The organism is Amycolatopsis methanolica 239, assembly GCF_000739085.1.
GTDB classification, from domain to species: domain Bacteria; phylum Actinomycetota; class Actinomycetes; order Mycobacteriales; family Pseudonocardiaceae; genus Amycolatopsis_E; species Amycolatopsis_E methanolica.
This window is the reverse complement of record NZ_CP009110.1, coordinates 1,062,692-1,119,963: the sequence shown is the minus strand read 5'-3', so window position 1 is coordinate 1,119,963 and position 57,272 is coordinate 1,062,692. Positions and strand designations below refer to the sequence as shown.

49 protein-coding genes, 3 rRNA genes, 1 other RNA gene and 1 pseudogene (2 of these 54 running past the window's edge) are annotated in these 57,272 nt (G+C 70.2%); 20 read left to right on the top strand and 34 right to left on the bottom strand.

Features of this window, described 5'->3' with window-relative positions; genetic code table 11:
• The 7 genes from AMETH_RS05515 to AMETH_RS05485 form a co-directional block, all read right to left on the bottom strand.
• Positions 1–1,121: the 5' portion of a bifunctional [glutamine synthetase] adenylyltransferase/[glutamine synthetase]-adenylyl-L-tyrosine phosphorylase gene (locus AMETH_RS05515; RefSeq protein ID WP_017987058.1), read on the bottom strand. The gene continues 1,858 nt to the left of window position 1, outside the view; the window shows 1,121 of its 2,979 coding nt (coding positions 1–1,121); it begins with the start codon at positions 1,119–1,121; the stop codon falls past the left edge of the window.
• Between the two features lie 40 nt (positions 1,122–1,161).
• Positions 1,162–1,905, bottom strand: coding sequence for a type 1 glutamine amidotransferase (locus AMETH_RS05510; protein WP_017987057.1), 744 nt, complete (start codon positions 1,903–1,905; stop codon positions 1,162–1,164).
• 88 nt (positions 1,906–1,993) lie between these two features.
• Positions 1,994–2,110: ribosomal RNA gene (gene rrf, locus AMETH_RS05505) — 5S ribosomal RNA — on the bottom strand.
• Between the two features lie 76 nt (positions 2,111–2,186).
• Positions 2,187–5,303 (bottom strand): 23S ribosomal RNA (locus AMETH_RS05500).
• Between the two features lie 277 nt (positions 5,304–5,580).
• Positions 5,581–7,100: ribosomal RNA gene (locus AMETH_RS05495) — 16S ribosomal RNA — on the bottom strand.
• Together the 16S, 23S and 5S rRNA genes form the textbook arrangement of a ribosomal RNA operon.
• 375 nt (positions 7,101–7,475) lie before the next feature.
• Positions 7,476–8,819 carry a type I glutamate--ammonia ligase gene (glnA, locus tag AMETH_RS05490; RefSeq protein ID WP_017987056.1) on the bottom strand — a complete coding sequence of 448 codons (1,344 nt, stop codon included), beginning with the start codon at positions 8,817–8,819 and terminating at the stop codon, positions 7,476–7,478.
• A 9-nt stretch (positions 8,820–8,828) separates the two neighbouring features.
• Complete coding sequence (locus AMETH_RS05485; protein WP_410468228.1) at positions 8,829–10,184, bottom strand: MFS transporter; 1,356 nt, start codon at positions 10,182–10,184, stop codon at positions 8,829–8,831.
• On the opposite strand from AMETH_RS05485, the gene AMETH_RS05480 reads away from it, so the two are divergent.
• Positions 10,183–11,133, top strand: a complete 951-nt coding sequence (locus tag AMETH_RS05480) for a GlxA family transcriptional regulator (RefSeq protein ID WP_081617746.1) — start codon at positions 10,183–10,185, stop codon at positions 11,131–11,133. The two genes, AMETH_RS05485 and AMETH_RS05480, sit on opposite strands and share 2 nt — an antisense overlap.
• A 16-nt stretch (positions 11,134–11,149) precedes the next feature.
• Positions 11,150–11,842 carry an LppX_LprAFG lipoprotein gene (locus AMETH_RS05475; RefSeq protein ID WP_017987053.1) on the top strand — a complete coding sequence of 231 codons (693 nt, stop codon included), beginning with the start codon at positions 11,150–11,152 and terminating at the stop codon, positions 11,840–11,842.
• Here the strand turns inward: AMETH_RS05475 and AMETH_RS05470 are convergent.
• Both AMETH_RS05470 and AMETH_RS05465 read right to left on the bottom strand, forming a co-directional pair.
• On the bottom strand, positions 11,839–13,395 hold the full coding sequence (locus tag AMETH_RS05470) for an alpha/beta hydrolase (protein WP_051079495.1): 1,557 nt from the start codon (positions 13,393–13,395) through the stop codon (positions 11,839–11,841). The genes AMETH_RS05475 and AMETH_RS05470 overlap by 4 nt on opposite strands.
• A gap of 22 nt (positions 13,396–13,417) precedes the next feature.
• The gene (locus AMETH_RS05465) at positions 13,418–14,968 is read right to left on the bottom strand and encodes an alpha/beta hydrolase (RefSeq protein ID WP_026153837.1); all 1,551 of its coding nucleotides are present in this window, start codon (positions 14,966–14,968) and stop codon (positions 13,418–13,420) included.
• 156 nt (positions 14,969–15,124) lie between these two features.
• On the opposite strand from AMETH_RS05465, the gene secA2 reads away from it, so the two are divergent.
• The 3 genes and pseudogenes from secA2 (at position 15,125) to AMETH_RS38565 (ending at position 18,888) form a co-directional block, all read left to right on the top strand.
• Positions 15,125–17,446 carry an accessory Sec system translocase SecA2 gene (secA2, locus tag AMETH_RS05460; protein WP_026153836.1) on the top strand — a complete coding sequence of 774 codons (2,322 nt, stop codon included), beginning with the start codon at positions 15,125–15,127 and terminating at the stop codon, positions 17,444–17,446.
• 15 nt (positions 17,447–17,461) lie between these two features.
• Positions 17,462–18,252, top strand: a pseudogene (locus tag AMETH_RS39005) (nitrilase-related carbon-nitrogen hydrolase); the annotation flags it as partial.
• Between the two features lie 84 nt (positions 18,253–18,336).
• Positions 18,337–18,888 carry a DinB family protein gene (locus AMETH_RS38565; RefSeq protein ID WP_026153835.1) on the top strand — a complete coding sequence of 184 codons (552 nt, stop codon included), beginning with the start codon at positions 18,337–18,339 and terminating at the stop codon, positions 18,886–18,888.
• Positions 18,889–19,178: 290 nt separating this feature from the next.
• On the opposite strand, the gene AMETH_RS05450 is transcribed toward AMETH_RS38565, so the two are convergent.
• Complete coding sequence (locus AMETH_RS05450) at positions 19,179–19,712, bottom strand: methylated-DNA--[protein]-cysteine S-methyltransferase (RefSeq protein WP_017987047.1); 534 nt, start codon at positions 19,710–19,712, stop codon at positions 19,179–19,181.
• A gap of 9 nt (positions 19,713–19,721) precedes the next feature.
• The gene (locus AMETH_RS05445; protein ID WP_017987046.1) at positions 19,722–19,964 is read right to left on the bottom strand and encodes an SRPBCC family protein; all 243 of its coding nucleotides are present in this window, start codon (positions 19,962–19,964) and stop codon (positions 19,722–19,724) included.
• A gap of 237 nt (positions 19,965–20,201) precedes the next feature.
• Here AMETH_RS05445 and AMETH_RS05440 point away from each other — a divergent pair, with 237 nt between their 5' ends.
• The 3 genes from AMETH_RS05440 (at position 20,202) to panB (ending at position 23,011) form a co-directional block, all read left to right on the top strand.
• Complete coding sequence (locus tag AMETH_RS05440) at positions 20,202–20,906, top strand: maleate cis-trans isomerase family protein (protein WP_017987045.1); 705 nt, start codon at positions 20,202–20,204, stop codon at positions 20,904–20,906.
• 312 nt (positions 20,907–21,218) lie between these two features.
• Complete coding sequence (locus tag AMETH_RS05435) at positions 21,219–22,040, top strand: helix-turn-helix domain-containing protein (protein WP_026153834.1); 822 nt, start codon at positions 21,219–21,221, stop codon at positions 22,038–22,040.
• A gap of 110 nt (positions 22,041–22,150) precedes the next feature.
• Complete coding sequence (gene panB, locus AMETH_RS05430) at positions 22,151–23,011, top strand: 3-methyl-2-oxobutanoate hydroxymethyltransferase (RefSeq protein ID WP_017987043.1); 861 nt, start codon at positions 22,151–22,153, stop codon at positions 23,009–23,011.
• A gap of 46 nt (positions 23,012–23,057) precedes the next feature.
• Here the strand turns inward: panB and AMETH_RS05425 are convergent, their stop codons facing one another.
• From AMETH_RS05425 to AMETH_RS05400, 6 genes are all read right to left on the bottom strand, one after another.
• On the bottom strand, positions 23,058–24,011 hold the full coding sequence (locus AMETH_RS05425; protein ID WP_026153833.1) for an undecaprenyl-diphosphate phosphatase: 954 nt from the start codon (positions 24,009–24,011) through the stop codon (positions 23,058–23,060).
• A gap of 53 nt (positions 24,012–24,064) precedes the next feature.
• Entirely contained in the window at positions 24,065–24,871 is an 807-nt protein-coding gene (locus AMETH_RS05420; protein WP_017987041.1) for an ABC transporter permease, read from the bottom strand.
• A gap of 8 nt (positions 24,872–24,879) precedes the next feature.
• Entirely contained in the window at positions 24,880–25,737 is an 858-nt protein-coding gene (locus tag AMETH_RS05415) for an ABC transporter permease (protein WP_017987040.1), read from the bottom strand.
• 1 nt (position 25,738) lies between these two features.
• The gene (locus AMETH_RS05410) at positions 25,739–26,950 is read right to left on the bottom strand and encodes an ABC transporter substrate-binding protein (protein ID WP_017987039.1); all 1,212 of its coding nucleotides are present in this window, start codon (positions 26,948–26,950) and stop codon (positions 25,739–25,741) included.
• A gap of 195 nt (positions 26,951–27,145) precedes the next feature.
• A complete protein-coding gene (locus tag AMETH_RS05405; protein ID WP_017987038.1) occupies positions 27,146–28,216 on the bottom strand; it encodes an ABC transporter ATP-binding protein in 1,071 nt (356 codons plus the stop codon).
• A 5-nt stretch (positions 28,217–28,221) separates the two neighbouring features.
• The gene (locus AMETH_RS05400; protein ID WP_017987037.1) at positions 28,222–29,643 is read right to left on the bottom strand and encodes a gamma-aminobutyraldehyde dehydrogenase; all 1,422 of its coding nucleotides are present in this window, start codon (positions 29,641–29,643) and stop codon (positions 28,222–28,224) included.
• 132 nt (positions 29,644–29,775) lie between these two features.
• Here AMETH_RS05400 and AMETH_RS05395 point away from each other — a divergent pair, with 132 nt between their 5' ends.
• Entirely contained in the window at positions 29,776–30,519 is a 744-nt protein-coding gene (locus AMETH_RS05395) for a FadR/GntR family transcriptional regulator (RefSeq protein WP_026153831.1), read from the top strand.
• A gap of 34 nt (positions 30,520–30,553) precedes the next feature.
• Complete coding sequence (locus AMETH_RS05390) at positions 30,554–31,282, top strand: cache domain-containing protein (protein ID WP_017987035.1); 729 nt, start codon at positions 30,554–30,556, stop codon at positions 31,280–31,282.
• Here the strand turns inward: AMETH_RS05390 and AMETH_RS05385 are convergent.
• Genes AMETH_RS05385 through AMETH_RS05375 form a run of 3 tightly spaced genes read right to left on the bottom strand, consistent with a single transcriptional unit; the run spans position 31,269 to position 33,810 of the window.
• The gene (locus AMETH_RS05385) at positions 31,269–32,039 is read right to left on the bottom strand and encodes a helical backbone metal receptor (protein ID WP_017987034.1); all 771 of its coding nucleotides are present in this window, start codon (positions 32,037–32,039) and stop codon (positions 31,269–31,271) included. The genes AMETH_RS05390 and AMETH_RS05385 overlap by 14 nt on opposite strands.
• Positions 32,036–32,410 (bottom strand): DUF4326 domain-containing protein, encoded by a 375-nt coding sequence (locus AMETH_RS05380; protein ID WP_017987033.1) that lies wholly within the window; start codon positions 32,408–32,410, stop codon positions 32,036–32,038. The genes AMETH_RS05385 and AMETH_RS05380 overlap by 4 nt, the downstream gene beginning before the upstream one ends.
• Positions 32,407–33,810 (bottom strand): RNB domain-containing ribonuclease, encoded by a 1,404-nt coding sequence (locus AMETH_RS05375; protein WP_017987032.1) that lies wholly within the window; start codon positions 33,808–33,810, stop codon positions 32,407–32,409. Before AMETH_RS05375 ends, AMETH_RS05380 begins: the two co-directional genes overlap by 4 nt.
• A gap of 125 nt (positions 33,811–33,935) precedes the next feature.
• On the opposite strand from AMETH_RS05375, the gene AMETH_RS05370 reads away from it, so the two are divergent.
• The gene (locus AMETH_RS05370) at positions 33,936–34,898 is read left to right on the top strand and encodes an ATP-binding protein (RefSeq protein ID WP_026153830.1); all 963 of its coding nucleotides are present in this window, start codon (positions 33,936–33,938) and stop codon (positions 34,896–34,898) included.
• A 21-nt stretch (positions 34,899–34,919) separates the two neighbouring features.
• Positions 34,920–35,312, top strand: a complete 393-nt coding sequence (locus AMETH_RS05365) for an SCO5389 family protein (protein WP_017987030.1) — start codon at positions 34,920–34,922, stop codon at positions 35,310–35,312.
• A gap of 50 nt (positions 35,313–35,362) precedes the next feature.
• On the opposite strand, the gene AMETH_RS05360 is transcribed toward AMETH_RS05365, so the two are convergent.
• The 10 genes from AMETH_RS05360 to rnpB form a co-directional block, all read right to left on the bottom strand.
• Positions 35,363–35,560, bottom strand: a complete 198-nt coding sequence (locus tag AMETH_RS05360; RefSeq protein WP_017987029.1) for a hypothetical protein — start codon at positions 35,558–35,560, stop codon at positions 35,363–35,365.
• Between the two features lie 50 nt (positions 35,561–35,610).
• A complete protein-coding gene (locus AMETH_RS05355; RefSeq protein ID WP_017987028.1) occupies positions 35,611–36,693 on the bottom strand; it encodes a hypothetical protein in 1,083 nt (360 codons plus the stop codon).
• A gap of 13 nt (positions 36,694–36,706) precedes the next feature.
• Positions 36,707–37,705, bottom strand: a complete 999-nt coding sequence (locus AMETH_RS05350) for a C40 family peptidase (RefSeq protein ID WP_017987027.1) — start codon at positions 37,703–37,705, stop codon at positions 36,707–36,709.
• Positions 37,706–37,708: 3 nt separating this feature from the next.
• A complete protein-coding gene (locus AMETH_RS05345; RefSeq protein ID WP_017987026.1) occupies positions 37,709–38,305 on the bottom strand; it encodes a hypothetical protein in 597 nt (198 codons plus the stop codon).
• Positions 38,306–38,310: 5 nt separating this feature from the next.
• Positions 38,311–40,371, bottom strand: coding sequence for a hypothetical protein (locus AMETH_RS05340; RefSeq protein ID WP_017987025.1), 2,061 nt, complete (start codon positions 40,369–40,371; stop codon positions 38,311–38,313).
• A complete protein-coding gene (locus AMETH_RS05335) occupies positions 40,368–43,274 on the bottom strand; it encodes an ATP-binding protein (protein ID WP_017987024.1) in 2,907 nt (968 codons plus the stop codon). The genes AMETH_RS05340 and AMETH_RS05335 overlap by 4 nt, the downstream gene beginning before the upstream one ends.
• 10 nt (positions 43,275–43,284) lie before the next feature.
• On the bottom strand, positions 43,285–43,740 hold the full coding sequence (locus tag AMETH_RS05330) for a hypothetical protein (RefSeq protein WP_017987023.1): 456 nt from the start codon (positions 43,738–43,740) through the stop codon (positions 43,285–43,287).
• Positions 43,741–43,758: 18 nt separating this feature from the next.
• Entirely contained in the window at positions 43,759–44,025 is a 267-nt protein-coding gene (locus AMETH_RS05325; protein WP_017987022.1) for a hypothetical protein, read from the bottom strand.
• A gap of 1,153 nt (positions 44,026–45,178) precedes the next feature.
• Positions 45,179–46,051 carry an SCO6745 family protein gene (locus AMETH_RS05320; protein ID WP_026153829.1) on the bottom strand — a complete coding sequence of 291 codons (873 nt, stop codon included), beginning with the start codon at positions 46,049–46,051 and terminating at the stop codon, positions 45,179–45,181.
• Between the two features lie 40 nt (positions 46,052–46,091).
• Positions 46,092–46,475, bottom strand: an RNA gene (gene rnpB, locus AMETH_RS36245) — RNase P RNA component class A.
• A 131-nt stretch (positions 46,476–46,606) separates the two neighbouring features.
• Here rnpB and sfnG point away from each other — a divergent pair.
• The 4 genes from sfnG to AMETH_RS05300 all read left to right on the top strand — a co-directional run bounded on the left by sfnG (position 46,607) and on the right by AMETH_RS05300 (position 50,640).
• A complete protein-coding gene (sfnG, locus tag AMETH_RS05315; RefSeq protein WP_026153828.1) occupies positions 46,607–47,728 on the top strand; it encodes a dimethylsulfone monooxygenase SfnG in 1,122 nt (373 codons plus the stop codon).
• A complete protein-coding gene (locus tag AMETH_RS05310; protein ID WP_017987019.1) occupies positions 47,725–48,900 on the top strand; it encodes an acyl-CoA dehydrogenase family protein in 1,176 nt (391 codons plus the stop codon). Before sfnG ends, AMETH_RS05310 begins: the two co-directional genes overlap by 4 nt.
• A 138-nt stretch (positions 48,901–49,038) precedes the next feature.
• The gene (locus AMETH_RS05305) at positions 49,039–50,208 is read left to right on the top strand and encodes an SLC13 family permease (protein WP_017987018.1); all 1,170 of its coding nucleotides are present in this window, start codon (positions 49,039–49,041) and stop codon (positions 50,206–50,208) included.
• A gap of 9 nt (positions 50,209–50,217) precedes the next feature.
• Positions 50,218–50,640: a hypothetical protein gene (locus AMETH_RS05300; RefSeq protein ID WP_017987017.1), complete on the top strand. Its 423-nt coding sequence runs from the start codon at positions 50,218–50,220 to the stop codon at positions 50,638–50,640.
• A gap of 8 nt (positions 50,641–50,648) precedes the next feature.
• Here AMETH_RS05300 and AMETH_RS05295 read toward each other — a convergent pair whose 3' ends face one another.
• Positions 50,649–51,719, bottom strand: coding sequence for an aldo/keto reductase (locus tag AMETH_RS05295; RefSeq protein ID WP_017987016.1), 1,071 nt, complete (start codon positions 51,717–51,719; stop codon positions 50,649–50,651).
• 155 nt (positions 51,720–51,874) lie between these two features.
• On the opposite strand from AMETH_RS05295, the gene AMETH_RS05290 reads away from it, so the two are divergent.
• A complete protein-coding gene (locus tag AMETH_RS05290; protein ID WP_017987015.1) occupies positions 51,875–52,735 on the top strand; it encodes an AraC family transcriptional regulator in 861 nt (286 codons plus the stop codon).
• Between the two features lie 3 nt (positions 52,736–52,738).
• Here AMETH_RS05290 and AMETH_RS05285 read toward each other — a convergent pair whose 3' ends face one another.
• The 3 genes from AMETH_RS05285 to AMETH_RS05275 are packed head-to-tail and all read right to left on the bottom strand — an operon-like array spanning position 52,739 to position 55,374.
• A complete protein-coding gene (locus AMETH_RS05285; RefSeq protein ID WP_017987014.1) occupies positions 52,739–53,812 on the bottom strand; it encodes a bifunctional RNase H/acid phosphatase in 1,074 nt (357 codons plus the stop codon).
• A 2-nt stretch (positions 53,813–53,814) separates the two neighbouring features.
• Positions 53,815–54,552: a zinc ribbon domain-containing protein gene (locus AMETH_RS05280; RefSeq protein ID WP_017987013.1), complete on the bottom strand. Its 738-nt coding sequence runs from the start codon at positions 54,550–54,552 to the stop codon at positions 53,815–53,817.
• A 15-nt stretch (positions 54,553–54,567) separates the two neighbouring features.
• Positions 54,568–55,374, bottom strand: coding sequence for a Nif3-like dinuclear metal center hexameric protein (locus AMETH_RS05275; protein ID WP_017987012.1), 807 nt, complete (start codon positions 55,372–55,374; stop codon positions 54,568–54,570).
• Between the two features lie 40 nt (positions 55,375–55,414).
• On the opposite strand from AMETH_RS05275, the gene AMETH_RS05270 reads away from it, so the two are divergent.
• The 3 genes from AMETH_RS05270 to AMETH_RS05260 form a co-directional block, all read left to right on the top strand.
• On the top strand, positions 55,415–55,888 hold the full coding sequence (locus AMETH_RS05270; protein WP_017987011.1) for a low molecular weight protein-tyrosine-phosphatase: 474 nt from the start codon (positions 55,415–55,417) through the stop codon (positions 55,886–55,888).
• Positions 55,889–55,955: 67 nt separating this feature from the next.
• Positions 55,956–56,819 (top strand): fructosamine kinase family protein, encoded by an 864-nt coding sequence (locus AMETH_RS05265; RefSeq protein ID WP_209436850.1) that lies wholly within the window; start codon positions 55,956–55,958, stop codon positions 56,817–56,819.
• A 149-nt stretch (positions 56,820–56,968) separates the two neighbouring features.
• Positions 56,969–57,272: the beginning of an SURF1 family cytochrome oxidase biogenesis protein gene (locus tag AMETH_RS05260; protein WP_017987009.1), read on the top strand. Its footprint extends 560 nt past the window's final position; only the first 304 of its 864 coding nucleotides appear in the window; it begins with the start codon at positions 56,969–56,971; its stop codon lies off the right edge, out of view.

Genomic DNA, 57,272 nt, shown 5'->3' with positions numbered 1-57,272 from the left:
AGCTGGAGCAGCTGGACCGCGAACTCGACGTCCCGCAGACCACCGCGGCCGAGCTTCAGCTCACGCTCGGCGAGCTCGGACGGCACGTGCCCCTCGACCCGCCTGCGCATCTGCTGGACGTCGGCGACGAAGTTCTCCCGCTCGGCGGCCGACCACACCATGGAGGTGACCATCTCGGCGTACTGGTTGCCGAGGTCGGCGTCCCCGGCGACCGGGCGGGCCTTGAGGAGGGCCTGGAACTCCCAGGTGCGCGCCCACTTCGCGTAGTAGGCGGTGTGGCCTTCGAGCGTGCGGACGAGCGCGCCCTGCTTGCCCTCGGGGCGGAGAGCCGCGTCGACCTCGAAGCACGCCTTGCCGACGATGCGCATCATCGTGCTGGCGAGACGGGTGGCGAGCTGCAGGTCGCCCTCGCCGACGAAGATGACGTCGACGTCGCTGACGTAGTTGAGTTCGCGGCCGCCGCACTTGCCCATGGCGATGACCGCCAGGCGGGTGTCGCCGAGTCCCTTGGGCGCCTGCTCGGCCTGCGCGATCTCGAGACCGGTGACGAGCGCCGCTTCGGCGAGGAGCGTGAGCTGCTGGGCGACATCCGCGTAGCGGGGCCGGTCGAGCTTGCCCTCGACGAGGTGTCCTAGGTCGGTGCCGGCGATTTCGAGGAGCAGGCCGCGGTAGGCGGTGCGCAGGGCGTTCTCCGCCGGGGCGCCCGTGCGGATCTCGCCGTCCTCGCGGACGGCGTCGAGCATGGTGTCGGCGTAGCAGTCGGCGTCGGTGCACTTGTCGGCGGCGAGGCGGGTCCATTCGCCGGGGTGGCCGACGAGGAAGTCACCGAGCGCGCTCGACGTGCCGAGGACACCGACCAGCCGGCCGCGCAGCGTCCGGTTGTCGCGCAGGGCGGCGGTCAGCGCGGGCCAGCCCTGCTCGTCGGTCTCCCGGATGCGGTCGAGACTGCGCAAGGCCAGGTCGGGATCGGCGCTGCGGGACAGGGCGACGAGGATGTCCAGCGCTTCCCGGGCGGGCCCGGTGTCGGTCCACCAGCCGGCGGCGCGGAGGTGCTCCTCGGCACGATCGTCGGTGAAGCCGTAGCGCGCAGGGGATCCAGCCCCTCGTGACTGCTCTGCCATCAGGGTCCACCGTAGCCGTGCCGGGCTGGGTCGTCGTCAATCACGTGAGCGGAAGAGACGCCGGTGGGGCGCTCTCGAGGGCACCTTCAGCCAGCCGGACGAACCTGGTGGCAAAGGGCTGCCAGGTCTCGGCGATGTCGGTGTGGTTGCGATCGAGAGTTTCGGTGTCGAACGCGCTCGCCGGGCGGGTCGCCGCCATCTGGGGCGCCTCATCGGCCCAGGCCTGGACGACCTGCGTGGTGGTCTCAATGTGGAACTGGATGCCGTAGGCGCAGCGGTCCAGGCGGAAGGCCTGGTTGGGGTACTTGGGAGCGGATGCGAGCAGGACGGCGCCACGGGGCAGGTGCGTGATGACGTCCTCGTGGAAGTGCATGACGTCCTGCATGAGGGGGAGGTCGGCGAAGAGGGGGTCGGTCCAGGCCGCGTCCTTCTTGGCCACGAGCGCCGCCCCGACCTCGGGACCGGATTCGCCCGGTTCCACGCGCCCGCCGGTGGCGACGGCGAGGAGCTGGGCGCCGAGGCAGATCGCGAGCGTCGGCAGGCGGGTGCGGGCCGCCGTCGCGAGGAGCGCCCGGACGTCGGCGAGCCAGGGGTGTTTGGTGTCGTCTTCGGCGTTCATGCCGCCGCCGAGGCAGATGAGTCCCTGGTACCCGTCGAGGGTGCCGGGGAGCGGGTCCTCGGGCAGGCGCCGGAGGTCGGTTTCCGCGCCGGCCGCGGTGAGCCAGTCGCCGAGGGGTCCGATCGGATCGGACGGGTCGGGTTGCAGGACCAGGAGGCGCGTCATGCGTCCAGGATAAGGGCACAAAAACGCCCAGGGGCTCGGGAGAACGCGATGTTCTCGACCGAGCCCCTGGGCTTATTTGTGAAGTTGTGTTCGGCGGTGTCCTACTCTCCCACACCCGCGGGGGTGCAGTACCATCGGCGCTGGCAGGCTTAGCTTCCGGGTTCGGAATGGGACCGGGCGTTTCCCTACCGCCATAACCACCGAAACTCTCCGAAACAACACCAGAGATGTTCCAACTGGTGTGGTGTTTCAGAGTTGCAGAGCGGATGCGTAGCAGCTTTGTGGGCAAGTCCTCGGCCTATTAGTACCAGTCCACTCAAAAACACATTACTGTGCGTCCATGTCTGGCCTATCAACCCAATCGTCTCTTGGGGGCCTTAACCCACAAAGGGGTGGGAGACCTCATCTAGGAACAGGCTTCCCGCTTAGATGCCTTCAGCGGTTATCCCTTCCGAACGTAGCTAACCAGCCATGCCACTGGCGTGACAACTGGCATACCAGAGGTTCGTCCGTCCCGGTCCTCTCGTACTAGGGACAGCCTTCCTCAAGTCTCCTACGCGCGCGGCGGATAGGGACCGAACTGTCTCACGACGTTCTAAACCCAGCTCGCGTGCCGCTTTAATGGGCGAACAGCCCAACCCTTGGGACCTACTCCGGCCCCAGGATGCGACGAGCCGACATCGAGGTGCCAAACCATGCCGTCGATATGGACTCTTGGGCAAGATCAGCCTGTTATCCCCGGGGTACCTTTTATCCGTTGAGCGACATCCCTTCCACCAGGAGATGCCGGATCACTAGTCCCTGCTTTCGCACCTGCTCGACCCGTCAGTCTCACAGTCAAGCTCCCTTGTGCACTTACACTCAACACCTGATTGCCAACCAGGCTGAGGGAACCTTTGGGCGCCTCCGTTACCTTTTAGGAGGCAACCGCCCCAGTTAAACTACCCACCAGGCACTGTCCCTGAACCCGATCAGGGCCCTAGGTTAGATTCCCAATCCGACCAGAGTGGTATTTCAACAACGACTCCACGAGAACTAGCGTCCCCGCTTCACAGTCTCCCACCTATCCTACACAAGCCGAACCGAAAACCAATACCAAGCTATAGTAAAGGTCCCGGGGTCTTTCCGTCCTGCCGCGCGTAACGAGCATCTTTACTCGTAGTGCAATTTCACCGGGCCTGTGGTTGAGACAGCCGGAAAGTCGTTACGCCATTCGTGCAGGTCGGAACTTACCCGACAAGGAATTTCGCTACCTTAGGATGGTTATAGTTACCACCGCCGTTTACTGGCGCTTAAATTCTCAGCTTCGCCCCCAAAGGGAGCTAACCGGTCCTCTTAACGTTCCAGCACCGGGCAGGCGTCAGTCCATATACCTCGTCTTACGACTTCGCATGGACCTGTGTTTTTAGTAAACAGTCGCTTTCCGCTGGTCTCTGCGGCCAACTCACCCTAGCCCGCAAAGGGCTTCAAGTGCTTTGGCCCCCCTTCTCCCGAAGTTACGGGGGCATTTTGCCGAGTTCCTTAACCACAGTTCACCCGACCGCCTTAGTATTCTCTACCTGACCACCTGTGTCGGTTTGGGGTACGGGCCGCACATGTTCTCGCTAGAGGCTTTTCTCGGCAGCAGAGGATCACCCTACTTCGCCTCAACGGCTACGCATCACGTCTCACCCTCAACGGGACACGGATTTGCCTATGTCCCAGGCTACACGCTTACACCAGTACAACCACTCACTGGCGGAGCTACCTTCCTGCGTCACCCCATCGCTTGACTACTACACACTCAGGTCCCGCGCGTCCCCGATCAACTCCGAAGAGCCTCACAGTTCAGGGCGGTTAGTATCATGCGCCTCATCATGGGCGAACATACGCGGGTACGGGAATATCAACCCGTTGTCCATCGACTACGCCTGTCGGCCTCGCCTTAGGTCCCGACTTACCCTGGGCAGATTAACTTGACCCAGGAACCCTTGGTCATCCGGCGGCAGAGTTTCTCACTCTGCATTCGCTACTCATGCCTGCATTCTCACTCCCACACCCTCCACGACTCGCTTCCACGGCCGCTTCCCTGGATGCAGGACGCTCCCCTACCCAACAACACCACTAGATAATCACCCGAAGATGAAAACCGATGTAATGTGTTATTGACACGGCTTCGGCGGTGTACTTCAGCCCCGCTACATTATCGGCGCAGGACCACTTGACCAGTGAGCTATTACGCACTCTTTCAAGGGTGGCTGCTTCTAAGCCAACCTCCTGGTTGTCTCAGCGACCCCACATCCTTTCCCACTAAGCACACACTTAGGGGCCTTAGCCGGTGTTCTGGGCTGTTTCCCTCTCGACGACGAAGCTTATCCCCCGCCGTCTCACTGCCGCACTCTCACGTGATGGTATTCGGAGTTTGGTTGACTTCGGTAACCCGGTAAGGCCCCTAGGCCATCCAGTAGCTCTACCCCCACCACGAAACATGCGACGCTGCACCTAAATGCATTTCGGGGAGAACCAGCTATCACGGAGTTTGATTGGCCTTTCACCCCTACCCACAACTCATCCCCCAGGTTTTCAACCCTGGTGGGTTCGGCCCTCCACGAGGTCTTACCCTCGCTTCAGCCTGGCCATGGGTAGATCACTCCGCTTCGGGTCTAGACCACGCGACTCACACGCCCTATTCAGACTCGCTTTCGCTACGGCTACCCCACACGGGTTAACCTCGCCACGCAGCACTAACTCGCAGGCTCATTCTTCAAAAGGCACGCCATCACCATCACAAAGATGGCCCTGACGGCTTGTAGGCACACGGTTTCAGGTACTCTTTCACTCCCCTCCCGGGGTACTTTTCATCTTTCCCTCACGGTACTCGTCCGCTATCGGTCACCAGGAAGTATTTAGGCTTACCGAGTGGTCCCGGCAGATTCACAGCAAATTCCACGAGCTCGCTGCTACTCGGGAACACCACCACACCACACCAACACAGCTTTCGCGTACGGGACTCTCACCCACTCCGGTCCACCATCCCAGGCGGTTCCACTAGCCATGCAGCATCGTGCCAGGAGTGTCAGCTCCTGGAAGGCAGGTCCCACAACCCCGCACACACAACCCCTGACAGGTATCACATGCGCACGGTTTAGCCTCCTCCGCTTTCGCTCGCCACTACTCACGGAATCACTAGTGTTTTCTCTTCCTACGGGTACTGAGATGTTTCACTTCCCCGCGTTCCCCCCACGTACCCTATATATTCAGGTACGGGTAACACCTCATAACAGGTGCTGGGTTTCCCCATTCGGACACCCTCGGATCACAGCTCGGTTGACAGCTCCCCGAGGCTTATCGCAGCCTCCCACGTCCTTCATCGGCTCCTGATGCCAAGACATCCACCATGTGCCCTTAACAACTTGACCACAAAGATGCTCGCATCCACTCTGCAATTCTCAAACACCACACCCAGAAACAACACACCGTGTTGCCTCAGGACCCAACAGCGTACCAACAAGCACCCACCAGCGGACTTCGCTCCAGTCGTTCCACGCCGTTACCGACAGTACTAAACCAGAACCTCCATCCCCCGATGAGCATCAGCCAGCCGTCCACAATTCCTTGAGCGTCTGAGCAGCACCACACTCGGGCACTAGACTCAGCCACTCCATCCCCAAGGGATGGAAGTGAATTGCTCCTTAGAAAGGAGGTGATCCAGCCGCACCTTCCGGTACGGCTACCTTGTTACGACTTCGTCCCAATCGCCAGTCCCACCTTCGACCACTCCCTCCCACAAGGGGTTGGGCCATGGGCTTCGGGTGTTACCGACTTTCATGACGTGACGGGCGGTGTGTACAAGGCCCGGGAACGTATTCACCGCAGCGTTGCTGATCTGCGATTACTAGCGACTCCGACTTCACGCAGTCGAGTTGCAGACTGCGATCCGAACTGAGACCGGCTTTAAGGGATTCGCTCCACCTCACGGTATCGCAGCCCTCTGTACCAGCCATTGTAGCATGTGTGAAGCCCTGGACATAAGGGGCATGATGACTTGACGTCATCCCCACCTTCCTCCGAGTTGACCCCGGCAGTCTCCCGCGAGTCCCCGCCATTACGCGCTGGCAACACAGGACAAGGGTTGCGCTCGTTGCGGGACTTAACCCAACATCTCACGACACGAGCTGACGACAGCCATGCACCACCTGCACACCGGCCACAAGGGGGCCGACATCTCTGCCGGTTTCCAGTGCATGTCAAGCCCAGGTAAGGTTCTTCGCGTTGCATCGAATTAATCCACATGCTCCGCCGCTTGTGCGGGCCCCCGTCAATTCCTTTGAGTTTTAGCCTTGCGGCCGTACTCCCCAGGCGGGGCGCTTAATGCGTTAGCTACGGCACGGACAACGTGGAAGTCGCCCACACCTAGCGCCCAACGTTTACAGCGTGGACTACCAGGGTATCTAATCCTGTTCGCTCCCCACGCTTTCGCTCCTCAGCGTCAGTATCGGCCCAGAGACCCGCCTTCGCCACCGGTGTTCCTCCTGATATCTGCGCATTTCACCGCTACACCAGGAATTCCAGTCTCCCCTACCGAACTCAAGCCTGCCCGTATCCACTGCAGGTCCGGAGTTAAGCCCCGGATTTTCACAGCAGACGCGACAAGCCGCCTACGAGCTCTTTACGCCCAATAATTCCGGACAACGCTTGCACCCTACGTATTACCGCGGCTGCTGGCACGTAGTTAGCCGGTGCTTCTTCTCCAGGTACCGTCACTTACGCTTCGTCCCTGGCGAAAGAGGTTTACAACCCGAAGGCCGTCATCCCTCACGCGGCGTCGCTGCATCAGGCTTCCGCCCATTGTGCAATATTCCCCACTGCTGCCTCCCGTAGGAGTCTGGGCCGTGTCTCAGTCCCAGTGTGGCCGGTCACCCTCTCAGGCCGGCTACCCGTCGTCGCCTTGGTAGGCCACTACCCCACCAACAAGCTGATAGGCCGCGGGCCCATCCCGTACCGCCGAAACTTTCCACCCACCGAGATGCCTCGACAGGTCATATTCGGTATTAGACCCCGTTTCCAGGGCTTATCCCAAAGTACAGGGCAGGTTACCCACGTGTTACTCACCCGTTCGCCACTCATCCACACCCGAAGATGCTTCAGCGTTCGACTTGCATGTGTTAAGCACGCCGCCAGCGTTCGTCCTGAGCCAGGATCAAACTCTCCAACAATGTCAGAAAATCAAACCCGGCTATTCTCATAGCCTCAAAGGAACCCACAAAGGGTTCTAGCTAATCAACTGGCTTTAGCTCATCAATACACTGTTGAGTTCTCAAACAACACGAAGCTGCTGCTTCTACAAAGCTTTCTTGTTCTCGCGGAGGGCGTCAGCAACCCTACTGGTTTAGTAGTAGTGGTTGGCGACCCACCCGCGGGCCGACCAAGAACTTTACCCGGTTCGGTTCGCGGTGTCAACACCGCCCGACCCTGGCCCGTCCGCCGGGGCTTTCGGCCCCGTCGTCCCGGTCTCCCTGGCGACGAAGAGAAGATTACATGCCCCGGAACCCCCCTGAAACAGGGGGGTCCCTTAACGGCATTTCCCCTGGTCAGAGCACCGGTAGGAGCGTCTTGAGCTCGTACGGCGTGACCGAGCGCCGGTAGGCGTCCCACTCGGCGCGCTTGTTCCGGAGGAAGAAGTCGTAGACGTGCTCGCCGAGCGCGTCGGGCAGCAGCTCGGACTTCTCCATCTCGGCGAGGGCCTCGCCCAGGTTCTGCGGCAGCTGGTCGTACCCGGCCGCGCGGCGCTCGGCGTCGCTCATCGACCAGATGTTGTCCTCGGCCGCCGGCGGCAGCTCGTAGCCCTTCTCGATCCCCTTCAACCCGGCGGCGATCACGACCGAGTACGCCAGGTAGGGGTTGCAGGCGGAGTCGATCGTGCGGATCTCGACCCGTCGCGACGACGCCTTCCCCGGCGAGTAGTTCGGCACCCGCACCAGCGCGGAGCGGTTCGCGCGGCCCCACGACACCGTGGTCGGCGCCTCTCCCCCGCTGATCAACCGCTTGTACGAGTTCACCCACTGGTTGGTCACCGCGGAGATCTCCCGCGCATGGTGGAGCAGGCCGGCCACGAAGGCCTTGCCAGTCTCGGACAGCTCGTACGGGTCTTCCGGGTTGTGGAACGCGTTGCGGTCGCCCTCGAACAACGACACGTGCGTGTGCATCCCCGAGCCGGGCTGCTCGGTGAACGGTTTCGGCATGAACGTCGCACGAACCCCTTGGGTCAGCGCGACCTCCTTGACCACGTACCGGAACGTCATGACGTTGTCGGCCATGGTCAGCGCGTCGGCGTAGCGCAGGTCGATCTCCTGCTGCCCCGGCGCGCCCTCGTGGTGGCTGAACTCCACCGAAATGCCCATCGCCTCCAGCGCCTCGATGGCGTGGCGGCGGAAGTGCGTCGCGGTCGCGTGGCTGGCCTGGTCGAAGTACCCGCCGTTGTCGGCGGGCTCGGGCTCGCTGCCGTCCGACGGCAACGACGAGAGCAGGAAGAATTCGATCTCCGGGTGCACGTAGCAGGTGAACCCGGCCTCCCCAGCCTTCGACAACTGGCGCCGCAGCACGTGCCGGGGGTCTGCCCAGGACGGCGACCCGTCGGGCATCGCGATGTCGCAGAACATCCGCGCCGAGTAGTGCCCGCCCTCCGGGGTCTCCCAGGGCAGCACCTGGAACGTCGACGGGTCGGGCTTCGCGACCATGTCCGATTCGTAGACGCGCGCGAAGCCTTCGATGGCCGATCCGTCGAACCCGATCCCGTCGCTGAAGGCGCCCTCGAGCTCGGCGGGGGCCACCGCCACCGACTTCAGGAAACCGAGGACGTCGGTGAACCACAGACGGACGAACCGGATGTCACGTTCTTCCAGCGTGCGCAGCACGAACTCCTGCTGGCGATCCATGGCCGCACCCTACGCATGGCGTGTTAACGGCATGTTTCGTGGTTCCGCTGTTGCCCTGACGGAGGGAATGACCAGCGACATCACCGCAGCCAGCGCGCACAGACCGCCCGAGATGTACCACGCGAGGTCGTAACTCCCGGCGTGGTCGTGGATCAGGCCGGCCCCCACCGCGGCGATCGACGCGCCGACCTGGTGGGACGCGAAGACCCAGCCGAACACGATGGGACCGCTCAGGCCGAAGTGCTCACGGGCCAGCGCCACCGTCGGCGGCACCGTGGCGACCCAGTCCAGTCCGTAGAAGATGATGAACGCCCACATCGGCGGCTCGGTGGTGGGCGCGAACAGCTGCGGCAGCAGGATGAGCGACCCACCACGCAGGAAGTAGTACACGCCGAGCAGGATCCGCGGGTTGACGCGGTCGGTGAACCAGCCGGAGGCGATCGTGCCGGCCACGTCGAAGATGCCCACCAGCGCGAGCAGCGAAGCGGCCGTGGTCGCCGGCATCCCGTGCTCGTGTGCGGCCGGCACGAAGTGGGTGCCGACCAGGCCGTTGGTGGACGCACCGCAGATCGCGAACCCGCCTGCGAGCAACCAGAACGTGGGCGTCTTCGCGGCCTGCCCCAGCACCTGCAGCGCACGCCGCGCGGCACCGGAGGAGTGCGGCGGCGCCTCCGCCGGCTCAGTCGCGCCGTACGCGGTCGTCCCGATCTCGCTCGGGTGGTCGCGCAGGAACATCAACGTGATCGGCACGACGGCCAGCGCGGCGAACGCGACCACCAGCGACGCGGTGCGCCAGCCGTCGTTCGTGGCCAGCGCGGCGAGCAGGGGCAGGAACACCAGCTGCCCGGCCGCGCCCGCCGCGGTCAGGATGCCGCTGACCAGGCCGCGGTGGCGGACGAACCAGCGCGCGGTCACGGTCGCGACGAACGCCAGCGCCATCGAGCCGGTCCCCAGCCCGACCAGCACGCCCCAGCACAGCAGCAGCTGCCAGCTCGCGGTCATGAAGACCGTCAGCCCACTGCCGGCCGCGACCAAGACCAGCGCGCCGGTCACGACCTTGCGCATGCCGAGCCGCTCCATCAGTGCCGCGGCGAACGGCGCGGTCAGGCCGTAGAGCAGGAGGTTGATCGACACCGCGGCCGAGATCGTTGCCGTCGACCAGCCGAACTCCTCGTGCAGCGGCTCGATCAGCACGCTCGGGGTGGCGCGGAAACCGGCGGCGCCCACCAGCGCGACGAACGCCGCGAAGGCGACGAACCAGGCCGGGTGGATGCGCGACTTCGTTCTTGTCACCGGTACATGCTCCCCGATCGCGATCACCCGGACGAGTGGCCGGAGCGCCAATATGTGCAAGAATCCGGCCATGCACCGGGTTGTGGTCCTCGCGGTCTCCGAAGTGGTCGGGTACGACCTGAACATCGCGCCGCTCGTGTTCGGCACCGCCACACAGGACGGCGAACGGCTCTACGACGTGCGGGTCTGCGGGGTCGACGACCGGCCGGTGCGGGTCAGCCACGGGTACGAGGCGCACCTTGACCACGGCCCGGAAGCACTGGAGGACGCCGACACCGTCGTCATCCCCGGCACCCGTGCGCACGGGCCGCGGCAGGAGGGCGTGCTGCCGCCCGATCTGGCCGCGGCGCTGGCCCGGATCCCGTCGTCGGCGCGGCTCGTGTCGATCTGCACCGGCGCGTTCGTGCTGGCCGCAGCCGGTGTGCTCGACGGGCGCCGCGCGACCACCCACTGGGCGCACGCGCCCGCCTTCCGGCGCCTCTACCCGCGGGTCGACCTGGACGAGAACGTGTTGTTCGTGGACGACGGCGACGTCCTGACCTCGGCCGGGCTGGCCGCCGGCGTGGACCTGTGCCTGCACCTCGTGCGGTCCGACCACGGCAGCGCGGTCGCCAACCACGTCGCCCGCTACTGCGTCGTGCCGCCGTGGCGCGACGGCGGGCAGTCGCAGTTCATCGAGCAGCCGCTGCCCGAGGCCGACGGCAGCACCGCCGCGACGCGCGCGTGGGTGCTGGAACGGCTCGGCGAACCCCTCGACCTGGCCGCGCTCGCGAAGCACGCGGGCATGAGCGTGCGCACCTTCAGCCGCCGCTTCCGCGCGGAGACCGGGCAGTCGCCCCGCGCCTGGCTGAACCAGCAGCGGGTGCTGCACGCCCGCCACCTGCTGGAGACGACTGATCTGCCCGTCGACCGGGTCGCGGCCGAGTCGGGACTGGGCACCGCGGCGTCGCTGCGGCAGCACCTCAACGCCGCGATCGGCGTCGCACCACTGGCATACCGCCGGACCTTCGCCCGCCGCTGATCGCTACCTTGGACCCATGCCCCGCCGACGCACCGCCGGTGTCCTCGCCCTGGTCGTGGCGCTGTCCAGCGCCTGTTCGGCCGCGCCAGAGGAACCGCTCCCCGACGGGCGTGCGCTCGTGGACGCCGCCGAGACGAGCCTGAACGGGATCCGCAGCGTGCGGTTCGACTTCAGTGTCAGCTCGACCATCCCCGGCCTGGACATCCGCGAGGTCAAGGGGCAGGCCAGCAAGGACGGCGGGCCCCACGGCACCGCGATCGGGCAGGCGGACGTGCAGGCCTCGGCCGACCGGTTCGAGCTGGACTACGTGCTCGTCGGCGAGACGCTGTTCCTCACCGACACCAAGGGCCAGCAGCGGCAGGCCACGGTGCCCGCCGACTACAACCCGATGACGCTGCTCGACTCCGAGCGCGGCCTGCCCAAGCTGATGTCGGAGGCGACCGCGCTGAAGACGGAGACGAAGGAGGACGTCCTCGGCGTCGAGGCCTACCGGGTCACCGGTGAGCTGGCGAAGGACGTCATCTCCAGCGTCATCCCCGGCATCCAGGCCGACGTGGACATCAAGTTCTGGGTCACCAAGGCCGAGCCGCGCAACCTGGTGCGCGTGTGGATCCAGGTGCCGCCGCGGCAGCCGAACGAAGGCGCCATCCAGCTGGAGCTCGCGCTGTCCGACCAGAACGTGCCGGTCGGGACCACGACCGGCGGTTAGGCCTGGCAGCGGGTGCCCGGGGGCGGCTGGGAGCCGTCCACCAGGTAGTCCAGGCCGGCGACGTCCACGCACATGTTGCCGTGCAGGAACGCGGTGTGCTGGGTGCCGTCGACGGTGAGCAGCCCGCCGCGGAAGAGGTTCGCGAGGTTGACGCCCGCCTGGTACGGGGTCACCGGATCGCCGGTCGTCGAGATGACCAGCGGTGGCGCGGCGGAGGTGACCGTCGGCCGGTGCGGCTGCGACGTGCTGGGCACCGGCCAGGACGCGCACACGTCTAGTTCGCCCTGGTCGGGGCGGCCCAAGCCGAGGAACGGCGCGGCGTCGGCCATCCGCTGCCGGGACACCGCCGGATCGACCGCACGCGGGTTGTCCACGCAGCGCACCGCGTAGTAGGCGTCCTGCAACGACGAGTACCGGCCGTCGGCGTCGCGCTCGTAGTAGCCGTCGGCGAGCCGGAGCAGGACCGAGCCGTCACCGCCGCGCAGCAAGCCGAGCCCGGTGTTGAGGAACGGCCAGGACTGGCTCGAGTACATCGCCTCGACCACGCCCGTGATGGCGTCCCGGTAGGACAGGTGCCTGCCGTCGCCGGTCTTCGCCGGGGCGCCGACCAGCGGCTGGACCAGGTTCTGGAACTCGGCCGCCGCCTTCGCCGGGTCGCGGCCCAGCGCGCAGCCGTCGTGCCGCGCGCACTCGGCGGCGAACTCACCGAACGCACGCGAGAACCCGGCGCCCTGCGCGACCAGCGAGTCCGGGTCGTTCGCCGCGGGGTCGATCGCGCCGTCCAGCAGCAACGCGCGGACCCGCTGCGGGAAGGCCTCGGCGTAGCTGTAGCCGATCTGGGTGCCGTAGGAGTAGCCGAGGTAGCTCAGCTTCTCCTCGCCCAGCGCGGATCGCAGGACGTCGAGGTCCTTGACCACGTCCCGCGTGCCCACGTTCGCCAGCATCGCCTCGCCGTGCTCGGTGCGCTGGGCGCACTTCGCCGCGAAGTCCGTCGCCTGCCCGGTCCACGCGGCGTCCGAGGCGCCGGGGTTGCTCGCCCGCTCGGCGTCGCGTTCGGCGTCGGTCAGGCACCGCACGCGCGGCATGCTCGCGCCGACCCCGCGCGGGTCGAAGCCGACGAAGTCGAACCGCAGGCCGATCGCGTTGTTCGACACCGTCGGCACCAGCCGGGCGGCCGCCTCCATGCCGGAACCGCCAGGGCCGCCCGGGTTCATGACCAGCGAGCCGATGCGGTGCGCCGGGTCGAGCGCCCTGTGCCGCAGAACGCCGACGGTGATCGTCTCGCCACGCGGGTTCGCGTAGTCCAGCGGAACGGTCAGCCGGGCGCACTCCACCCCGGGCGTGCGGAACGCGTCCGCGCTCTGCTGCCCCGTCGCGTACGCCGCGCAGTCACCCCACGCGAGCTGCTGGTCGTAGAAGCGGTCGAGCGCGTGTACGTCCGCCGCCACCGGCGAGGGTGACGACGGCGGTGCGGGGGTCTGCGTGGTGCACGCGGTGAGCGCTGCGGCCAGCAGGCCCGCGGCGAACAGCCTCCGTCGGCGAGGAAGACGCATCGTTCACATCGTGCCAGTCCGGTCACCGAGAGGTACAGCGCGCGCCTTCCGCGGGCAGGGTCCCGTCGATCAGGTACGCGCTGCCGATGTCGTCCACGCAGTCGACTCCCTGCAGGAAGACGGTGTGCTGGGTGCCCTCGAACGTCAGCAGCGCGCCCTTCATCGCCTTCGCGAGGTTCACCCCCGCCTGGTACGGGGTGGCCGGATCGTTCGTGGTGGAGATCACCAGGACCGGCGGCACGCCCGCGACGTTCGGCTCGTGCGGCTCCGAGGTGTTGGGCACCGGCCAGTACGCGCACGGGTCCAGCGCGGCGCCGTTGGGCCTGCCGTCGTCGAGGAAGGGCGCCACCTGGTCATAGCGGTTCTCCGCCCCGAGGATCTCGGCGCGGTCGGTCACTGGCGGGTCGTCGACGCAGCGGATCGCGGTGAAGGCGTCCTGCGTGTTGGCGTAGTTGCCGCTGGAGTCGCGCTCGTTGTACTGGTCGGCCAGGGCCATCAACGTGGCGCCCTGGCCGCTCTTCAACTCGTTGAGCCCGGAGTTCAGGGGCGCCCACAACTGCTGCGAGTACAGCGCCTGGATCGCGCCGAGCGTCGCGTCGTCGTAGCTGAGGACCCGGCCGTCGCGGAGGCGGAGCGGGTTGTCGATCAGCGGCCGCACCAGGTTCTGGAAGGCCTGGGTCGCGCGCGCCGGGTCGGTGCCGAGCGCGCAGTCGCGGCGGGCGGCGCACCACTTGGCGAAGTCGTTGAACGCGACACCGAAGCCCTGGCCCTGCGCGACCAGCGACTCGACCTCGTCCTGGCCCGGGTCCAGCGCGCCGTCGAGCACCATGGCGCGCACGTTCTGTGGGAACGTCTCGGCGTAGGTGTAGCCGATCCGCGTGCCGTAGGAGTAGCCGAGGTAGGTCAGCTTCTCCTCGCCCAGCGCGGACCGCAGGACGTCCATGTCCTTGACGACGTCGCGGGTGCCCAGGTTCGCCAGCATCGCGGTGCCGAACTTGGTCCGCTCCGCGCACTTGTCGGCGAACTCCTTGGACTCGGCGTCCTGCTTGGCGACGCCTGCCGGGCTGCCGTCGGCCTCCAGGTCCTCGGCGCGCTGCTCGTCCCGCTCGGCGTCGGTCAGGCAGGTCACGTCGGGTTCGCTGGCACCGATCCCGCGCGGGTCGAAGCCGACGATGTCGAAGCGCTTGCCGATGTCGGTGCTCGCGACCTGCGGCGCCAGGCCGGCGGCGGCATACATGCCGGACGCGCCGGGGCCGCCCGGGTTGAGCACGAGCGCCCCGAGCCGGTCGCCCGTCGCCTTGTGCCGGAGCACGCCGATCGTGATCGTGTCGCCCTGCGGCTTCGTGTAGTCCAGCGGCACGGTCAGCCGGGCGCACTGGAGATCTTTACCTCTGAAGGCGGACCTGACATCGTCCGAAGTCGCGTAAGGTGCACAGTCGCCCCAGGTCAACGGCTGGGCGTAGAACCGCTCCAGCCCGGCTGGCACCACCCCGGCCGGCCCGGCCGACTCGGTAGTCGCCGTCGGCGCCGGAGCCGGCGTGGGCTCCGGCGAGGTGCAGGCCGCGACCGGCACCAGCAGGCAGGCGCCGAGGACGGCGGCTCGTATGGACCGGGACCTGGCTCGCGGAAGGAAGTGCACGTCGTGATCGTGCCATCCTGAGTGGGAACACAGGTGCACCGCCACCTCGTTGGCTGGTGGGTTGCGCGCGAGAAGGACAGGAGACCACGGGTGCCAGCACTGATCAGCCGGATGGGCAAGCGGTTGCGCAAGCTCATCGAGCGGCCGGGCAGCGTCGAGCTGACCAAGTACGAGGCGCTGCTGCCGGACATCGAGGCGCTCGAACCCGAGCTGGAGGCCCTGAGCGACGCGGAGCTGACCGAGCGCGCGGGCAAGCTCCGCCTGGAGGCCGAGCTCGGCGACCCGCAGCTGGTGGAGCTGTGCGCGCTCGGCCGCGAAGCCGCGCGGCGGGCGCTGGACGAGCGCGCGTTCGACGTGCAGCTGCTCGGCACGATGGGCCTGCTGTCCGGGCACGTCGTGCAGATGCAGACCGGTGAGGGCAAGACACTGGCGGGCGCGCTGGCCGCCGCGGGGTACGCGCTGCAGGGCAAGCGCGTGCACGTCATCTCCGTCAACGACTACCTGGCCCGCCGCGACGGCGAGTGGATGAAGCCGGTGTACGACCTGCTCGGCGTCACGGTCGGCTGGGTCGACGGCAGCCTCACCCGCGAGGAGCGGCGCGTGGCCTATGACGCCGAGGTCACCTACGGCGCGGTCAGCGAGATCGGGTTCGACATGCTGCGCGACCGGCTCGTCACCCGGGCCGAGGACGTCGTCCAGCCCGCCCCCGAGGTCGCGATCATCGACGAGGCCGACTCGGTGCTGGTCGACGAGGCGCGGGTCCCGCTGGTCATGGCCGGTTCGGTGGACCAGGCGATCGCCGACACCGAGGTCGCCAACGTGGTCCGGCGGCTGCGGCTCGGCCTGCACTACGAGACCGACACCGACGGCCGCAACGCGTGGCTGACCACGGCAGGCGCGTCCGTCGTGGAGAAGGCCCTCGGCGGCGTCGACCTGTACAGCGAGTCCGGCTCCGAGCGGCTGGCGGCGGTCAACGTCGCGCTGCACGCGCACGCGCTGCTCACCCGCGACGTCGACTACCTGGTGCGCGACGGCAAGGTCGAGCTGATCAACGCCTCCCGCGGCCGGGTCGCCGAGCTGCAGCGCTGGCCGGACGGGCTGCAGGCCGCGGTCGAGGCGAAGGAGCAGGTCGCGCCCACCGACCGCGGCGAGATCCTCGACTCGATCACCGTGCAGGCGCTGATCGCCCGGTACCCGCAGGTCGCCGGCATGACCGGCACCGCGGTCGCGGTCGCCGAGCAGCTGCGCGAGTTCTATCAGCTCGAGGTGGCGGTCATCCCGCCGAACAAGCCGAATGTCCGCGAGGACCTCGACGACCGGATCTTCGCCTCGCCGTCGCACAAGCTGCGCGCGATCGTCAAGGAGATCCGCGAGGTGCACGAGACCGGGCGGCCGATCCTCGTCGGGACGCAGGACGTCGCCGAGTCCGAGGAGCTCGCGGAGAAGCTGGCGAAGGCCGACCTGCCGTGCGTCGTCCTCAACGCGCGTAACGACGCCGAGGAAGCCGCGATCATCGCCGAGGCGGGCAAGTACGGCGCGATCACCGTGTCCACCCAGATGGCAGGCCGCGGCACCGACATCCGGCTGGGCGGCGCGGACGGCAAGGACCGCGAACGCGTCGCCGAGCTGGGCGGTCTGCACGTCATCGGCACCGCGCGGTACCCGTCGAGCCGCCTGGACGGTCAGCTGCGCGGCCGGTCCGGCCGCCAGGGCGACCCGGGCAGCGCGGTGTTCTTCGCGAGCCTGAACGACGAGCTGGTCACGTCGAACGCGCCGGACGTGCCGGACGGCATCAGCGCCGACGAGGAGACGGGCGAGATCACCGACCCGGCGGCGAAGCGGCACATCGACCACGCGCAGCGCGTCGCCGAGGGTGTGGACCTGGAGATCCACCGCAACACCTGGCGCTACACGCGGCTGATCGAGCACCAGCGGCGCGAGCTGCTGGAGTACCGCGACGAACTGCTCCGGACCGACGCGGCCGCGGAGACGCTGGCCGGCGAGAAGCGCTACGACGAGCTGACCGAGAAGGTCGGCGAGGAGAAGGCGAAGCAGGTCTGCCGCGAGATCATGCTGTACCACCTGGACCAGATGTGGTCGGACCACCTCGCGTTCCTCACCGACGTGCGGGAGAGCATCCACCTGCGCGCGCTGGCGCGGGAAACGCCGCTGGACGAGTTCCACCGCATCGCGATCCCGGAGTTCCGCAAGATCGTGCCCGCGATCAAGGAGCGGTCCGCCGAGACGCTCGCCGACGCGGAGATCGGCGACGACGGCATCGACCTCGCGGCCTCCGGCGTGCGGCGGGCCAGCTCGACCTGGACGTACCTGGTGCACGATGCGCCGTTCGACGCGGGCTTCGAGGAGACGCTGCGACAGGTGCGCAGCCTCTTGCGGCGCAAGAAGAACTGAGCGGGCATCCGGGGCGTGGCCAACAATGAGGCCACGCTCCGGATCGCGCTGGCCCAGGTGAACCCCACCGTCGGCGACCTCACGGCCAACGCGGGGCACACCGTGACGTGGGCCCGCAAGGCCGCCGAGGCCGGGGGCGCACGTCGTCGTGTTCCCCGAGATGTCGCTGACCGGGTACCCGGTCGGGGACCTCGCGTTGCGCGGGAACTCCGCGGAGGCGTCGCGCCCGGCGTTGCGGGCGTTGGCTGTTTCGCTGGCGGACGCGGGTTGCGGCCAGCTGCTCGTGTGCGTGGGCTATCTCGACGTGGACGACGCCGGCCCCCGCGACGCGGCGGCGGCGTGGTGGTGTCGCCGAACGCCTCGCCGTACGAACGGTCCAAGGACGACATCCGGCTGCCGCTGGTCGCGCGGCGCCGGCGCTCCCCTGGTCTACGCGAACCAGGTCGGCGGGCAGGACGACCTGGTTTTCGACGGCGACTCGTTCGTGGTCGGCGCGGACGGGTCGTTGCTCGCGCGGGCGCCGCAGTTCGTGGAGCACCTGGTGGCTGATGTTTCCGTGGACGCCGCTGGTCGTCGGGTTGCGCGACTACGTGCACAAGAACGGGTTCCGCTCGGTGATCTTCGGGTTCTCCGGCGGGATCGACTCCGCCGTGACGACGGCGCCGGCGGTGGACGCGCTGGGACCGGATTCGGTGCACGGCATGTCGGTGCCGTCGCGGTACTCGTCGGCGCGGCATGGTCCTGATGTCACTGTCCAACCTGGAGGGACTCTGGTGCTGGCGACCGGGAACAAGACCGAGCTGGCGGCCCAAAGGGGAGTTCTGAGCCGGAAACTGTCGGACCCGGGTGCCATCATTCCCTCCATGCCCCTCCTGGAAGGAACTGTTGTCATGGCTGGGAATGTCCGTCCGGTGGCCGACGAGCGCGACGGCCTGCTCACTTTTCTCGCGCAGCAGCGGTACGTCCTGCGCCTGGCGGCTCGTGGTCTGAACGATGCGCAGGCGCGGCTGACGCCCACGCGGAGCGCGTTGAGCATCGTCGGCTTGGTGAAACACGTGACGAGCGCCGAGCGACGGTGGATGGCCGCGGTGCGGGGTTCCCCGGCGGCCGGCGAGGACGTGACGGATTTCGTTGTGGGTCAAGGGGAAACGCTGGCCGATGTGCTGACCGCCTACGACTCGGCGGCCAGGGAGACCGAGGAGATCGTCGCCGGGATACCGGATCTGGGGCAGCCCGTGCGGGTGCCGTGGCTCCCGGACGAGGTGGACGCGTGGTCCGTGCGGTGGGTGCTGCTGCACCTGATCCAGGAAACCGCCCGGCACGCCGGACACGCGGACATCCTGCGGGAACACATCGACGGTGCGACCGCGGTGCCGCTGATGGCCGCGGCGGAGGGGTGGCCGGTCAGACCGTGGCTGAAGCCGCGCTCCCCCAGCGGCTGACGACGCTGCTTCGGTTGCGCTCGCTGCTGACGCGCTCGCTACCGAGCAGTTGATGGCGCCTGCTTCAGTCGCACGCCACCCGCCGGGCGCAATGTGCACCCCTCCCGACACGATGCCCGGTGCCCTCCCCCGCGAAAGGGCCGCGCAAGAACTCACCTTCCCACCGCCACGCCCAGTCCCGCGCTTCGCAAGCCGGTTCCGAACCAACGTCAAAGGAGATCCCTTGAAACACCACTCGCACGCCGGCCACCCCAACGGCCGCGCTCCCCCGGGCGCCGGACGCGCCCGCGTCAGAACAGGGTCGGCTGGACGTCCGCGCCTTCGATGATGAGCATCTGCCGCTTGGTCTCCACGCCACCACGCGCGGAGAACCCGCCCATGCGGCGTCCGGCGGCCAGCACCCGGTGGCACGGCACGACGATCGGGAAGGGGTTGTGCCCCAGCGCCTGACCGACGGCCTGCGCCGACCCCGGCATGCCGAGCCGGTGGGCGATGTCGCCGTAAGTGAGGGTCCGCCCGGGCGGGATGTTCCGCGCGATCTCGTACACCCGGCGGTTGAACTCCGGCACGCCCTGGTAGTCGAGAACGATCCCGAGGAGGTCGCGGCGCTCACCGCGCAGGAGGGCGGTGATCTCGTCGATCGCGGCCTGGATCTCGTCCGGCGGCGCCGACTCGACGGCCCCGGGGAAGTCGGCCCGAAGGTGGGCCCGTGTCGTGGCGGGCGCGCCGTCGGGCAGGCGGACGCCAGTCACGCCGTGCTCACCCCAGGCGATGCCGCAGTGACCGATCGCGGTGTCGAAGAGCGCGTAACCCAGTGCTGTCATGGTGTCCCCTCAGGCCGGGAGGGCATGTGCCTCCAGCGTCTCCTTGATGACCGCGGTGCCTTGCTCCATCAAAGCACCGGTTCGTGCCGCGAGGTCTCCGGGTAGGAGGTCGGCGACCCAGACGAACCGGGTCCGGCCCGGCCCGTCGGCGAACACCTGCGCGACGTCGTTGTGGTGGGTGTAGGGCCCGCCGACGACGGACCAGACGAGCCGGTGCGCGTCGTCGTCGAGGTCGACCAGCACCTCGCGCACGACGGTGCCGTCGAAGAAGGTGACGACCCGGTCGGTGCCGTCGAGGCGCGTGTCGGTGACGAAACCCAGGGGCGAGGCGTTCGTGCAGCGCGCCCCAGTCCCGAAGTGCCGCCCAGACCATGTCGAGAGGAGTGTCGATCAGGGTTTCCGTACGTATTGAAGCCATGCCGTCAGCGTGCCGCGCCGCGGGCCCGGGGTCTTGAAGATTCTTGCGCTGCTCGGCGGGTATCCGGCGTCATGGGCACACCGCGGGTCGGCGTCGTCGCGTCGTTCGACTTCACCCGGGACGACGAGATCCGCCGCTGGCTGCCGGACGGGGGCGAGTTGGAGGTGCGCCGGACGGCCGAGGCTCCGGCCGACAACCTGACTATGGTGTCCGCGCTGTCCGATCCCGCGTACCTGGCGGCCCCGGTCCGCGCGCTGTGCGACACGGGCGCGGCGGCGATCGCCTACGCCTGCACGGCGTGCAGTTTTGTCGGCGGTGAGGCGGGCGAACGCGCCCTGCGGGAAGCCATGGAGTCGTGTGGCGCGCCCCGAGCGCTGACCACGTCCGGCGCGGCCGTCGAGGCACTGCGGAGCGTGGGCGCGCAGCGGGTGGCCGTGGTGCACCCGTACGCGCCCGCGGTGGGCCGGCGCCTCCACACGTACCTCACGGCGCACGGCTGCGAGATCACCAGGATCACCGGTTTCGCCCTGGCGGTCGACGAGGTCCCCGACGTCCAGCCTGAGGAGGTGACGGACCTGATCCGCGAGGGCGACAGCCCCACGGCCGAGGCGGTGTTCGTGAGCTGCACCGGCCTGCCCACCTACGACGTGATCGCGCCGCTGGAGCGGGAGCTGGGCAAGCCCGTGGTCACCGCGAACCAGGCCACGATGTGGGCACTGCTCCGCGCGGTGGGCGAGAAGGCACTCGGGCACGGACAACAGCTACTGGCGAGCTGACCCGAGCAGAGGGGCTGGGGGCGAGGCGGGCGGCAGCGCCAGCGACGGTGCGATGCAACAGCAGGGGAAGCGGCAACCGCGCCAGCGCCGTGCGGTGCAACAGCACGAGCAGCAGGGCGCCAGGCCAGCTGCCCCTGCAGGGCAACCCTCGTGCGCGGCGCCAGGGCCCCGGGGCGGCAACGCTTCGGCACGGCAGAGCGCCGGAGCGGCCGGGACGATCGAGCGGGCGGCGTCGGGCTCAGGGGGCGGGGCGCCAAGGGCCCCGGTGCAAGAACCCCGGAAACGTCGGACCTGCGGGGTACCGTCGCGCGCATGGTGGCGGTTCTCTCGATTGCCTCGCGGGCAGGCGTCGTGGTGCGGCTTGTGCGTTGTGGGGGTGGGCATCGCGGGTGGTCGGCGCCTGAGGGGCGTTCCTCGCCGGAACTGGTGCTCGTTCGGCGGGGCTGGTTCCGGCGCCGGACGCGCGCCGGGGTCTTCGACGCCGATCCGGCCGTTGGCTACCTCTCGCTGCCAGATCAAGAAGAGACCTTCGCGCATCCCGGGGGCGGTGACGTGTGCACCGCAATACAGTTCACTCCCTCGCTGTGGGCCTCGCTCTTCGGGCAACACCGGCCGGCCACCTCGGCCGTCTACGTCGACGCCGCGCTCGAGCTCGCCCACCGGCAGTTCATCGCGTCGACCCGGCAGGCCGACTCCGACTACGCGCTGCCGGAAAGCCTGCTCGCCCTCACCCGGGCCGCCATCGGGCCGGCTCCGCACCTCGCCACCCGGGCCGCGCCCCACCTCGCCGCCCGGGCCACCGACCGGGACATCGTCGCCAGAGCGCGCGTCGCCATCGTCGAAGGGCACCCGGCCGCCGGCACCCTCCTCTCGCTCGCCGAACTGCTCCACGTCTCACCGTTCCGGCTCAGCCGCGCCTTCACCCGCGAAATGGGCGTGCCCCTCACCCGCTACCGCAACCGGGTCCGCGTCGGGATGGTGCTGGAACGCCTCGAATGCGGCGACACGGACCTGGCGGGACTCGCGGCCGACCTCGGCTTCGCCGACCAGGCCCACCTCACCCGGACCGTCAAGCAACACGTCGGCCACCCGCCGACAGCCCTCCGGCGCCTGCTCGGAACCACCGTCGTGTGAAGCTCATCGCAGCTCCTTGGGATGCCTCACGTCCTGGTGTCACGCTTGGTGTCCCAGATCCACGACCCGGGGACCCGACGAGGGCCTCGAGGGAAGGACGGTCGACGAAGATGTCCACCACCAGCGGCGAGACCGCGGCCCCGTACGGCTCCGGCCCGGCTTCCGGCGCCCCGGCCAAGAAGGTCCGCATCCCCCACCTGCAGGAACTCAAGCGCCGCGGCGAGCCGTGGCCCATGCTCACCACCTACGACATGTACACGGCCGAACTGTTCGACGAGGCCGGCATCCCGGTGCTCCTCGTCGGCGACTCGGCCGCCAACAACGTCTTCGGCTACGAGACCTCGCTCCCGGTGACCGTCGACGAACTCCTCCCCCTCGTGCGCGCCGTCACCCGCGCCGCGAAACGCGCGCTCGTCGTGGCGGACCTGCCGTTCGGTTCCTACCAGCTCTCCCCCGAACAGGCCCTCGCCACCGCCGTCCGCTTCATGAAGGAAGGCCGCGCGCACGCGGTCAAACTCGAAGGCGGCCGCCGGTTCGCGCCGCACGTCGAGGCCCTCACCGGCGCCGGCGTGCCCGTCATGGGCCACATCGGCTTCACCCCGCAGAGCGAGCACAACCTCGGCGGCTACCGGGTCCAGGGCCGCGGCGAGGCGGGCGCCGACCTGATCGCCGACGCGCTCGCGCTCCAGGAAGCCGGCGCGTTCGCCGTGGTCATGGAGATGGTGCCGGCCGAAGTCGCGAAGCAGGTCACGCACGAGCTGAAGATCCCGACGGTCGGCATCGGGGCAGGCCCGGACTGCGACGCCCAGGTGCTGGTGTGGCAGGACATGGCCGGCCTGCGCCGCGGCAAGGCGCCCCGCTTCGTCAAGCGGTACGCCGACCTCGCCGGCGCCCTGTCCGGCGCCGCGGCCGCGTTCGCCGACGAAGTGCGCCGCGGCGAGTTCCCCGCGCCCGAGCACGCCTTCCACTGACGGCCCCGGGTCTGCCGTCCCCGCCGGGCGGCAGACCCGGCCAAGGTCACGCCAGGAAATACGCGAGACTCCCCAATCCGGCAACCACGCAATAAACCGCGAACGGTGTCAAGGTGCGCGTTTCGAAATGACGCGTCAGGAATCGCAGCGCCAGGTACGCGGCCACCCCGGCCACCACGCTGCCCACCAGCGCAGGCCCGAGGGAGGCCTGGTTCGCCTGCGTGAACAGCGACGGCAGCTTCAGCACCCCCGCGGCCAGGATCACCGGCGTGGCAAGCAGGAACGCGAACCGCGCGGCGTCCTCGTGCGACAGGCCCCGCCGCAGACCGGCTACCATTGTGATGCCGGACCGGCTGATCCCGGGGAACAACGCGAGGATCTGCGCCGCCCCGATCAGCACCGCCTCGCCGACGCCGAGGCGCGCTAGACGGCGGTCGGCGGCCTCCTCGGCGCTGATGATCCGGATCGGCATCGTGATCTCCGCCGAAAAGTCCCGCGTCACCTCCGACGGCTCGGGCCCCGACACCACCGGGACCGGCCGGCGTGCAGCACGCGCGGACCGCTCCACCGCCAGCAGCACGACCCCGTTGAGCGCCAGGAACACCGCGGTCGGCACCGGTTTGCCGAGGAAGTCCCGCAACACCCTTTCCAGCAGCAACCCGGCCAGCCCGACCGGGATCGTCGCCAGCACCAGCAACCACGCCAGCCGCTGGTCGGCGTCGGACACGCGGCGGTCACGCACCGACGTCCACATCCCGCGCACGATGCGCGCCCAGTCCCGCCGGTAGAAGACCACCAGCGCCAATGCCGTCGCGACGTGCATCGCGACCAGCACCGCCAGGTACGGCGACTCGCCGCCCATGCTGAGGTCCCGCGCCCAGGAACCGCCCAGCCAGGCCGGGATCAGGATGCTGTGCCCAAGGCTGGACACCGGAAACAATTCCGACACGCCCTGCAAAGCGCCGACGACAATCGCCTCGAAATATGTCACAGCGGACATCGCGGACCTCTTTTCCGACCGCCGGAAACCGTCCGCCGAAAATACCTGAGGCCCTACAGCCGCCCGCCGCTGGCCGTGTCACCGGACAGCCGCTGCGCCAGGTATACCGGGACCGTCGACACCACGATCAGCACCGCGGCGACCACGTTGACCACCGGCGCCTGGTTGGGCCGGAACAGGTTGTCCAGGATCCAGATCGGCAGCGTCTGCAGTCCGGCGCCGAGGGTGAACGTGGTCACGATGATCTCGTCGAACGACAGCGCGAACGCCAGCAGCCCGCCCGCGAGCAGCGCCGACCGCAGCATCGGGAACGTGACCAGCCGGAACGTGGTGATCCCGTCGGCCCCGAGGTCCATCGACGCCTCTTCGAGGTTGCCGCCCATCCGCCGCAGCCGCGCGACGACGTTGTTGAACACCACGACGATGCAGAACGTGGCGTGCGCGACGATCGCGGTGAACAGGCCGAGGTCGACGCCCAGGATGGTGCGGAACGCGTTGTTCAGCGCGATCCCGGTGACGATGCCGGGCAGCGCGATCGGCAGGATGATCAGCAGCGACACCGTGTCCTTGCCGAAGAACCGGTACCGCTGCAGCGCGAACGCGGCCATCATGCCGAGCACCAGCGCGATCGCGGTGGCCGCCAGTCCCGCCTGCAGGCTCGTCCACAACGCCCGCAGCACACCCTCGTTCTGCGCCGCGCGACCCCACCATTCGAGCGTGAACCCGGACGGCGGCCAGCCGAACGTGGTGTCGCTGTTGACCGAGTTCAGCAGCACCACCAGCAGCGGCACGTAGATCACGGCGAGCCCGAGCACCAGCGCGGCGAGCAGCACGTACTTGGTCTTCTTCGAAAGCATCATGGGACCGCCTAGAGGTTGTCCAGCGCACCGGTCCGGCGCACCGCGGCGAGGTAGACAAGCATGATCACGACCGGCACCGTCGCGACCGTCGCCGCGAACGGGAGGTTGTTCGCCGCGCCGATGTTGTCGTAGACGACGTTGCCGAGCATCTGTCCGGCGCCACCGACGATCTTCACGGTGATGTAGTCGCCCAGCGTCAGCGAGAACGTGAAGATCGACCCCGCCACGATCGCGGGGAACGTCAGCGGCAGCACCACCGAGCGGAACGTTCGCCACGACCGGCCGCCCAGGTCGCTCGACGCCTCGACGAGCGAGTTCGGCAGCCGGTCCAGTCCCGCGTAGATCGGTAGGATCATGTACGGCAGCCACAGGTAGGACAGCGTCAGGATGGTGGCGGTCAGGCCGTAGCCGGGGGTGGCGCCGAAGATCCACCCGACGAGCCCGTTGCCCGACAGCATGACGCGCCACGAGTACGCCTTGACGAGGTAGCTGGCCCACAGCGGCGTCATCACCGCGATCACCAGGATCCGCTGCGCCCGCGGCGAGGCGAACTTGGCCATGTAGAAGGCCATCGGGAACGCGATGACCGCGTCGATCACCGTCACCGCCACCGCGATCCCGAGGGTGCGGAACGTGATCGTGCGGTAGACCTCGTCGGTGAACAGGGTCGCGAAGTTGTCCAGCGACCACTCGGTGACGACCTGGCCGGTGAAGGTGTCGGTGTGCCAGAAGGCGGTGACGAACAACGCCGCCAGTGCGCCGAGGTAGGCCAGGCCCAGCCAGAGCAGTGGCGCGCTGAGCAGCATGCCCAGCCGCAACCTGGGTTTGCGGTACAGGAATCCCGACACACTGGCGGCGATGCTCATGTCAGCCCTTGATCTCCGTCCACGCGCGAGTCCACTCGCCGTAGTCCTTGCACTTGACGTCGGTGCGGCCGTCGATGCACTGCGCGATCGGCGTGGTCCAGTACCAGATCTGGCTCGCGTAGGCGGCGTCACCGGCGTGGTAGGTCTCGCAGTGCTTGGCGTCCGCCGTCAGCGCGCAGGCCTTCGGGTTGGCCGGGGCCTCGCCGAAGTACTCGGCGACCTTCGCGTTGGCCTGGGGGCTGACGATGTGGTCGAGCCACTTGTAGGCGCAGGTCTTGTGCGGCGACTTGGTGGCGACCATCCAGGTGTCCGACCAGCCGGTGGCGCCCTCGACGGGCAGCGTGGACTCCAGCGGCGCGCCCTCGGACTTGGTCAGGTTGACCGTCACCTGCCACGCGGTGCCGATGACGGCGTCCCCGTTCTTCAACGCCTGGCTTTCCTTGAGGTAGTCCGACCAGTACTCCGACACCAGCGGGCGCTGCTGCTTGAGCAGGTCGACGGCGGCCTGGAACTGCTTGTCGTCCAGGGCGTAGGGGTTCTTGATGCCCAGCTCCGGCTTGGTCTTCATCAGGTACAGCGCGGCGTCGGCGATGTAGATCGGCGAGTCGTACGCGGTGACCTTGCCCTTGTACGGGGAGTTCGCGTCGAACACCGCCGACCACGACGTCGGCGCCGGGCTGACCTGGTCGGTGCGGTAGGTCAGGACGTTGGCGCCCCAGCCGTGCGGCACGCCGTAGGAGACGTTGTTCACGCTGTTCCACGGCTTGTTCTTGAGGAAGTCGAAAACGTCGGCGTAGTTCGGGATGAGGCTGGTGTTGACCGGTTCGGTGTCGCCGGCGGCGATGAGCCGCAGCGAGGCGTCACCCGAGGCGGAAATGACGTCGTACTGGCCGGTCTTCATGAGGCTGACGGCCTCGTCGGAGGTGCCGAAGGTCTTGACGTTGACCTTGCACCCGGTTGCCTGCTCGAACGGGGTCACCCAGTCGACGTTGGGGTCGTTGGACCCGTTTTCCGCGTAACCGGGCCAGGCCAGGATGTTCAGCGCGCCCTCGGGCTGACCGAGCTGGGACAGGGCTTCGAGCTTGGGCGGGGTGAAGCCCTGCCCGCCCGCGCTGGACGAGCTGGACGAAGTGCTCGACGTGCCGCAGGCCGCGACCGCGGTCCCCGCACACATCAGCCCCGCGATCAAGCGCAGGGTCCGGCTGTTGCGCATCTGGATGGCTCCTTCGGTTTGTTCTGACGGCAGCGCAGGCAACTTGCGCCGCCGCGGGTTTCGAGTCGGATCTGCCGCGCGAAGCGCGTCCGTTGAGGGTGGTGGTGGGTGACGGGCGGGGATTCATGAGGAGGCGATCCCACAGCGAGAGGCCGTCTGAGGTTCCGCTACCCGCACCGCCACGCAGGCCCCTGCTCATGTGTCTTTGATGCGGAAGTTGTGCTCTTGCCGCCAACACAGGCGGACTCGGTTGTCGGCAAGTTCGAGGGGTGCGCCGGCGTTCTGCCGGACCACCGAGAGCTGCCCGCCGACGTCGAGCGCCACCACGTAGCGGACGGTGGCGCCGGCGTAGGAGGTGCTGGTCACCGTGCCCGTCGCGGAGATTTCGCCGACGGCGGCCGGTTGCGACAGGTCGGCGTCGATGCGGATCTTCTCCGGCCGGATGCTGAACACGCCACGTGTGCCGAGGACCGCCTCGGCACTGTCGCCGGAGAGCAGGTTCGACGTGCCGACGAACCCGGCGACGAACGCGGTGGCCGGCTCCTCGTACACCTCGCTCGGGGTGCCGACCTGTTCGATCCCGCCGGTGTTGAACACGGCGATCCGGTCACTCATCGTCAGCGCTTCGTCCTGGTCGTGCGTCACGAAGATGAACGTGATGCCGACGTCGCGCTGGATCTGCTTCAGCTCGGTCTGCATGGCGTGCCGCAGTTTCAGGTCCAGCGCGCCGAGGGGTTCGTCGAGCAGCAGCACCTTGGGGCGATTGACGAGCGCGCGGGCCAGCGCGACGCGTTGCCGCTGACCGCCGGAGAGCTGCGTGGGTTTGCGGCCCTCGAACCCTTCCAAGTGGACGGTCCGCAGCGCCTCGCGGGCTCGTTCGCGGCGCTGCGCGCGGGGCACCTTCTTGACCCGCAACCCGTACTCGACGTTCTCCTGCACCGTCATGTGCGGGAACAGCGCGTAGTCCTGGAACACGGTGTTGACGTCCCGCTCGAACGGCGCCAGCCGGGTGACGTCGCGGCCGGCCAGTTCGACCGTCCCGGACGTGGGCAGCTCGAACCCGGCGATCATGCGCAACACGGTCGTCTTGCCCGAGCCGGACGGGCCGAGCATCGAGAAGAACTCGCCCTGCGCGATGTCCAGGTCGACGCCCTCGACGGCGACCACGGAGCCGAACTCCTTGCGCAGTCCACGCAGCCGGATCGCGCTCGTGGTCTCCGCCGGGGCGGTCTTTTCGGCCAGTGCGGGAGCTTGGTTGGGCGACATATCGATCACCAGGCCGTCATGACGTGCTTGACGCGCGTGTAGTCCTCGAGTCCGTACAGCGAGAGGTCCTTGCCGTAGCCGGACTTCTTGAACCCGCCATGTGGCATCTCGGCCACGAGCGGGATGTGCGTGTTGATCCACACGCAGCCGAAGTCGAGCTTCGCGGACAGGCGCATCGCGCGGCGGTGGTCGGCGGTCCAGATCGACGAGGCGAGCCCGTACTCGACGCCGTTGGCGGCGGCCAGCGCGTCGTCGTCGCCGCTGAACCGCTGCACCGTGATGACCGGGCCGAACACCTCGTTCTGCGAGATCTCGTCGTCCTGCCGGACGCCGGAGACCACGGTGGGTTCGAAGAAGAAACCCTCGTCGCGGGCGCGCTTGCCGCCGGTGTGGACGGTCGCGTGCGCGGGCAGCCGCTCGATGAACCCGGCGACCTTCGCGAGGTGCGCAGAGCTGTTGAGCGGCCCGTAGAGCACGTCCGGGTCGTCCGGCAGACCGGTTTTCGTCGCCTCCGCGTGCCGGGTCAGGGCGGCCACGAACTCGTCGTGCACGTCATCGTGGACCAGCACGCGGGTGGCGGCCGTACAGTCCTGGCCCGCGTTGAAGAAGCCGGCGCCCGCGATGGTTTCGGCCGCGTTGTCGATGTCGGCGTCCGGGAAGACGATCACCGGCGCCTTGCCGCCCAGTTCCAGGTGCACGCGCTTGAGATCGGCGGCCGCCGAACCGGCGACCTCGATGCCTGCCCGGACCGAGCCGGTGATCGACACCATCGCCGGGATGTCGTGCTCCACCAGCGCCCGGCCGGTCGCCCGGTCCCCGCACACCACGTTGAGCACGCCCGGCGGCAGGAACTCCGCCGCGATCTCGGCGAGGAGCACAGTGGACGCCGGGGTCGTGTCGGACGGCTTGAGCACCACCGTGTTCCCGGCGGCCAGCGCGGGCGCGATCTTCCAGATCGCCATCAGCAGCGGGTAGTTCCACGGCGTGACCTGCGCGCACACGCCGATCGGCTCGCGCCGGACGTACGACGTGTGCCCGGTCAGGTACTCCCCCGCGGCACGGCCTTCGAGCGCGCGGGCGACGCCAGCGAAGAACCGCAGCTGGTCGGTGATCATCGGGATCTCCTCGGCCGTGGTCACGGCCAGCGGCTTGCCGGTGTTCGCCGACTCGACGCGGACGATCTCCTCGGCATGGCTCTCGACCGCGTCGGCGATCTTCAGCAACGCGAGCTGGCGATCGCCGGGCGTGGTCTCGCGCCACTGCTCGAAGGCCCGGGCCGCCGCGCGCAGGGCGCGGTCCACGTCCTGCGCGCCGCCGACCGGCGCGGTGCAGTACGGCCGTCCGGTGACCGGATCGATGATCTCGGCGACGGCGCCGTCCGCGGAATCCGCGGGTTCGCCGTCGATGAAGTGCTTCAGCTGGTGCACGGGCAGGCTCCTGGCTCAGCGGGGACGGTGCGGGTCGGTACCCCGATGGCCGGAAAACATATAAGACCATATTTCATAGGACAAGTCTTTGAGGCAGGATTGTTCGCGGCGGTACCCGAAAGAAGGAGCCCGATGCGAAGGCCGTTGACGTCCCCCAGCGCGCGATCAGTCCTGTTCGCGCCCCTGGACCAGACCGGGCGGGCCAAGCTCGTCGCCCGGCGGCTGGTGGACGCGATCACGCTGGGTGTCCTCGCCGACCAGGAGCAACTGCCGAGCGAGGCCGAGCTCGCCGAGCAGTTCGGGGTGTCGACCGTGACCGTGCGGGAGGCGCTGGTGGCCCTGCGGCAGCAGGGTCTGGTGCAGACGAAGAGAGGCCGCGGCGGCGGCAGCTTCGTCTGCGCGCCGCCGGAGGAGAACGACGAGACGTGGCGGGCGCGCCTGCGCGAGGTCTCGCTCAGCGAGCTGCGGGACATCGGCGACGACTACGTGGCGATCGCGGGCGCCGCGGCCCGGCTGGCGGCCGAGCGCAGCTCCACCGAGGACATCGCCCGCCTCCAGCTCGCCGCGGAGGACATGGACGGCGCGGCCGGCACCGCCGCCGCCCGCGCCGAGCGGCAGTTCCACCTGGAGGTCGCCGCCGCGTCCCAGTCCCCGCGCCTCACGCACCAGGAGATCCGGTTGCAGAGCGAACAAGGCGCGCTGCTGTGGCTGCCGCTCGGACACCACGATCCGGTGACAGCGTGCACCGAGCACCGGGCGATCGCCGCGGCGATCGCCCAGGCCGACGGCGAACTCGCCCGCAAGCTGACCGAGCAGCACATCCTGGACACCATCGACCGATTGGGTGAGGTGCATCTTGACCTACTCGGGTCCTAAGCTTCGACACCTCGACTACACCAGGGGCGGCATCGTGAACGACACGCTGGCCGGCGAAGACATCGCCGAAGAGGTGTCCGGCATCGTCGAGGGCGTCTTCGGGCGGCTGGCGCCCGCCGTCGCCGCGGCCACCGCGATCCTCGGCAGACCGGGCCCGGTCCGCGCCGCCGACCTGGACGCGCTGCGCCCCGACGTGCTCGCGGCGCTGGGGGAACGGGTGGTCGGCGCCGGTTTCATCGCCGCCCCGGACGCGCTCGCCGACCAGCGCTTCGGGTTCGAATGGTGGACCTGCACGCCGGGCGGGCCGCCCGCGCAGCTGTTCATCAGCCTCGACCCGGCCAGCGACCACTTCCTGGACTACACGCGGCAGTCGTGGTTCACCGTGCCGCGGGATTCCGGTCGCCGCCACATCACCGGGCCGTACGTCGACTACCTGTGCACCGACGAGTACACGCTGACCTTCACCGTCCCGGTGCTGCGCGACGGCGCGTTCGCCGGGGTCGTCGGCGCGGACGTGTTCGTGCACGAGTTCGAGCGGCTGCTGCTGCCGAAGCTGCGGCGCGTCGACGGACGGGCGGCGGTGATCAACGCGCAGGGCCGCGTGATCGCCGCCAACACCGCCCGTCAGGCGACCGGTTCGCTGGTGCGGGATCCGGACATCGCGTCCTGGTGGAACGGCGGCGCGCAGCCGGTGCGCGACGCGGACACGGTGCTGCTCCGCTGCGGTGACGCGCCGATCGCGCTGCTGGTCACCAGGCGCTGAACGCCACCGACAGCTCGCGATGGGCGTCCACGAGGGACGGTCCGTACCAGGTCAGGTAACGACCGGAGACCAGCACGTACGGCACGTCCGGGAACGCCTCGGGGCCGTCGATGTCGGTGAACAGGTACGGCTCGTCCGGCAGCACCAGCAGGTCCGCGCCGTCGGCGAACCGCGCCCGCAGCTCGTCGATCTTCGGGCGCGGGTACCGGTCTTCGTGGTCGGCGTAGACGTTGGCGACGCCGAGGCGGTGCAGCACGTCGCCGCCGAACGTGTCCCGGCCGAGCACGATCCACGGCTTGCGCCACACCGGGATCACGGCCCGCACGCGCTCGGGCGCCGCCTCCCGCCACAGCTCCTCGGCGGTCACCAGCCAGTCCGGTTCGGACACTTCGAACGCCTGGGTCAGCAGGCGGCGCAGCGACGCCAGCGCGTGCGGAACGGTCGCCGGCGCCTCCATCACCCACACCGGAACCCCGTTGGCACGCAGGCGTTCCACGTCCTCAGGGCGGTTCTCCTCGGAGTTGGCGAGCACCAGGTCCGGGCGCAGCGCGAGGACGTCGTCGACCTTCGGGTACTTCGAGCCGCCCACCCGGGAGACCTGGAGGCTGTCCGGATGGGTGCAGTAGTCGGTGGCGCCGGCGATGCGGCCCGGCACGGTCGCCTCGACCGCTTCCGTCAGCGCCGGGACCAGCGAGACCACGCGCTGGGGCGTGCCACGCAGCGGCACGTCCTCCCCGAGGTCGTCGAACAGCGTCATCGGTCTCCTTCGAGGTGTTCCAGCAGGACGTCGCCGTGGCAGGGTTCCGGCGCGCACCAGCAGCCCAACACCCGGCCGGACAGTTCGTCCAGCCGGGCCAGCAGGTCCGGTCGCCCGTCCAGGTACTCGCGGTAGTGGCGAACCATGGCGGCGCGGTCGGTCTTGCCCTCCTTGACGAACGGGTTCGCGAAGTCGGACTCCGGCCAGGAGTGCCGGTTGCCCCTGTGCCCGATGTAGGTGATCAGGTCGTGCTCCACCAGCCACGGTACGAGGTGCTTGTGCGGGCCCGATTTCCGCACGTTGACGACCACCGCGTGGCCGTCGCGCACGCGGCGCGCCAGGTCGCGTTCCTCGTCGGTCCAGTCGCTCATGCCCGCTCGAACGACACCTTCCGCTTGTCGACGTCCACGGCGGTGAGCCGGACGCTGATGCGGCGGCCCTCCGGCAGGTTCTCCCCCGCACACCGCGCCATCACCGGCGGATCGGCCAGCAGGATCTCCGCGCGGTTCTCCTCCGCCCGCAGGACGACCGCCTCGAAGGCCTCGCCGACGCGGTCGGCCAGCATCCACGCCTCGACCTGGTCCAGACAGGCCTTCTCCACCCGCGCGGCGAGCAGGTCCGACGCGCTCATCAGGCCGGGCAGCTCGGTCAGCGCGCTGCGGGTCCACGCGGGAACCGGATCGCCGGCACTGACAGCCAGGCAGACCTCGGTGGCGAACCGGTCCGCCAGCCGCCGGATGGGGGCGGTGACGTGCGCGTACGGGGCGCCGATGCCGGCGTGCGTGACGACCTCGGGCAGTTCGCCGTCGAAGGTGGTGTATCCGGCGCCGCGCAGCAGGCGGGTGGTGTCGGTGTAGAAGGCCATCGACTCCGGCTGGGCCGGATCGAGCCCGGCGAGGAGCTCGGCCACGCTCGTCCCGCCGGGCCAGCCGATGCCCAGCGCGGGGGCCGCGCCGCGCAGCCAGTTGAGGGTTTCGGCGTCCGGCTCGGGCAGGGTGCGCAGCAGGCCGATCTTCGCGTCGATCATCATCCGCGCCGCGGCCATCCCGGTGAGCAGGGAGATCTCGGCGTTCCAGGCCTCGAGTCTCGTGCGCGGCCGCATACCGAGCACCCAGTCGCCACCGTTCGCGCCGATGATCCGGTCGGGCAGCTGCGGTTCGACCGCGCCGCGGCGCACCGCCAGTTCGCGGCGGAGCGTGCCCAGCTCGGGCAGGGCGGCGATCGACGGGTGCGGCGCGGCCGGGTCCTCGGTCGCGTAGTCGAGTTGTTCGGTGGAGCGGACGAGCGCGCGGCGCACGGTGGCGCGCGCGAGTTCGCCGTCGCGGTCGAGGTCGAGGGTCCACAGCACGGCGGGCCGGACCTCGCGCGGCAGCAGGCTCGCCGCGCCCTCGGACAGCACCGGCGGGTGCAGCGGCACGGTGCCGTCGGGCAGGTAGAGGGTCTGGCCGCGGCGACGGGCCTCACGGTCGATCGGGCCGCCCGGCGCGACGAACGCGGCGAGGTCGGCGATCGCGTAGTGCACGCGGAAGCCGCCGGCACGCCGCTCGATGAGGATGGCCTGGTCGAGGTCCTTCGCGCCGGGCGGATCGAGCGTGACCAGGGGCAGTTCGGTCGCGTCGGCGCGGTCGGCGGTCAGTCCGGACGGGTCCATCACGACGCCCTCGGCCTCGGCCAGTACGGCCGGGTCGAAGTCCTCCGGCAGCTCGAACTCGGCGCGCAGCCGGGCGAACCCGCCGTCCGCCGAGTTCGTGCTGGTCACGAGGTGGGGCACACCTAGACCCTAACCCGGTATGGCCGTTCCGGTCGCCCGTTCGGGGTTGAGCCGGACGGGTGTATCTTGCCCGCACACCGTCGAAAAGCGATATCGTTTTCATCTATATGAAGGGTGCGCGCACTGTGAAAGTCGCCTTTGTCGGCAAGGGCGGAAGCGGGAAGACGACGCTGACCTCCCTGTTCGCTGCTTATCTCACCGGTTCCGGCCACCCCGTCCTGGCCATCGACGCCGACATCAACCAGCACCTCGCCGTCGCGCTGGGTGCCTCCGCGGAGGAGGCGGCCGCGCTGCCGACGCTCGGCGAGCACCTCCCCCTGATCAAGGACTGGCTGCGCGGCGACAACCCGCGGATCACGAGCGCCGAGGCGATGATCAAGACGACGCCGCCGGGGCGCGGTTCGCGGCTGGTGCGGCCGTTCGAGGACAACCCGGTCTTCGCGGCGTGCTTCCGCGACGTCGCCGGGGTGCGGCTGGGCGTGACCGGACAGTTCACCGAGGACGACCTGGGGGTGGCCTGCTACCACTCGAAGGTCGGCGCGGCGGAGCTGCTGCTGAACCACCTGGTCGACGACACGGGCGAGTACGTGGTGATGGACATGACCGCCGGGGCCGACGCGTTCGCCTCCGGCCTGTTCACCCGCTTCGACGTGACGTTCCTGGTGTGCGAGCCGACGCTGCGCAGCGTCGGCGTGTACCGGCAGTACGCCGAGTACGCGCGTGACTTCGGCGTGCGGCTCGCGGTGGTCGGGAACAAGGTCACCGACGACGAGGACGTCGAGTTCCTGCGCGACCAGCTGGGTTCGGACCTGCTGTGCTGGCTGTCCGGATCGTCGCACGTGCGCGCCGCCGAGCGCGGCCGGGCGCGGCCGATCACCGCGCTTGAGCCGCACAACCTGGACGCCCTCGCCACCATCCAGTCCACTGTGGATGCCACACCGCGGGACTGGGCGAAGTTCCACCGCCAGGCCGTCGAGTTCCACCTGCGCAACGCCCGGTCGTGGGGCAACGAGCGCGCGGGAGTGGACCTGGCCGAGCAGGTGGACCCCGAGTTCGTGCCCGGCCCGCCAGCGCTGGCCGGGGCGTAGGAAGAAATCGAAAGGAGCACGATGTCCCTCGATGTACCCGCCGACCTGCTCGCCCGCGCCGAATCCGGTGAGGTGAGCGACGCCGAGTTCGTCGCCTGCGTGCGCGACTCGCTGCCCTACGCGTGGCAGGTGATCAGCGAAGTGGCCGCGGACCTCGAGGGCGGCGCCGCCGACTTCGCCGACCACGCGACCCCGCCGCCGAGCGAGAAGGAGCGGGGCCAGCTGCTGCGGGCGCTGGCTTCGGACGCGATCCGCGGTGGGCTGGAGCGGCACTTCGGCATGAAGCTGGCGTTCCAGAACTGCCACCGCGTCGCGGCCTTCCGCCCGGCCGCCGTGGACAGCGACGCGTACCGGGAGTTCATCTCGCCGGCCGGCCAGCTGCGCAACCAGAGCCCCGCACTGCGCGACTGCTGAGGTTTTTCGAGAAGGGCCCCGGACCGGCTGCGGTCCGGGGCCCTGTCACGTCAGCGCCACTTGGCGTCTTCCTCGTCGGCCTTCTTGGTGCGCTCACGGGCGATCTCGAGCGCACGCTTGGCCGTGGCCTCGTCGGGGTAGGGGCCGAGGAGGTCGATGGACCGCGACCGCTCGAGGTGCTCGACCTCGCCGGTGCGGGTGTTGTAGTACCAGCCCTGGTCCGGGTTCGGGTCCTTGCTCTTCGCCATGCACCGAGCTTCGCACCCAGCGGCGGACGGCGCCAGCGGCACCGCGCCGGTCAGGGGCGGTATCGGTACGGCAGCTCCGTCGGCTGACCGGTCGGGCCGAACTCGTGCTCCGGGTTGTCCGGCTCGAACCAGTCGCGGTTCACCTGGGGTGTGCCCTGCGGCGGCGTCGGCTCCGGGTCGGTGGCCCTGGTGAGCGGGATGCCGGCCGCGGGGGTCGGCTGGGGCTGCGGGGGCAGCGGCTCGGTGAACCGGGGCGGCTCCTCCTGGGGCTCCAACGTGCGCCAGGCCTTCGGGTCCGTCACGCGCTGCTCGGGTGGCGTGCCCTGGCCCGGCATCGCGCCTCCCGCCGGCGCCGCGGCCGGGCCGGCATCGGGGGCGGCGGGGCCGAGCGGACCCGGCATCGCAGCTCCCGAAGGCACAGCGCCCGGACCGGCGTCGGGCGCAGCCGGGCCGGGCGTGCCCGGCACCGCGCCTCCCGCCGGCGCGGCGGCCGGACCGGCCTCGGGTGGTGTGCGTGGCGCGGCGAGCTTCTTCGGCGGCTCCGGCAGCGGCGGCACCTCGGGTGACGGCGTGGTCGGCGTGGTCCGCCACACCGGCGCCGGCGGGATGATCATCGGCGCGGCGCGGGGGGCCTCCGGGTCCGGGGCGGGCGCCGCGGCCTCGCGGCGGGCCTGCCCGCGCGGCGGGATCGGGTCGAGGCAGGGCACCAGGACCGTCGTGTTCTCCGGCTCCTCCACCTTCCGCCCGCTGCGCTCGCGGTAGACCATGTCGCCGTCGGCGTCGATCTCGACCAGGTACCCGACCTCGGCGAGCTGCTCCTCGTCCAGGTCGACGAGCTTCTCGTAGCGCGACGGCACGGTGCGGTAGACCGGCCACGACAGCGACCGGTGCGTCTGGTGGAACTGCGACAGCAACCCGGCCATCTGCTGCTGCCACGGCAGCGACATCGACTCCGCCAGCGAACGCGGCAGCACGACGTAACCCTCGTCCACCCCCGGCAACCCCTGCGACAGGTAGTCCGCCAGGGGCGTGCTCGACGCCGGCGGACCCGGCCGCGGCGGGGGCGGCGGGGCGCCGAACAGGTCGTTGAGTTGCGCCGGCTTCTTGTTGCGCTTACCGAACTTCTTCGCCACGGGGCACCACCTTCTACACGCCGGGCCGGACTGCCTGCGGCACAAGCTCGTCTTCGTTCCAGGAAACCTTCCGGGTGTGCACCGGCACGCCGGTCTGCTGGGCCTCCACGATCTTCCCGTCGCCAAGGTACATCGCGACGTGGTGGATGGTCGCCGGGTTCGACGGGTCGTACGCCCAGAAGAGCAGGTCACCGGGCTGGGCGTCACGCACGGGAAGCATCGCGCCGTTCTTGTACTGGTCCCGCGACACCCGGCTGAGCGTGATGCCCGCCGCCTCGTAGGCCCGCAGCATCAAGCCGGAGCAGTCGTAGGAGTTCGGCCCCGTCGCGCCCCACACGTACGGCTTGCCCTGCTCCCCCAGCGCGAACTGGATCGCGGCGGCCGCGGCGTTGTTCGGCGGCAGCACCAGGCCCGCGCTCTGCCCGCAGCCGACCATGTCCGCGACCTGGCCCAGGTTCTCGACCAGGTGGGCCGCCATCTGCTCCCACTTGTGGTAGCGCTCGGGGAACGCGGACCGCTCGACGTCCTGCGCCGACGCGCCGGGACGCTGCTTGTCCCAGTCCGGCACGGTGAGCAGGACGTTGTAGAACTTGTTGATCTGGTACGGGATGTCCTGCAGCTGCGCGACCGTGCCCCAGCCCATCGACGGGCGCATCTGGAAGATGCCCAGCGAGTCGCGGTCGCCGTAGTTCAGGTTCCGCATGCCGGACTCGGTCATGCCGGCCTGGATCGCGATCTGCCACGCGCGCGGCGACAGGCCGCGCTGCTTGCCGATCTCGATGATCTGGCTGATGATGTAGCGCTGCTCGTCGTTGAGCTTCCCGGCCTGCGCGGCACCTTGGTCGGTGCCCGGCACGCTCGGGCCGATCGCCGCGTCGCAGCTGACGTTGGTGTAGGCGGCCTGCATCTGGGCCTGCTGCTGGTCGCTGACGACCTTCGTCACGACACCGACGGTCGCGACCCCGGCGAAGAGGACGGCGACGAGAACGCCGACGAGGACACCCAGCCGCATGGATCAGCTCGCCTGGTCGTAGCCGGTGACGAGCCAGCCGGACGGGGTCTTCGCGACAGTGATCGACAGCTTCGGGCCGTCCGTCGGGACGAGCACCTCGACGGAACTGGTGTAGGACTTCGTGACGGTGGGTTCGCCGGTGACCCGGGTGGCCGGGATGTTCGCCGGGTCCACAGTGGACATCTCCGGCAGGTACTCCTCCGTCGTGAGTGGACGGAGGCCCTCCAGCCACTGCGCGGTGGTCATGCCTGCCGGGTGGGTGGCCCACGCGGTGGCCCACTGCTTCGCGGTCTGCAGGGCCGCCGGATCCGGCACGGCGGAGGTCGGCTGCAGCAGGGGCGCGGTGAGCCGGGTCGACATCGGGGCCGGCGAGGAGCCCGCGCTGGTCGGGCTGCTGCTCGCGCCGGGGTCCTGGATGCGGACCGGTTCCGGCCCCGAGCGGTTGGGGTTGCCGAGGAGCTGCGGCACGACGATGCCGATGGCCACGATCAACGCGATCACCGCGACGGCGGTGCCGACGAGGTGGGCGGGCGAGCGCAGGGGGAAACCCCAGATGCGGCGGTAGACGGCGGCGCGGCCGCGGTTGGTGCGGATCGGCATCTACATCACCGCACGATCCGGTCGGTGTCACGGGAGTCGTCGCGCACCTCGAGCCCGCGCGAGGGCCGGTACAGCACGTGGACCGGCTTGCCGCCGACGAGTTCCTGCCCGGCGCGGCGCGGTTCCGGCCGCTGGGCGGGGGTGGCGCTCATGCCCGGCCGCGAGATGCGCGACGGGACGACGACGGGGTCGGGTTCGTCCCAGCCGCGGTCGTAGACGGGCGAGGTGTCGACGCGGCGGCTGGGCCGCTGCGCGACGGGCGGCATCCAGCCGTCCGCGCGGCGGGTGGTGCCGGGCGGGGCGGAGTAGACGAACGCGTCCGGGTCCGCGCCCTCCGGTGCGTAGCCGGCGTACGCGGGCTGGTGGCCGCCGCCGGCGGGCAGGCCCGGCCTGGCGTGCCCGGGCAACGCCGGCCCGCCACCAGGCCAGGGCGCACCGGACCAGGCGGCGGCGGGACGGGCGGCCATGGCGCCGGCGCCGTCGAGACGCTGGGCCGTGGCGAAGACGGTCGCCTCGGGACGCCCGCGGCCCGCCGAGCCGGTCGGGCTGGCGACCTCGCTCTCCTCGCCCTCGCGGACGCTCTCCCAGAACTCGTCCTGCGGCGTCGGCCCCTGCTTCTTGCGGAAGCGGCTGAACAGGCCACCACTGGGGGCCGGAATGGAGGACCCCACCATGCCGACGGACATTTCGACCATCTGCCACAGACGGCGAACGGGCCTGCCGACGAGGAACAGCAGGACGGTCACGAGGCCCGCCATGACCATCTGGGTGAGGATCGACAGCGAGTTCCCCGCGGCGAAGATCGCCTGCAGGAGAAGGGCGTGCACGCCGGCGAGCACGGAGAGGACGAGCAGGTTGAAGCCGACCGCCCCGAGCAACCGCGCCACGCGACGCAGGATGTCGTGATGGACCAGGGCCACCAGGCCGATCAACGGCGCCGTCAGGACGAACAGCCGGATCAGCACCTGAGCCAGCAACACCGAAGCCTTGGCCAGCAGCTGGAACAACGCGTAGACCAGGCTCTGGCCGAGCGCGAGGAACCCGGACCCCGTCCGGCTGCCGCCCTCACCCGTGAAGTACTGGGTCGCGGGCCCCAGCTGTGTGGAGATGTTCTTGTACGCGGCCTTCTTCGCGTCCACCACGCCCTGGTTGGCGTCGTCGCCGTTGCGGATCTGCGTCCACGTGAAGGCCTGCGCGTCGAGGAGCGGGCGCCCGAACTGCTGGGCCTGCGGCGCGTCCGGCGCGCCGAACTCGCCACGCAGCCAATTGTTGTAGATGACCTGGTTGTACAGGTCCGTCGGCAGCACTTCGCGGACGATCCGGTCACCCGAGTTGTCGACGAACCCGGCCTGGATGTTGGTGCTGGTCTGCACGATGGCCCGGTCGATCGGGTCGAAGTACTGCAACATCGCCATCGACGACGCCGCCAGCCACACGGCACCGAGGGCGTAGAGCCCGCGTTTGCTCACCGTCGACAGGTCGCCGCGCCAGATGTTGCGGAACATCATGATGGCGAGCACCAGGGCGAACAAGCCGAAGAGTTGCGCGTAGACGTTGTTGTAGACCTTCTCCGCGCCCGACTTCACGGCGTTGTAGATCGGGTTGAGTAGCCCGCCCTCCATCACCGTGTAGTGCAGGGAGTTCGTCGCACCCACGATGTTCTTGCCGATGTTGAAGAGCTGGTTTCCTGCCCAGGTGTCGATGGTCGTGTTCGGGCTCGTGATGCCGGACAGCGGGCCGCAGTCGGTCTGGTAGACGTACCAGACCGTCCCGGCGTAGCTGTAGTCCAGGTAGGCACTGCCGTTCTCACCGTGCCGGGCGGGTGGGTCGAGAGCACCCACCAGGCCGGAACCGGGCCGCTCGGGACTGGGTGCGTCACCACACGCCGCCGCTGTGGCGGATGGCGCCATCACCGTCGTCTGGAAGCCCATCAGCAGTGCGACCGCCACGACGGCCGCCCACCGGGACGGTCTCTTCCGCCGGCTGCCCCGGTCCTTCAAGCCCCTCCGCAGCGCGTGCCAGCCACCGGCCATCGCCAGCACGCTCAGGATCGTCACGAGCGTCATGCGGCGTCCCAGCCGCCGCGCTTGCCCGCACCGGCTCGTTCGCCCTCGGCGGCGCCCGCCGCGGGACCGCCGGAGCCCGGCACGTCCTCGGCGAGGATCTGCTCCTCCGTGAGCCCCAGATCGCGCTCGGCGGCAAGCTCCAGGTCCGGCTCAAGCTCGTCGTCCGGTGGCGGGGCCGCCACGTGCTGCTGCTCGCGCGGCGCCTCCGCGTCCCGGGCGTGCGTGTCCGCGGGCAGGGCGTCCTTCGAACCCGGCGTCGTGTCCAGCGACGCGCGCAGGTGGGCCAGGTGCGGCCCGGAGAAGTCCACCCGGATCCGCTCCACCCCGCCGGCGCCGTCGCCGAAGATGAACTGCCTCGGCTCGCGATCGCGCTCCAGGCCGCGCTGCGCACCGGGCCGCCTGCCCAGCGACGCGACCACTTGCTCGTACCCGACCCCGACCGGCACCTTCAGCAACCGCAGCGCGTCGGCCTGCGCCTCGTCGTCGTCGAGGCGCCCGACGAACACCGAGTCCAGCAGCGCGACGAAGCCCTGGATCTTCAGGAAGTCCGCCGGGATCTGCGACGACAGCAGCACCCGGACGTTCCACTTCCGCGAGTCACGCGCGAACCGGTTCATCAGCACCCGCCCCGTCGGCACCTCGGACAGGAAGAACGCCTCGTCGATCCACACACCCTTGCGCAGGTCCTTCGGCTTCTCGTACACCGACCGCTGCGTCAGCCACGCCGCCAGGTTCAGCATCTCGACACCCAACGCCTCGGCGTCGGTCCAGTGCTCGCGGCCGACACCGTCCTTCGGCAGCGTCAGCCCGGCCATCGTCAGCACCGTCAGCCGGTCGTCCCGCGTCTCCGAGTACGGGTCGGCGTCGCTCTCCGGGATCAGCAGCGACATGCGCTCGCGCATCTCGTCCAGGAAGTCCGCCACCACCACCGCGTGCTCGTGATGCTCGCTGGAGTCCCGGCGCAGCGCATCGATCACCTGGCCGGGGTCGGCGTCATACCGGCCGCCGACGGCCCGCACCGCCCGGAGCAGCACGATCCGGCTCTGCGGCATCCGCGCGACCTCGTACGGCAGCACGCCGGTGAGCACGTCCAGCACGAGCCGCCGCCGGGTCGCGCCGGCCAGCGCACGCTCCCGCCGCCACGCCCGCTCCGGGTCCTCCTCGTCCATGAAGTGCTCGAGCAGCGGCTCGGCCACCACGCGGTACGGGTTCAGGATGCCGGGTTGTGCATTCAGCAAGTTGATGGGCCGCGCGTACGGCCGGATCTCCGGCAGGTCGCACAACCGGGCCAGCGGGCCGGACGGGTCCAGCAGCGTCCAGTGCGCCCCGGCCCGCAGCGTCTTGTAGACGATGCCGCCGCCGAGGAACGACTTGCCGCCACCGAGACCGGCGACCATCGCGGTCAGACCGGACCCGTCCCGGATCTCCTGCGCCATCCACGGGTCCCAGGCCACCGGGCGCCGGGTGGCGGTGACCGTCTCGCCGAGCAGGATGCCCCGCCGGTCGCCGACCTCGGCCGTGGCCGTCGGCACCGCCGCCGCGGCCCACACGACCGAACCGCGGCGCATGTACGCCGACGAGGACAGCGGCTCGCCCGGGATGAACTCCCGCGCCAGCGCGTACTGCGCCTCCGGGTGCTCGATCGCGATCTTCGGCTTGTACAGGTCGAGCAGCTGCTGGGCCAGCCGCAGCGCCTCGCGCTCGCTGTCGCCGGAGACCGCCAGCCGCCACCACGACCGCACGCGCGTGGCCAGCGCCGTGAAGCCGGACGTCATCTCGTCGTCGATCTCCAGCACGCGGGTCGCCTGCCGCGCCAGCGACTGCGGCGGCTCCAGCTCGTGCTCGTCGGTGTAGTGCTTGACCTGCGAGCGCACCTTGTTCATCTGCCGCTGCAGCTCGCCGGCCACCTCCTCGGGGCGGCGCACGTAGATGCGGGCCGACCACTCCACCGAGGCGGGCAGCCGGTCGGCGTGCTGCACCCACGGGTCGTCGACCTCGGGGATCTGCAGACCGTGCATCTGCCCGACGGTCAGCACCGCGAGGTGCCGCTGCACCCCGGCGTTCGACCCGGTGCGGCCGCGCACGGTGAGCGTCGGGGCGTACGGCTCGGCGTGGAAGTCCGCCGCGTCGGTGAAGCTGGCCAGGTCCTCCGGCTCCCACGCCGCGCCGGGCACGGCGGGCAGGTGCCGCGGCGCGGGCAGGCCGAGCGAGCACGAGCGGTGCATCAGCCAGGACATCTCCTCGGCGTGCACCGGGCGGCCCTCCAGGCCGGACGATCCGATCACCTGGTCCAGGTGCTCGACCTCGGAGTCCAGCGCCGCCAGCTCGGCGTCGACGGCCTCGGGCAGGATGCGGCGGAGCAGCGGGGCGGCGCGCTCGACCGCGCGGTCGACGACCCGCCGGGTCTGCACCTGCACCCCGATGTAGACCTCTTTCTCCGCCATCGACCGGCCGAGCAGCTGCTGCTGCTCGCCGATCAGGTAGTCGTCGAACGACAGCGCGCCCGGCACGTCCGGCGGGCGGCGGATGGCGTTGTGGACGTGCGCCTCGGCCCACATCCGGATCGGGTACGGGCGGGTGGTGACGCGCAGGTGCAGCCAGCGGCCCTGCAACTCGGCGTACTGGCCGGCGATCGCGGCGATCAGGTCGCGCCGCTGCGAGTCCGACCGGAACGACCACCGCTGCGGCGCCAGCCGGTACCAGGCGTAGACCTCGTTCTCGGTGCGCACCAGGTGCCCGTCGATGGTTCGCAGGGAGATCGACGGGGTATAGGTGGGAATCGCCTGCTCACCGGGGAGCCGGCGGCCCTGCTTGGCGGGGGCGCGACCCGGCTGCGGCGGCCACTGCGCAGCCCCGCTCGGGTCGGACTTCCCGGCCTTCCGGCGTCCGCCGCTTCCGAACAACCTCTACCTCCTACCGTGGCGCCGGAGTGCGCGCGCCACGCGGTCGTGCTGTCTGGTGGTGAGGATGCGACCCCGCCGCGGCGAGGTGCCGTTTGTGCTTGGGCAGCGGCCGCTGGTTCCGCACGCGGATCTTCGTGGCCGTGACCGCACCGCCCTCTCCGGAGGTCTTCTCGCGGGGCGTCTGCAGCTCGCGCAGCCACATCGTCATGACGGCTCCGAGCGGACGCTCGTGACTGATCTTGGCGGTGATCATCCGGGTGATCAAGATCGTGATGACGAACGCCCACGCGGTGGAGAAGAAGCCGAACCCAAAGCCGAGCTGCCGCTCCACCGCCAGGACGACGAGGAACACCGGGATGCCGACGCCCCAGGCCACGTAGCGGGCCCGCCACGGGAACGTCGCCTTCGGCGGGCCGAGCCAGACCGCGTCGACCCGGTAGACCTCGTCATCGGTTCGAATCCGCACGCGCGCTACCCCGCGCCGTCAGCTGGTGAACAAGCCGGCGATCCACTCGCCGACGTTGACGCCGAGCCCGCTCACGGCGAGGCCGACGATCGCGAGCGCGATCACCACACCGGCCAGGCGGCGCATGACGCCGGCGTTGTCGCCTTTGCCGCCACCGAGCCAGAGCAGCAACAGCGCGACGGCGAGCAGGACCAGGGGGATGATGTTGTCGAGGAGCCACTGCTGGACTCCACGGGTCCTGATCTCGCCCTGCGCCAGCTGCTGCACAAGTGTCATCATGGTCATCGCGTACTCCCAGGTGCGAGGAGTGTGGGTGTCGGGTGGGTCGGCGCGGGGCAGGCCCACGAGGTCGGAAAGTCCGGTCCGGTCTGTCTAGCCCATCATGGCGTCACAAGCTGTGACGGTCAAAGCGCTCTCTGTCGAACGGCAGTCCATCCACACCAGGCACAGTACGGCCACTTCTCCTGAACTCGTCGCCCTCCATCATCGTGGCAAGACCGCTCAGGGTTAACCCCCTGCACCCGGATTTCCTAGTGTGGGTGGGGACTCACCCACAGGCGCAATCACGCCTCACTCTGGGTGTGCGGTATCGCTCCTCGATGGCGCGAGCAACAGTGTGGCATGCCCCGATCGGCCGCATGGCATGTACCCGGGCGTGACGACCTCTCCGGGCGAGTCGATCATCCGATCCAGCGAACGCGCTCACGGAGCGCCCAGGTGGGCCCGTTTTGCCCTCACAAACCGTGATCGGTACGCACTTTCGGTGGACTCAGGTGTAAGCGCTCACTGTGACGAGCGCCGCCGTGGGACGCGGTGGTCGGGGGGCGCGATGAACAGCGGGTGATCGACATGCGCGGCGTGGTGCCGGGCGGGCAGGGAGCGCTTTCCGACGGGGCCGCGGTGACGGAGGGCGAGCGCGAACGCTTGCCTCCTCACGGAAGGTGAGATTTCGGGGCGCGGTGTGCGGCGGTCGAGCGCTTCGGGGAGGCGCGGGCGTGGATGGGGCGGCTCTTGCCGCGGAGATTCCGTCTAGGGAAGCGCCGTGGGCGACGGTCTGCCGCAACGGTGGGAAGCAGCGTGCCCAACCCGGGAAGGCGACCTCGGCGATGGCCTGTCGCGCGGCTGCGCGGGCGCGGGCGAAGCCACTCGGCCTCAGGCGGCCGGGACGACGCGGCGTGGCTCGGGTGGGCCGGTTCGCGCCACGAAGATCCGATCCCGGGGTGAGCGCGGTGGGCGTCGGCCTGCCGCGCAGCAGTGCTGGATCGGGCAGCGAGCGCAACTCGGGAAAATAAGTAACAGCTCAGGGCGCCGGCTCGCGCCACCGCAAGGGGCGGTGAGCAGGGCACAGCCGTGTGGGCGTGCGGTGAGCCGCGCGGGAGTGGACGTGCGTCGGGCAGGCCTCAGCCGGGGGGAGACGCGGCCGCGGCGCGGGCCGGGCTCAGGCGCGCGCCGTCGCGAAGATGCCGTCTGGGAAGGCGCCGTGGGCCACGGCGTGCCGCGCCAGTTCGCGGGCCAGCTCGTGCAATCGCGCGGCCTTTTCGGCGCCCAGGTGCCGCCACGGGGCCGTCGCGGAGGCGTTCGTCTGCTCTTCGATGCTCTGCCGCAGCACCGTGCCCTCCGGGGTGAGCCGGCCGTCGGCGTCGAGCAGGCCCTGCTCGCGCAGCTCCTCGACGCCCGCGGCCCACTGCTCGTCGGACCAGCCGCGTGTTGCCTTGGCCACCGGCTCCAGGAAGCCCTTCCCCGTCGCCGTGTAGGTGATCAGCGCGGCCAGCCCGCTCAGCCCGTGCCCGACCAGCGCCGCGATGTGCCCGTCGCCGCGGTGCTCGCGCAGCAGCGTCGCCGCGTGCCAGAGGACCAGGTGCGGCTCCGCCGGCCACTCCAGCTCCGCGTGCCCCGCGTACAACGGGCGCCCCTCCGGACTCAGCACCGACGCCGCCGAGCGCGCCAGCTCCGCTGCCTCCGCGAGCCGCGGTGAGGTGATCAGCTCCTCGCCCAGCACCCGGCGCAGCCCGGCGTCGGCCGCGGCCAGCCGGGCCTCCAGGATCCGCCCCGGCGACGCGAGGGTCCACGCCCGCGGGATGTGCCTGGCGACCAGCTCCGGATTGAAGTTGTAGAAGGTGGCCGCGACGACGCCCGCGCCGACCGGGCCCATCGGCGCGGCCCGGCTGGCGAAGTAGCCCATCCGGCCGGGCCGCAGCCCGGCCGCGGTCAGCTCCTGCTCCGCCTCGGGCGCGAAGTAGACGAACGAGTGCAGCGGTTCGAGCACCCGGTGGCACCGGAACGCGACGTCGCGAGCTTCTGCGTGATCCACGAGCCCGACCGTAGGCCAACGGCGGGCCGGCGGGAAGGGGCGGACGAGTTGGCCTGTAAGCCGGATCCTGTTCCGCGGCCGGAACCGCGGCGGCGGCCATCCATCTAGGCCTGCCGTCGCCGGCAGGCTCGAGCGGCCTACCCGCAGGCATCGGACGGGCCGCCCTCGATCGCCTGCGCAGGCGCCTCGCGGCGCCCTCTTGGCCTTGCTCCGGGTGGGGTTTACCTAGCCACCCCGGTCACCCGGGGTGCTGGTGGTCTCTTACACCACCGTTTCACCCTTACCCCGGCGGTGAAGCCGGGGCGGTCTGTTTTCTGTGGCACTGTCCCGCGGGTCGCCCCGGGTTGCGGTTAGCAACCACCCTGCCCTGCGGAGTCCGGACTTTCCTCGAGGGGGTGACCCTCGCGACCGCCCGGCCAACTCGTCCGCCCACTCAGGGTAACCGTTCCCACGGCGTGGACGTCGGTTGCCCCTCCCCCTGCGCGCCGCTTTACTCGGAATCAGATCGCGCGGCCGTCGACGCACAATTCCCGGAACCATTTCGATGGAGCCTTCATGCCCGCACCACTCAAATTCGCCTATTGGGTGCCCAACGTCAGTGGCGGACTGGTCACCAGCCGCATCGAACAACGCACCGACTGGGGTTACGACTACAACCGCGAACTCGCCGTGCTCGCCGAGAACAACGGATTCGAGTACGCCCTCACCCAGGTCCGCTACACCGCCAGCTACGGCGCCGCCTACCAGCACGAGTCCACCGGGTTCAGCCTGGCGCTGCTGCTGGCGACCCAGCGGCTCAAGGTGATCGCGGCCGTCCACCCCGGACTGTGGCACCCCGGCGTGCTGGCGAAGTTCGTGGCCAGTGCGGACGTGCTGTCCGGCGGCCGGGCCGCGGTGAACGTGGTGAGCGGCTGGTTCAAGGACGAGTTCACCGGTCTCGGCGAGCCGTGGCTGGAGCACGACGAGCGCTACCGGCGGTCCGAGGAGTTCATCCGCGTCCTCAAGGAACTGTGGACGAACGACGCGGCCGAGTTCCGCGGCGACTTCTACCGCATCCACGACTTCGACATCAAGCCCAAACCGCTGTCCACACCGGACCGTCCGCACCCGGAGGTGTTCCAGGGCGGCAACTCGACCGCGGCGCGCAAGCTGGCCGGTCGCGTGTCCGACTGGTACTTCAGCAACGGCAAGGACTTCGACGGCTTCAGCGAGCAGGTCGCCGAGGTCCGCGGCTACGCGGCTGAGCACAACCACGCGGTGCGGTTCGGGCTGAACGGGTTCGTCATCGCCAGGGACACCGAGGCCGAGGCGCGTGACGTGCTGCGGGAGATCGTGGACAAGGCCGACGTCCAGGCCGTCGAGGGCTTCCGGTCCGCGGTCCAGCAGGCCGGGCGGTCGACATCGGACAAGAAGGGCATGTGGGCGGATTCCGAATTCGCCGACCTGGTCCAGTACAACGACGGGTTCCGCACCGGTCTCATCGGGACGCCGGAGCAGATCGCGCGCCGGGCGGTGGAGTACAAGCGGCGCGGGGCGGACCTGCTGCTGCTCGGTTTCCTGCACTACCACGAGGACGTCGAGTACTTCGGCCGCGAGGTGCTGCCCATCATCCGCCAGCTCGAAAAGGAGCTCGACGCCACCGCCGCCACCCCCGAGCCCGTAGGGAGCTTCTCGTGACCGACTGGATCACCCGCGCCCGCGAGGTCGCCGCCCAGCTGGCGGTCGACGCCGTCGAGCGCGACCGCGCGAACAAGACGCCCTTCGCCGAAGTCCAGCTGCTCAAGGACAACGGCCTGGTCACCCTGCTCGGGCCCGCCGAGCACGGCGGCGGCGGGCAGACCTGGGAGACCGCCTACCGGGTGATCCGGGAGATCGCCAAGGCGGACGGCTCGATCGGCCAGCTGCTCGGCTACCACTACCTGTGGGCGTGGGCGGCGCGCCTGGTCGGCACCGACGCGCAGATCGCCGCGGTCGAGGAGCTGTACACGAAGAACAACTTCTTCTTCGGCGGCGCGGTCAACCCGCGCGACTCGGACCTGAAGATCACGCAGGACGGCGACGAACTCGTGTACCACGGGCACAAGTCGTTCTCCACCGGCAGCAAGGTGTCGGACCTGACCGTGCTGGAGGGCGTGCTGGAGGGGACCGACGATCACATCTTCGCGATCGTGCCGTCGAAGCAGCCGGGAATCGCGTTCCACGACGACTGGGACAACATCGGGCAGCGGCTCACCGAATCGGGCAGCGTGACCATTTCCGACGTGCGCGTGCCGTGGTCGGACGCCGCCGGATACGTGGACCGGAAATTCCAGCCGCTCGTCTACAACACGCTGAACGTGCCGACGATCCAGCTGGTTTTCACCAATTTCTACCTCGGCATCGCGCAAGGCGCGCTGGAGTCGGCGCTGGCCTACACGCGTGAGCGGACCCGCGCCTGGCCCTACGGCGGGGACGACAAGGCCTCCGCCACCGAGGAGTGGTACGTGCTGGAGGGCTACGGCGACCTCCAGGCCAAGCTGTGGGCGGCGGAAGCACTGGTGGACCGGGCTGGGGCGGCGATCTCGCCGATCCTGCACGCGCCGCGGGAGGATCTGACGCCCGAGGCGCGGGGCGAGGTGGCGGTGCTGATCGCCGCGGCCAAGCAGCGCATCGTCGACACCGGGCTGGAGATCGGCACGAAGATCTTCGAGCTGACCGGCGCGCGGGCGAGCGCCACGAAGTACGGGCTGGACCGGTTCTGGCGGAACCTGCGGACGCACTCGCTGCACGACCCGCTGCCGTACAAGCGGCGGGAGGTCGGGGACTACGCGCTGAACGGCCGCCTCCCCGAGCCCACCTGGTACACATAGCCACCTGTCGCCGGAAGGCCACCCCCGCAGCGCTGGGGCGCGGGGGTGGCCTTCACCCGCGAGCGGGTCGCTAGCGTTGGGGGCGTGGTCGCGGCAGCCGGGAGTCTCGGAGCGCTCGCCGCCGTCCTCGGGTTCGCCATGGCGCGCCCCCGCGGGTTGCCGGAGGCGCTCGTCGCCGTGCCCGCCGCGCTCGTCGTGCTCGCCATCGGGCTGGTGTCGCCCGGTGAAGCGCTGGCGCAGGTCACCGCGATGGCCCCGACGCTCGGGTTCCTCGCGGCGATCCTCGTGCTGGCCGACCTCGCCGACCGCGAGGGCGTGTTCCGGTGGCTCGGCGCCCGGCTGGCCACTACCTCCCGCGGCCGTCCGCGACGGTTGCTGGCGTTGACCTTCGCGGCGGCGGCGGGCACGACCGCGGTACTGAGCCTCGACGCGACCGTCGTCCTGCTGACGCCGGTCGTCCTGGCCACCACGCGGACGCTCGACCTGCCGCCCAAGCCGCACGTCTACGCGTGCGCGCACCTGGCCAACTCGGCGTCCACGCTGCTGCCCGTCTCGAACCTGACCAACCTGCTGGCCTTCGCCGCGTCCGGGCTGACCTTCACCGGGTTCGCCGCGCTGATGGCCCTGCCGTGGCTGGTCACCGTCGCCGTCGAGCTGGCGGTCTTCGGGTGGTTCTTCCGGCGAGACCTGGCCGGGTGCGTGGAGCCGCCCGCCGTCGACCGGGCCGCGCCGGTCTTCGCGCTGGTCGTGATCGGGCTGACGCTCGCCGGGTTCGGCGCGGGGCCGCTGATCGGGCTCGCGCCGGGGTGGGTGGCCGCGATCGCCGCCGCCGTCCTGGCCGTGCGGGCGCTCGTGCGGCGCGAGACCAGTCCCCGGCAACTGGTGGCGGCGGCGAACCCGCTGCTCAGCCTGTTCGTGCTCGGGCTGGCGATCGTGGTCCAGGCGGTGTCGGACCACCTGCTCGGCGGCCCGCTGCGGGCGTTGCTGCCGGACACGGCGAGCCTCGGCGGGCTGCTGCTGGCGGCGTTCGTGGCGGCCGCGCTGGCCAACCTGGTGAACAACCTCCCGGCGACGCTGATCCTGCTGGCGGCGCTCGGCCCGCACCCGGCGCCCGGGGTGCTACTCGCCGTGCTGCTGGGCGTGAACATCGGGCCGAACGCCACGTACCTCGGCTCGCTCGCGACGCTCCTGTGGCGCCGCGTGCTCGGCCGGGACGCACCTGGCCTGGGCGAGTTCACGCGGCTCGGCCTGGCGACCGTGCCGGTGAGCCTCGCGGCGGCGACCGTCGCGCTGTGGCTGGTGCTCTAACCTCCGACGATGTTGGACGGCTGCGTGCTCCCGCAACTCTGGACGCGCGCTCCGAGCGCGCGGCGGCTCCGCCGGGACCGGCTGGCCTTCCAGGCGGGCCGGGAGATCGGGTTCGGCTGCGCGATCCGCGGCGCGCCGGCCGGCCGCCGGCGCTGGACCCGCGGGCGGCTGCACCTGTCGCGCGAGGCGGGCGTCTGGTGGACGCCGCGCATCCGGCGCTCGCGGGCCCTTGCGCTGTCCTTACCGGCCATGGAGTTCACGGGCGTCCGGTTCCCGCGCGCGGGCGACTCCTGGCTCGGCGATTACGACGCGGTCCTTGTGTATGCGGCCGGCGCCGGGCGGCTCGAACTGGCGCTGTTCCGCCGCAACCGCCACCTGGTCGGCCTCGCGGACGAGCGCCTGAAGGGGCCGCTCGGCCGCCCCTGCCCGTGAACCGCGCGCTAGTAGCGCACCGTGCCGGGGGCCAGTGGCGGGTACACCGTCGAGGGCTCTCCGTCCACCGAGGTGCCCGCGAACTGGAGCATCGCCCGCTGCGAGCCGTGCATCGGGGCCGGGTAGGCCAGCTCCGGGGCCGACACCTCGTCCAGGGTGCGCACGTGCTCCGGCAGCAAGGCGGCCTCGTCGAGGTTGTCCTCCAGATGGTTCAAGCGCCGGGCGCCCAGGATCGGCACCACTCCCCGCGCCCGCAGCCACGCCAGCGAAACCGCGGCGGACGTCGTGCCCAGCTCCTCCGCGATCGCGGCGACCGCCTCGATCACCGGGTGCTCGGACTCCGCGGGACCGCCCACGAAGGCCGCCCGGGCGGAATCGGCCGGCGCGGCGCCCCGGCGGTACTTGCCGGAGAGGAACCCGTTCTTCAGCGGGCTCCACGCGACCAGCCCGAGGCCCTGGTCGGCGGCCAGCGGCGCGATCTCGCCCTCGACCGTGCGCGCCAGCAGCGAGTACTCGACCTGCAGCGCGATCAGCGGCGTCCAGCCCCGCAGCAGCGCCGTGGTCTGGGCCTGCGCGGTGACCCACGCGGGCGTGTTGGAGAAGCCGATGTAGCGGACCTTGCCGGCGCGGACCAAGTCGTCGAGCGCCCGCAACGTCTCCTCGACCGGGGTGTTGCGGTCCCAGTTGTGCAGCCAGTACAGGTCCACCTGATCGGTCCGCAGGCGGCGCAGCGACTCGTCGAGCTGGGCGATCACCGACCGCCGTCCGGCGCCGCCGCCGTTCGGGTCGCCGGGGTGCATGTTGGTGAAGAACTTCGTCGCCAGCACCACGCGGTCGCGGCGTCCCGGGTGGGCGGCGAACCAGTCGCCGAGGATCTTCTCCGAATGCCCGTTCGTGTAGAAGTTCGCGGTGTCGACGAAGTTCCCGCCGCGGTCGAGGTAGGTCGCCAGGATCTTCTCCGACTCCTCGACGCCGCAACCTGCGCCACCGGGGTCGTCGCCGAAGGTCATCGCGCCGAGGGCGTACGGGCTGACGCGCAGCCCGGATCGGCCCAGGGTGAGGTAGTGGTCGAGTGGCATGGGAGGTGCTCCTCGTGTCAGTCCGGATGGTCCTCCCATCGAAGCCCGCGGCCGCCGGTACCAGGTAGACCGATCCACGCGGGCTCTTGCACGATCCTCTCGACTCCGCCCGGATCGGGCTTGTGCCTCGTCGGCCGGGGTGGTTCCGTCGAGGAGTGCTCGACGAGATCCGCGACCTCATCGCGGCCCACGCCCGCCCCGACCTGCGGACGCCGGTCGACGGCCTGTTGCTGTCCCGGGTGGACACCACCGAGCCGGAGCACTCGCTCACCGAACCGCTGCTGGTGCTGATGGCCCAGGGCGAAAAACGGCTGCTGCTGGGCGACCGGGTGTTCGAGTACCGGGCAGGCCAGTTCCTCCTGGTCACCGCCGCGCTGCCGGTCACCGGCCGCTTCCTGGAGGCGCCGTCGCTGGGCGCCGGGCTGGTGCTGCGGCCGTCCGCGATCGCGCCGCTGCTGCTGGAGGCGCCCGCCCCGCGCACCCCGGCCGGGCCCGCCATCGCCACCGGGGACGCCGACGCCGACCTGCTCGACGCCGTGACCCGGCTGCTGCGGCTGCTCGACCGGCCCGCCGACGTGCCCGTGCTCGCCCCGCTGATCGAGCGGGAGATCCTCTGGCGGCTGCTCACCGGCCCGTGCGGGGCGACGCTGCGTCAGATCGGCCTCGCCGACAGCAGCCTGAGCCTGGTCGGCCGCGCGATCGGCCGGATCAGGGAAAACTACGCCGAGACGATGCGGATCGCGGAGCTCGCTCGGCTGTGCGGGCTGAGCGCCTCGGCGTTCCACCGGCACTTCCGCGCGGTCACCGCGATGAGCCCGCTGCAGTTCCAGAAACGGATCCGGCTGCAGGAGGCGCGGTCACTGCTGCTGGCCCGGCCGGACGACGTCGCCGGCGTCGGGCACCTCGTCGGCTACGACAGCCCGTCGCAGTTCAGCCGGGAGTACCGCCGCCTGCTCGGCGCGCCACCCGGCCGGGACGCGGCGCGCCTGCGGGCCGCGGCGCCCGCCTTGCCGTGAGGCTCAGGCCAGGTGCGAGATGTCGTTGACCAGGCGCACCGACGCGTTGCCGTCCGGGTAGAACTCCACGATCGACAGCGACGCCAGGTCCAGGTGCAGCCGGAACAGCAGCGACGGCCCCGCGTCCAGGCCGAGCCGCAGCAGGGACTTGATCGGGGTGACGTGGCTGACCACGATGATCGTCCGCCCGGCGTGGCTCTCGACCAGCTCGTCCAGGGTGCGGCGGACCCGCTGGTGCACCTCGTCGAAGCTCTCCCCGCCCGGCGCGGGCACCGACGGGTCACGCAGCCACCGGCCGTGCAGCTCGGGGTCGCGCTGGGCGGCCTCGGTGAAGGTCAGCCCCTCCCACTCGCCGAAATCGGTCTCCAGCAGGCCGGGATGAGTTTCCACCCGGGCGCCGAGCGCGTCGGCGACAGACTGGGCCGTCTGCTTCGCCCTGGTCAGCGGGGAGGTCACGATCGCGGTGTCCGTGCCGAGGTCCGGCAGCGCGGCGAGGCGTTTCGCGGCAGCCGCGGCCTGCTGCAGGCCGTGCTCGGTCAGCGGCACGTCGCCGCGGCCCGAGTACCGGCGGTCCACCGACATCGCGGTCTGCCCGTGCCGCAGCAGCATCATCCGCGTCGGGGTGCCCTGCGCGCCGGTCCACTTCTGCGGCGTCGTGCGCTCCGGTCCCGCGCCCTTGCCCGCCTGGGTGTCCATCGCCTCGTTGGCGAGCCGGTCGGCGTGCGCGTTCTCGGCGCGCGGGATCCACTCGTAGCGCACGGCCGCGAACCCGGCAGCCAGCTGACGCGCCTGCTCGGCGAGCGGCTTCAACGCCTCGTGCTTGATCTTCCAGCGGCCGGACATCTGCTCGACCACCAGCTTCGAGTCCATCCGGACGTCGACCTCGGTGGCGCCCGCCTCGGCGGCCGCCCGCAGCCCGGCGATCAGGCCCGAGTACTCGGCGAAGTTATTCGTCGCCACCCCGAGCCCCTCCTGGCGCTCGGCCAGGACCGCGCCCGTCGCGGCGTCGCGGACGACGGCCCCGTACCCGGCGGGCCCGGGGTTGCCCCGCGAACCGCCGTCGGCCTCGACGACCACTCTCACAGGCCCGACTCCACCGTCCGCACCAGGATCGCGCCGCAGTTGTCGCACTGCACCACCTCGTCCTCGGCGGCCGCCTTGAGCTCGGACACGGTGTTGCGGTCGAACTCCATGTTGCAGGCCAGGCACTTGCGGGCCCGCACCAGCGCGGCGCCGATGCCCTTGTGCGCGCGCACGCGCTCGTACAGCTTCAGCAGCCCCTCGGGGAACCGCGGCACCAGCTTCGCGCGGTCCTCTTCGCGGCGGGCCTTCGTGGTGTCCAGGTCCTTGAGCGTCTCGTCGCGGCGGCCCTCGACGTCGGCCAGCGCCTGCTCGGTCTTGTCGACCTCGGCGCCGGTGCGCTGCACGTCCAGGCCGAGCGCTTCGCGGCGCTCCATCAGCTCCAGCAGGTCGTCCTCGAGTGCGCTCTGGCGCCGGGCCAGGGTCTCCAGCTCGTGCTGCAGGTCCGCGACCTGCTTGGCGGGCAGGGTGCCGCCGTCGATCAGCTTGCGGTCGCGGTCCTCGCGGGCGCGGACGGACTCGATCTCCTTCTCCTGGCGGGCGATCTCGCGGTCCAGGTCGGAGGCGGCGGTCTCGTGCCGGATCGCCGTGTCGCGCAGCTCGCGCAGGGTCTTCTGGATGCCCTCGATCTCGGCGAGCTCGGGCATGGTGCGGCGGCGGTGCTCGACCCGGGACAGCTCGGCATCCACTTTCGCGAGCTCGAGCAGCTGACGCTGGACGGCTGGCTCTGCCTTCACTGGTACTCCCTCGGATTACGCACGGATGGTCCACGGATCGGTTCGGCGCGCGGACACGTGAACGTTGACGTTACCCGCAAAGGCGTCCCGCAGGATGGCCGAGGCTTGACCGCACCACGGCCACTCGCTGGCCCAGTGGGTCAGGCCGACCAGTGCGGGCGCGTCCACGCCGGTTTCCAGGTGCTCGCCCGCGGGGTGGTGCCGCAGGTCCGCGGTGACGTAGGCGTCCACGCCGGCCGCGGTCGCGGCACCGAGGAAGCTGTCCCCGGCTCCGCCGGACACCGCCACCGTCCTAATGAGACGGTCCGGGTCGCCGGCCCCGAGCACGCCCGGCTCGGTGCGTGGCAGGGCGGCGGCCACCCGGCGCACGAACGCGGCGAACGGCTCGGGCTCCGGCAGCTCGCCGATGCGGCCGAGGCCGGTGGAGCCGTCCGGGTGCGGGTCGAGCGGGCGGAGCACCCGCAGCCCGATCGCCCCGGCAAGTGCGTCGGACACCCCGGGGTTCGCCGAGTCGGCGTTCGTGTGCGCGCAGTACAGGGCGATGCCGGCACGGATGAGGCGGTGCACCAGCGCGCCCTTCGGGGTGTCGGCGGGCACGCCATGCACGCCGCGCAGCAGCAGCGGGTGGTGCGCGACGACCAGCTGGACGCCGGTCTCGATGGCCTCGTCGATGGTGGTCGCGACCGGGTCGACGCAGATCAGGACGTCGGTGACCGGCTCGGCGGGGTCGCCGCAGACCAGGCCGACCGCGTCCCAGCTCTCCGCGAGCGCGGGCGGGTAGGCGTCCTCCAGTGCGGCGATCACTTCGGCGAGCGCGGGCATGTTGGGATCTTCGCATGCGGCGTGGGGCAGACTGCGGGGTGTGACCGAGCCGAGCCTGCACATCTGCTTCGTCTGTTCCGGCAACATCTGCCGCTCCCCCATGGCGGCCATCGTCTTCCGGGCGCACCTGGAGCGCACCGGCCTGGCCGACCGGGTCCGCGTCACCAGTGCCGGCACCGGGCCGTGGCACGTCGGCGAACCCGCCGATCCGCGTGCCCGCGAGACCCTGCGCGAGCACGGCTACACCGGCAAGCACGTGGCCGCGCAGGTCGACAGCGACCACTTGGCCGCCGACCTGCTGCTCGCCGCCGACCGGGGCCACCTGCGGGAACTGCGGCGGCTGGTGGACGACCCCGAGCGCGTGCGGCTGCTGCGGTCCTTCGACCCGGAAGCCCCCGACGGCGCGGAGGTCCCGGACCCGTACTACGGCGGCGACGACGGGTTCGAGGAGGTCCTCGCGATGGTCGAACGGACCGTTCCCGCGCTGCTGGACTGGGCGAAGGCGCGGCTCTGAGCCGCGCTCATGCGGTCGCGGCCGCGCGCGGTTACCGTGGCGGCGGGGAGACGAAAAGGTGCTGGACATGAGCGTTCGCGAAGCCGTCGAACGGCTGCTGGGAGTCCCGGTCACCGGGGTGCGCCGCAGCGGTGGCGCGGTGTGCCTGGTGACCGCCGAGGGGCGGGGTGTGCTGGTCGCCAAGCAGGGCAGCGGGCCCGGCGCGACCGCTGCCGAAGCCGCCGGGCTGCGGTGGCTCGGCGAGCACGGCGACGTCCCCGTCCCTCGGGTCCACGCGCACGACGACGAGTGGATCGTCATGGAGTACGTGCCGCCGACGTACCCCGAGACGGCCGCGGCGGAAGCGTTCGGGCGCGGTCTGGCGCGGCTGCACCTGCGGGGCGCGCCCGCGTACGGGTCGCCGCCGCCCGGCGGACCGGCCGACGCGTGGATGGGTCTCGCGCCGATGCGCAACGAGGAGTGCCCGGACTGGGCGACGTTCTACGGTTCACACCGCGTGCTGCCCTACGTGCGGATGTGCGTGGACCAGGGCCTGTACGACGCCGGGCAGGCGCAGGTGTTCGAGCGGTTGTGCGCGCGGCTGCCCGAGCTGGGCGGCCCGGCCGAACCCCCGTCCCGCCTGCACGGCGACGCGTGGAGCGGCAACGTGCACTGGGGGCAGGGCGCGGTGTGGCTGATCGACCCGGCGGCGCACGGCGGCCACCGCGAGACGGACCTGGCGATGCTGCGGCTGTTCGGCACGCCGCTGCTGGAGCACATCCTGGGCGCGTACGAGGAGGCGGCGAAGGACCTGGACGCCCCGCTCGCCGACGGCTGGCGGGAGCGCGTGGAGCTGCACCAACTGTTCCCGCTGCTCATGCACGCGGCGGTGTTCGGGGCCGGCTACGCGCGGCAGGCGCTCCGGGCTGCTGAGGCGGCGCTGGCGCGCTGAGGCGTGGGTTGATGTCGCGCGCTGAAGCGCGGGTTAGCGGGCCGGGGGGGGCGCGGCAGCGTGGTGCGCAGGCACCACAGGTGTCACCTGCCACACGCCGCGCTGACCTCCCCCCACACCCCCCACCGGGGACGGCCTACCGTAGGGGTGTGCGGCTGAAGTTCCTCCTCCGGCCGAGCTGGCTCGCCCTCGTGGTGGGTGTGCTCGCGTTCGCGTTCGCCTGCTTCACGCTGCTGTCGCCGTGGCAGTTCTCCCGCAACGACGAGCGCGAAGCCCAGAACCGGGCCATCGAGGCCTCCCTCACCGCCGACCCGCGCCCGTTGAACGACGTTCTCCCGCCCGGCGCCGCCCCTGACACCAACACCGAGTGGACCCGCGTCGAGATCACCGGCTCCTACCTGCCGGAACACGAGGTCGTCGCCCGGCTGCGGACCGTGCAGGGGCAGCCCGCGT

Bases quoted from the DNA above. Each gene is read 5' to 3' on its own strand.
- AMETH_RS05450 (WP_017987047.1), bottom strand. From the start codon at position 19,712: ATGACAGCACTGGGTTACGCGCTCTTCGACACCGCGATCGGTCACTGC.
- AMETH_RS05435 (WP_026153834.1), top strand. From the start codon at position 21,219: ATGGTGGCGGTTCTCTCGATTGCCTCGCGGGCAGGCGTCGTGGTGCGG.
- AMETH_RS05475 (WP_017987053.1), top strand. From the start codon at position 11,150: ATGCCCCGCCGACGCACCGCCGGTGTCCTCGCCCTGGTCGTGGCGCTG.
- AMETH_RS05385 (WP_017987034.1), bottom strand. From the start codon at position 32,039: ATGACGCTGTTCGACGACCTCGGGGAGGACGTGCCGCTGCGTGGCACG.
- AMETH_RS05295 (WP_017987016.1), bottom strand. From the start codon at position 51,719: ATGCCACTCGACCACTACCTCACCCTGGGCCGATCCGGGCTGCGCGTC.
- AMETH_RS05380 (WP_017987033.1), bottom strand. From the start codon at position 32,410: ATGAGCGACTGGACCGACGAGGAACGCGACCTGGCGCGCCGCGTGCGC.
- AMETH_RS05420 (WP_017987041.1), bottom strand. From the start codon at position 24,871: ATGATGCTTTCGAAGAAGACCAAGTACGTGCTGCTCGCCGCGCTGGTG.
- panB (WP_017987043.1), top strand. From the start codon at position 22,151: ATGTCCACCACCAGCGGCGAGACCGCGGCCCCGTACGGCTCCGGCCCG.
- AMETH_RS05265 (WP_209436850.1), top strand. From the start codon at position 55,956: ATGAGCGTTCGCGAAGCCGTCGAACGGCTGCTGGGAGTCCCGGTCACC.
- AMETH_RS05365 (WP_017987030.1), top strand. From the start codon at position 34,920: ATGTCCCTCGATGTACCCGCCGACCTGCTCGCCCGCGCCGAATCCGGT.
- AMETH_RS05425 (WP_026153833.1), bottom strand. From the start codon at position 24,011: ATGTCCGCTGTGACATATTTCGAGGCGATTGTCGTCGGCGCTTTGCAG.
- AMETH_RS05300 (WP_017987017.1), top strand. From the start codon at position 50,218: ATGTTGGACGGCTGCGTGCTCCCGCAACTCTGGACGCGCGCTCCGAGC.
- AMETH_RS05395 (WP_026153831.1), top strand. From the start codon at position 29,776: ATGCGAAGGCCGTTGACGTCCCCCAGCGCGCGATCAGTCCTGTTCGCG.
- AMETH_RS05405 (WP_017987038.1), bottom strand. From the start codon at position 28,216: ATGTCGCCCAACCAAGCTCCCGCACTGGCCGAAAAGACCGCCCCGGCG.
- AMETH_RS05350 (WP_017987027.1), bottom strand. From the start codon at position 37,705: ATGCGGCTGGGTGTCCTCGTCGGCGTTCTCGTCGCCGTCCTCTTCGCC.
- AMETH_RS05485 (WP_410468228.1), bottom strand. From the start codon at position 10,184: ATGGCCGGATTCTTGCACATATTGGCGCTCCGGCCACTCGTCCGGGTG.
- AMETH_RS38565 (WP_026153835.1), top strand. From the start codon at position 18,337: ATGGCTGGGAATGTCCGTCCGGTGGCCGACGAGCGCGACGGCCTGCTC.
- AMETH_RS05480 (WP_081617746.1), top strand. From the start codon at position 10,183: ATGCACCGGGTTGTGGTCCTCGCGGTCTCCGAAGTGGTCGGGTACGAC.
- AMETH_RS05470 (WP_051079495.1), bottom strand. From the start codon at position 13,395: ATGCGTCTTCCTCGCCGACGGAGGCTGTTCGCCGCGGGCCTGCTGGCC.
- AMETH_RS05340 (WP_017987025.1), bottom strand. From the start codon at position 40,371: ATGACGCTCGTGACGATCCTGAGCGTGCTGGCGATGGCCGGTGGCTGG.
- glnA (WP_017987056.1), bottom strand. From the start codon at position 8,819: ATGGATCGCCAGCAGGAGTTCGTGCTGCGCACGCTGGAAGAACGTGAC.
- AMETH_RS05325 (WP_017987022.1), bottom strand. From the start codon at position 44,025: ATGACCATGATGACACTTGTGCAGCAGCTGGCGCAGGGCGAGATCAGG.
- AMETH_RS05275 (WP_017987012.1), bottom strand. From the start codon at position 55,374: ATGCCCGCGCTCGCCGAAGTGATCGCCGCACTGGAGGACGCCTACCCG.
- AMETH_RS05510 (WP_017987057.1), bottom strand. From the start codon at position 1,905: ATGACGCGCCTCCTGGTCCTGCAACCCGACCCGTCCGATCCGATCGGA.
- AMETH_RS05440 (WP_017987045.1), top strand. From the start codon at position 20,202: ATGGGCACACCGCGGGTCGGCGTCGTCGCGTCGTTCGACTTCACCCGG.
- AMETH_RS05415 (WP_017987040.1), bottom strand. From the start codon at position 25,737: ATGAGCATCGCCGCCAGTGTGTCGGGATTCCTGTACCGCAAACCCAGG.
- AMETH_RS05345 (WP_017987026.1), bottom strand. From the start codon at position 38,305: ATGCCGATCCGCACCAACCGCGGCCGCGCCGCCGTCTACCGCCGCATC.
- AMETH_RS05410 (WP_017987039.1), bottom strand. From the start codon at position 26,950: ATGCGCAACAGCCGGACCCTGCGCTTGATCGCGGGGCTGATGTGTGCG.
- AMETH_RS05305 (WP_017987018.1), top strand. From the start codon at position 49,039: ATGGCGCGCCCCCGCGGGTTGCCGGAGGCGCTCGTCGCCGTGCCCGCC.
- sfnG (WP_026153828.1), top strand. From the start codon at position 46,607: ATGCCCGCACCACTCAAATTCGCCTATTGGGTGCCCAACGTCAGTGGC.
- AMETH_RS05360 (WP_017987029.1), bottom strand. From the start codon at position 35,560: ATGGCGAAGAGCAAGGACCCGAACCCGGACCAGGGCTGGTACTACAAC.